The sequence below is a fragment of the Actinomadura soli genome (genome assembly GCF_005889715.1).
GTDB classification, from domain to species: Bacteria; Actinomycetota; Actinomycetes; order Streptosporangiales; family Streptosporangiaceae; genus Spirillospora; species Spirillospora soli.
The window spans coordinates 1-45861 of sequence record NZ_VCKW01000038.1 but is presented as its reverse complement, the minus strand read 5'-3'; the positions used below and the strand labels follow the sequence as shown (position 1 = coordinate 45861).

Genomic DNA, 45861 nt, shown 5'->3' with positions numbered 1-45861 from the left:
CCCCCGTCTCCGGCTCCCCCGCCCGCCGGACGCGGCCCCGGGGTGTTCGTGCCGCAGCATGTGGTCGCCGGAGCGGCCTGCGTCCTCGTGGGGATCATGGCGGGCGTCCTGGTCTGGCTCGCCCCCGAGATCTGGCTCCCGGTGGGCGCCGGAATCACCGTGACCGGGCTGTCCCTGACGCTGTACGGCCTATGGCATGACCGCCACCGCGTCTGAGAGGCGGAGCGCCGGTGTTGTCGATGTCAACAGTCGGGGAACGGGAAAGTCTCGGTTCTGAGACAGTTTCCGCACCGTCCGCCGTTTCGGAGGACGACCCGTTCCGGGAGACTGCGAGACAACTGAGGAGCGATCGGCAGACACACCATGCGGCGCGGTGGCGCCCTTCGAGAAAACCGTAGATCGAAATGGCGATTACGCAGGTCAAACACATCGGACGGCGAAGGATCGGGGGACGGCCGCGCCGCACGCGGCGCGTCCCGGTCACGGCGGGACAGGACGCCGGACGAAGGCGGACGACCCTTTCACGGCCGCGCGAATTGGGTGGCGGCGGCCTCGCGGCAGGCGAACGTCGGACCCGCCACGCGTTGCTCGACCAGGGTCAGGCGGCGGGCCTGCGCGGCGGCCGCCGCCCCGCCGGCGGGACAGCTCCGCGCCCGACCGCCGTCCCGTCAACAGCCTTGCCGACCAATAAATCCGGAGGTAAGAGCGCCGGACTTCCGCTGACGGACGGCCGGTGCACTTGCCGGGCATTCCCGACTCTCCTGTTGACAATCACAACACAGCGCTCGGATACTCGGAGCGCTCCAGGGGCGTCCACGGGGAGTGGTCCGGCTTGGGGCGGTCCGACAGGAAACGCGAATCGAATAGCCGGGACGGTGGGGCGTGGAATCCGTTACTGACAGGGTCGTGCCGAGTGGTCCCAGGCTTTCGGTCGGGGCGCCGACCGATCCGGAGCTGCTGGTGCCGTTCGCGCGGCGCGCGGAGGAGCTGGGCTTCGCCGGGATCTGGACGCAGGACACGCTGAGCACCGGGAACTTCTCCCTCGACGGGCTGCACGTGCTGTCCTACCTGGCCTCGGTCACCGACCGGCTGCGCCTCGGCATCGGCGTGCTGTACTCCGGACGCCGCAACCCGGCCGTCCAGGCCCGGGAGCTGGCCACCATCGACCAGCTGTCCGGCGGGCGGCTCACCGTCGGGCTCGGCGTCGGCAACGACTACCACCGGGAGACCCTCGCCGCGCTGGGGATTCCGACCGACCGGCCCGTCCGGCGGCTCGTCGAGGGCATCGGCGTGATGCGGGCCCTGTGGAGCGGCGCCGAGGCCGACTACGACGGCGAGCTGTACGCGTTCTCCGGTATCCGGTCGCAGCCGGAGCCGGTGCAGCGACCCGGCCCGCCCATCTGGATCGGAGCCCGCGCCGAGCCCGCCCTCCGGCGCGCCGTGCGCATCGCCGACGGATGGACCGGCGCCGCCCCGGTCGCGACGGACGACTTCCTCGACCAGCTCAAGATCGTCCAGCGGGCACTGGCCGACCAGGGACGCGACCCGGCCGGGTTCACGATCTCCAAGAGCGTCTACATCGCGGTCGAGGACACCGAGGAGCGGGCGCGGCAGCGGCTCGTCCCGGCGTTCGACCGGGCGTTCGGGGGGAACCCCGTCTACGACGCCGCCGGGATGGCCGACCGGGTCGCCGTGTTCGGCCCGCCGGAGCACTGCGCCGAGCGGCTGGGCGAGCTGTTCGACGCGGGGGCGGACGAGCTGACCCTCTACCCGATGTACGACCGGATGGACCAGCTCGAGGCGTTCGGCGACCTGGTGTCCTCGCTGCCGGCCCGTCCCGCATGACCTCCGGGCCCACGGCCGGGGCGCTGGCCGGGCGGCCCGCGCTGCTCGGTTACGTCGACCCGCTCAGCGCCGTGGAAACGATTCGTCACCATCCGGGGAGAGCGATGACGAGCGACCGACCGAGCACAGTGCCGCCGGGCATCGACCCCGACCGGCTCGCCGCGCTGCTGGACGCGGAGCGCGCCAGGTGGGTCCAGGCCCGGCCACGGGCGGCGGCGCTGCGCGAGCGGGCACGCCTGTCCCAGCTGCACGGCACCCCGCAGCATTGGATCAGCCAGTTCCCGCCGCCCATCCCGCTGGTGGTGGACCGCGCGGTCGGCGCACGCCTGTACGACACCGACGGCCACGAGTACGCCGACTTCGGACTGGCCGCGACGGCGGCGCTCTGGGGGCACGACCATCCCGCAGTCGTCGCGGCACTACGCGACCAGCTCGACAGGGGAAGCGTCACCCTCTGGGCGGGCGAGGACCACGTCGCGGTGACCGAGGAGCTGGCGCGCCGCTTCGGCCTGCCGTTCTGGCAGTTCACCGTGTCGGCGTCGGACGCCAACCGCTTCGCCCTGCTGCTGGCCCGGGTGACCACCGGGCGGCAGAAGATCCTCGTCTTCCACCGCGCGTACCACGGTTCGCTGGAGCAGGCCGGGGTCGTCCTGACCGCCGACGGTGAGGTGGCGCCGGAACCGGGCGTCGATCCCAACGGCGTGGACGTCCGCCAGACCACGAAGGTCGTGGAGTTCAACGACCTCGACGCGCTCGAACGGGCCCTCGCCCCGCGCGACGTCGCCGCGGTGCTCGCCGAACCGGTGCTGACCAACGGCGGCGCGGTGATCCGGCCGGAGCCGGGCTTCCACGCCGCCCTGCGCGACCTCACCCGGCGCACCGGCACGCTGCTGATCATCGACGAGACGCAGACGATCCCGGCCGGGCCGGGCGGCTGCACCCGGGAGTTCGGCCTGGACCCCGACCTGATCACCATGGGCAAGTCGATCGCGGGCGGCGTCCCGGCGGGCCTGTACGGGATGTCCGGCGAGGTCGCCGCGGCGGCGGAGCGCTACACCGAGCACGGGGACGGCGGCCTCGGCAGCACCATGGCGGGCGGGCCGCTGGCCGTCCGCGCCATGCGCGCGGTGCTCACCGAGGTCATGACCGACAAGAACTACGCCCACATGAGCCGCCTGGCCGCACGCTACGAACGCGACGTCGCGGCGGTCATCGCCGAGCACGGCCTTCCGTGGCACGTCGGACGTCTCGGCGGCCGCGTCTCGTACGCGTTCACCCCCGCCCCGCCGCGCAACGCCGGGCAGCTCTACCCGCGCGTCGGCTCGTCGGCGCGCCAGGCGCTATGGCTGTACCTGGCCAACCGGGGCGTCGTCATCAACGCCATGAGCGGCGCGGCGCTGATGTCGCCGATGACAGCCGAGTCCGACGTCGAACTGCACGGCGCGCTGTTCGCCGAAGCGATCGGCGCGCTCGCGGCCAAGAAGGGCCGCTAGCCATGGACGACCTCACCGAAGCCCAGCTCGAACGGTTCCGCGCGGACATCAACCGTGCGAGGACGCCCGGCGCCTACGAACCGGGGCGCTGGTCGGTGGGCCCCGCGAACCGCGACCCCGCGGTGACCGGCGGGATGCCCGAGCGCGTCCGGCTCCGCGACACGTCCATGCGGGCGATCGAGTCGCTGCCCGGCGTCACGGCCTCCCGCGAGGCGAAGTCCGGGTTCCTGCGCCTGCTGGCCCGCTCGGGGGTGCCGGAGATCGTCCTCGCCACCCCGTCCCGGTCCGGGCACCACGGTGACGGACGCGGCCTGGACACGGTCCGGGCCGACCTGGCGCTGGTCAGGCGGGAGCACCCGGACTGCGTCGTGTACTGCCCCTTCGTGTCCGCGACGGACGGCGTCGACCTCGCCCGCGACCTCGGGTTCGACGGCGTGCAGGTGGCCGTGCCCGCGTTCGGCCCGGCGGCGGGCATCTACCGATCGTCCATCCCGGCCTCCCGGGACGAGGTCGTCGGGCAGATGGCCGACGTCGTCGGGCACGCCCGCACGCAGGGCCTACGCGTCGCCGTCGCCTTCACAATGGTCTCGTTCCTGACGGACGAAGAACTCGCCGAAACCGCGACGGCCATGGCCAGCGCGGGCGCCGACGAGATCACCCTCTTCGACGGGCCGGGCGCCCTCGGCCCGGAGGCGTTCGGGCGCCTCGTCCAGGCGACCGCGACCGCCGCACCGGATCTGACGATCGGCCTCCACCCGCACAACACCTTCGGCCTCGGCGTCGCGTGCGCCGTGAGCGCGGCGCGGGCCGGCGCGGCCGTCGTCGAATCCTCGGTGAACGGCTACTGCGGCGGCCCCGGCAACGCCGACCTCGCCGCGACCGCCGCCGCCTTCGAGGCGCTCTACGGCGTGCAGACGGGAATCCGCCTTACCGCACTGACAGAACTGTCCCGGACGGCCGCGGAACTGACCGGCCGCACACCGGCGACCAACCAGCCCATCACCGGCCCGGACGCGTTCTGCTGGGGCGGCGGCGACTGGGTCATCGTCGAGTCCGACGTGGACCCGCTGATGCACAACTGCGTCCAACCGGCCCTGTTCGGCAACGAGCGCCGAATTCCTTTGACATCCCAGAGCGGCCCGCGCGTCATCGCCGCCACCCTGCACCGCCTCGGCATCAAGGTAGACCCGGCCTCGCTTCCGTCCATCACGGCGCGATGCCACGCGGAACTGACGCGGCTGGGACGCCTCCTGACCGACGACGAAATCCGCGCCATCTCAAGAACCCCCCTCACCCCCTGACCGACAGCCACCCGCCCGTATCGCGAGCAATGCATCCCGGCATTCTCCCGCGAAGGCTCACACAAGCAGTCGCAGCAAATGGCGCACCGTTTCTTCAGGCGCCTCCTCCGGCAGGAAATGCCCGGCCTGGATCGGGCCGCCGCGCACATCAGACGCCCATACCCGCCAGACGCCGAGCGGGTCGTACCACTGCCCGACCGGGCCGGTGGCGCTCCACAGCACCAGCGTCGGGCACGCGATGCGCCGTCGCCCGAGATCGGCCCGATCGTCGGCCACGTCCAGGGACGCGGCCGCGCGATACTCCTCGCAGATGGCATGAACCGTGTCAGGGTCGCTGAAAGCCTCGACATACGCGGCCCGCACCCGATCGGGAAACGCCCCGGGCACGGCTGACCAGTCGTCGAGCATGTGGTCGACCAGCACCCGCGGCGCAGCCGCGATCATGTTCTCCGGTACCGGGGCCGGAGCCGCCAGGAACGACCAGACCCAGTAGCCGAGGCTGAAATCGGCGTCGGCGCGGGCGTACGCCTCACCCGTGGGCACGATGTCCAGCACCGCCAGGTGGCTGACGGCCGCCGGGTGATCGAGCGCCATCCGGTACGCGCACCGGGCACCGCGGTCGTGGCCGACCACCGCGAACCGGTCGAAGCCCAGCGCCGCCATCACCTCCAGCTGATCGGCGGCGATCACCCGCATCCGGTAGGGCCCGTGGTCGGGCGCGCTGGGCGGCTTACCGCTCGCGCCATAACCGCGCAGGTCGGTCGCGACGACGGTGAACCGTTCGGCCAGAACCGGCGCGACCCGATGCCACATCAAATGCGTCTCAGGGATGCCGTGCAGCAGCAGGACCGGCGGCCCGGACCCGCCCCGGACACCGTGAATCGTCGTCTGCGACGTCCGAACGTCGAACTCATCGAAACCCTCGAACACCACATCAACGCTACTTCGCACGTCCGACACCCCGTGAACCCGCAAGGGGGCCATGGCACCCGGGCTTGCCATGTCGGCAATATCTTTGGCTGGTCGTTGCAGGCCGGGCGAGGGTGGTCATTCACCACGCGGCGGCACACTCGAAAGGACGGCGATGAGCACCAAGCGCAACCGCGACACAGGACCTCCTAAGACCGGGCCCGGCGAGAAGGACGTGCTCATCGGCTTTCTGGACTACCTGCGCGCCTCGGTCGCAGCGAAAGCGGAGGGGGCGCGGCAGCCCGAGGCCCGTACTCCCGGGGTGCCGTCCGGGACGAACCTGCTCGGGCTGATCAAGCACCTCACCTACGTGGAGCAGAGCTGGCTGCTCGGCCACGACGTGACCGACTGGCAGGCCACCTTTCACCCCACGCCGGACGAGACCGCCGACATGATCCTCGCCGGTTACCGGGAGACCATCGTCGAAGCGAACGCGGAGATCGCGTCCTGGGACGACCTCAGCCGGCCGGGTCCCCGTTCGGGCGGAGGCGGCCGTCCCGGGCCGTCCAGGCGCTGGACGCTGACCCACCTGATCGAGGAAACCGCACGGCATGCGGGACACGCCGACATCTTGCGAGAACTGATCGACGGCAGCACCGGACGCTGACACCATTCCCGTCCTGTATCCGTGAGGTGACGGTTTAATGGCGCGTCTGGCGACCGGGGGCAGTACAACACGAATCCCGGCCCTGGACCATGGCGTTTTACCCACAGGGCGGCGGGAGCCTGGGGCCGATGGCGGCCAATCATTTCGTCCGGGTGCGTGCTCGCAATGGGTCGCCGTGGCTGGCTAGCATTTGTGTGCCCGTACCAGGCGCGTCCTCATTGGTGCTCCCAGTGCATCGATCCACCGAGGGTCCTCGCGTACCGGACCCGGCTCGTCTCCGCGTGGACGGGACGGCGAGCCGCTGACGCCCCAGGGGGTCGAGAAGATGCAGGATCCCGCCGAGTCCGGGGAAACACGACGGGAGACCACGGCGACCTCACTGGATCCGATCGGCGGGGGCGGCACCGCATCGGCGGACGATGACTCGGCCGGGAGGACGCGGCGCGAGGACGTCCCCGTGGCCGGTGCGGAGTCGCTGCTGACGCTGCCGCCCGAACTCGCCGTCCGCTTCGCCATCGTGGCGGAGCTGGACGCGGCCGGCGCCGAGGCCGACATGCTGCGGGTGCGCGATCAGGCGGGCGAGGAGCTGGTGCTCAAGCTCTACCGGCGCGGGATCACGCCGAACCGCGAGATGTGGGAGACGCTGCGGGGCGTGCGCTCGCCGCACATCGTGCGCCTGCGCGACACCGGCCAGGCCGGCGGACGCGCGTTCGAGGTCATGGAGTACCTGCCGCACGGGACGCTGCGCGACCTCGCGAACGAAGGAGGGGCCGCCTCCCCGGAGGTGATCACCGAGGTGGTGCGGCAGGTCGCCGACGGGCTGACCGTCCTGCACGAGCATCGCGTCATCCACCGGGACCTGAAGCCGGAGAACATCCTGCTGCGGTTTCGCGACCCGCTGCGGCTCGCGCTGGCGGACTTCGGGCTCAGCCGCTACGTGAAGCAGACCGCGATGTTCTCCTCCGCCGGCCACACCCTCGCCTATTCGGCCCCGGAGACCTTCGCGGGATTCGTCTCCGTCATGCGCGACTGGTGGTCGCTCGGGATGATCGTGCGTGAACTCGCGCTCGGTGAGCCGCCCTTCGCCGACCTGGTCCCCGAAGCGGTGATGCTGCACCTCGCGTCCCGTCCGATCGACGTGTCCGGGGTCGAGGACGAACGGCTGCGGCTCCTCTGCCGGGGCCTTCTCGTCCGCGACCCTGACGACCGCTGGGGCGGCGGCGAAGTGGCGGAATGGCTCGCCGGAGGATCTCCACCGGTTCACGAAAGCGTCGATTCGCCATTGACGACCGCGGAGGTCAAGCCTTTCCTTTTCGGCGAGCAGCTCTACACGGACCGGGCGGAACTGGCGGCCGCGATGGCCGAACGCTGGGACGAGACCGCCGAGCGCTATTTCGCCCGCGGCGGGGCCGCACGCGAGACGCTGAAGACCTGGCTCCGGCAGTTCGACGACCCCCGGATTCATGACGTCCAGGCGCGCGACGAATTGCTGGACCGAATGGAGGGCCTGCTTCCGGCCGACGTCCGCCTGCTCATGCTTCTGCGCTGGCTGAACCCCGGCATGCCGCCGATCTACGCGGGCGGCGCCATCACCGCCGCCAACCTGGGCGCGCTGGCCGCCGCCGCGCTGGACCCAGCCGCCGGCCAGCACCGCAGATCGCAACGCGTGGTGGACGACCTGACCGAGCACAACGTTCTCTCGACACTCGCGCAATGCCCCGGCGGGGAGGACCTCGGTGAGGTGAAGGCCAGGCTGGACGACGCCACCCGCCGCTGGCAGGAGATCACCGCCCGGGCACGCGAGCGCCGTCCAGAACTCGGGACCTCCCGCACCGCGGACGTCAAGGCCGAGCTGCTCCTGATCGCGCTGGACGCCGACGAGGCCAAGGCCCGGCTGGCGGAGCAGATCCCGGCCGGCCGGGAGTCGCTGCCCGTCCCCGTCCCCTGGTTCGATGAGCTGGCCCGTGAGGCCGGCGATGACGCCGCCGGGCTGCTGGTCGTCCGGCAGGCGCTGCCCGCCGCCGCGGCGGAGGCCGGGCGGATCCACCGGGAGCTGACCGCCCGGCAGCGCCAGGAGCAGGAGCGCATGATGCGCTGGCAGCAGCGGGAGGCGGACCGCCTCGGCGGGCGCGTCGCCGCGGTCGCCGTGGCCGTGGCCGGCTGCGTGCTGATGGCGGTCGTCTGGGCGGGGTTCCTCCTGCTGTCGGTGTTCTCCGGCAGCAGCGACATCGCCACGGTGGTGGCCGCCGGGGTGCTGATCTGCCAGGCCGCCACGGAGATCACGCTGGCCGTCACGATGGGCGCGATGTATCACCCGCGGTATTCGCTGCTGCAGAAGGTCGGCGTGCTGGGCGGCCGCGCCGGGGACGCCGTCAGCGACACGGGAGGCTGCGTCGGCTGCCTGATCGTCGTCCTGTCGGCCGCCGTGCTCAGCGTCCTCACGAAGGTGTTCCCGCCGATGGTGCCGCTCGTCGTCACGGCGGTCTACGGCGCGTGGACGTACCGGCGCTGGTCGGGCTGGACGCGATGGCACGAGGACGAGAAGCGCAAGGCATTGGAGGGCTGATGAGCGCCGCCGGAATCTACGAGGTGGGCGTGCTGCTCGGGGGCGCCGTCGTCCTGGCCGCGGGCGGCACCGTCCTTGCGGCGAGAGCGGCCGGGGCCCTCACGGCGGCGACCGGCGGGGTGATGGCGTCGCTCGGCGAGCGCCTGGAGGCCGCTCAGGCGGAATGGGAACGGCAGCACGAATGCAGATCCGAATGGGAGCACGCGGCGCTGCGCGTGCTCGACCGCAACGCCCGCATCGCGGTGCTGGCCGCCGAGTGCGCGGCCGTGACGTCCGGGGAATGCCCGCTCTCGCTGCCCGCCCCGATGCCGCTGGCCTGCGAGATCGACGACCTCGCCGCCTGGTGCGCGAGCGCGGACGCCGCCATCGCGGAGGTCGAGTCCTGGCTGACCGATGCCGCGGCGATCGAGATCGGACGGCACCTGGCCGAGGCGTGGCAGGTCGTCCGGCCGGGTGAGCCGCGACCCGAGATCTTCTCCGCCGAGAAGGTCGCGGAGGCGATGCGCGCCGCGTCCCGGCCCGGGACCCGGCTGACGGCCGCGCGCGACCCGGAGTCGCTGTCGGCCGACGTCGCCCGCATCGTCGCGCGCCTCCCCGCCGACGTCGCCGCGGAGGATCTCGCCGCCGTCCGCCGCGCCGCCGGGAAGGCCCTGGTCCGCGACCTCGGCGAGGCCCGCACCCGGCTGGCCGACCTGCGCCAGCGGGTCGACGCCGCGGACACGCGCGCCGCCATCCGCCGGTCGGACGCGCTGGACGCCGCGGTCATGCTGCAGGCACTCGCGGACGCCACCGACCAGGACGGTCTGGAGCTCAAGCAGGCGCTCACCGACGTCGTCGCCCGCCGCCGCGACCTCGACCCCGCCCTCCGGACACGAACCCTGAGCCGCTGCGCGCAGATCCAGGCCGCCGCCGAACAGGAGTACCTCCGCCAGGCCGTGCTGACCGCCGCGGACGACCTCGGCTTCGAGGTGTCCGCGGACGTGACGACGCTGACCGGCGGGAACGGCCGCCTGGAACTGTCCCGCGACGACTGGCCCGAACACGCCGTCGCCCTCGTCCTGGACGACGGCGAGCTCCGCTCGATGGTGTTCCGCACCGAGCACCGCGACGGCCAGGACGCGCGCCGCGTCGACCGGGAACGCGAGCAGGACTGGTGCGACAGCTTCGAGGAGGTGCGCGAGCGCCTGGCCGTCAACGGCGTCCAGGTCGGCACCCGGATGGAGCTGCGCCCCGGCGAACGCGACCGGGTCCCCGTCACGAAGGCCGCGGCGCCGGCCCGGTCCCGTCCGCGGCCCAAGGCCCGGGAACGAGAAATGCCGCAATGACCGACCTTTTCCTCAACCGAATCCACTACCCTGTCACAACGCTGGGCCCGGGCCGTCGGGTCGGAATCTGGGTCCAGGGATGCACCATCGGATGCGACGGCTGCGTGGCCAAGGACACCTGGGCAACGGATTACACCTCCCCGGTCAAGGTCACGGCCATCCTGGAATGGCTGGACTCGGTAGACGACGTCACGGGCATCACCATCTCCGGCGGAGAACCATTCCAGCAGGCCCCAGCGGTGGCCGAACTCCTCCTCGGCATCCACGAATGGCGTGCCGGACGCCCGATCGACGTCCTCGTCTATTCCGGATACCCGCTGAGCCTGCTGCGCCGCGACGCGTCCGCCCGCCGCGTCCTGACCCTGTGCGACGCGGTGCTGACGGGCCCGTACGTGGCCCGCCGCACCACCGACGAGCCATGGCGCGGATCGTCCAACCAGCGCCTGGTGCCGCTCACCCCGCTCGGCGAGGACCGCTACCGCACCGTCCCACCCGACGGCCCCCGCCTGCAGGCCGTCCAGGACGGCAACCGCCTCTGGTTCATCGGCATCCCCAACCCCGGCGAAATGGACCACATAGCCGACCACCTGACCAAAACCGGCATCACCTACACCACAACAACCTGGCGCACCTGAGGCGGCCAGCCCCCAGAATTTCGGCGTCAGCGCGTGGGGGTGTTGCGGAGGAAGTCGGTGACCAGGCGGTTGAATTCGTCGGCGTGCTCGATCATGGCCCAGTGCCCGCATCGGTTGAGCAGGACCAGGCGGCTGTCGGGGATGGAGGCGAGCAGGTAGAGGGAGCTCTCGAAGGGCACGACGCGGTCGTCGCGGCCGTGGATGAGGAGGGTGGGGACCTGGATCGTCGGGAGCAGTTCGGGCTTGACCCAGATCGGGAGCGGCGCGCCCTTCGGCAGTCCTTCGACGTAGTTGCGCAGGTGCTCGGGGCGGGCGAGGGCCGCGTCCGAACGGGCCCGGCACAGCTCCGGGGTGGCGAACCGGGCCTTGTCGAAGCACATGATCTCGACGAGCCGGCGCATGTTCCCGGGGCTCGGCTCCCGGTAGGTCTCGACGAGCCCGTCGCGCCCGGGCCGCTCCCGTGCAGCAGGACGACCGGGTGTCCGTCGCCCGCTTCGTAGTAGCGGAGCTTCCAGTCCTTGGTCTGGACGGTGCGCGCCGTGTCGGCCTGGGTCAGCGGCATCAGTGGGCGTCCTTTCCCGCCTGGGAGAGCAGCCCGGCGACGACCTCGGGCGGGCGGTGGCCCCAGCTGTGCAGGCGGTCCAGCGTCTTGACCTGCCAGGTGTCGTCGTCCACGAGCAGGCCGCCCCAGCCGTACTCCACGCTGAAGCCCGACGGCGTCCGGACGTAGAAGCTGAACATGTGGTCGTTCGGGTGCATGCCGAGGGTCATCTCGAACGGCTGCCCGGCGTCCATGCAGCGGTCGTAGGCCGTGCCGACGTCGCGGATGTCGGTGACCTCGACCATGAAGTGGTGGGTCTTCTTCGGGTGCGGCATGTCCCCGAACGCGACGGAGTGGTGGCGCGGGTTGCAGCGCAGGAAGATCAGGTCGGCGACGCCGCGGTCACCGGTCCCGGGAGGAGATCCTGGACGCCGCTTCCCGGATCATGGCGGAGCGCGGTTACGCCGCCACCTCGCTGTCGGTGCTGAGCCGGGAGAGCGGCCTGCCCAAGAGCGCCGTCTACCACCACTTCCACTCGAAGGCCGGGCTGCTGTCGGCGGTCATGGCGCGCGGCGCCTACGAGTTCTTCGCGGCGATGCGGGCGGCGCAGGCGGACGGGCCGGACGGGACCACACCGCGCGAACGGCTCACCTGGTTCCTGCGGCGCACCGGCGAGGTCTTCATGGCGCGTCCGGACTTCCTGCGCCTGCACCTGCTCCTGGTCATCAGCGCCGAGGCCGCCGAGGCCGAGGTGGACGCCATCATCGAGCAGGTCCGGCGGGACGGCCGCGCGCACATGAACGCGATGATCGCGGCGTCCTTCGCCCCGGCGGGCGAGGAGATCGCCCAGGCCGTCGCCGACGAGCTGGACTACTTCGGCATCGCCGGATTCGACGGCGCCTTCGTCGCGCTGCAGGCCGAGCCCGGCCGCGGCCTGGCCGACCAGATGACGCTCCTCGCCGAGGCGATCACCGCGCTGGGAGAGGCCCGGGCGGCCAAACTCCGCGCCGGCTGAGCCCCCGAACGCGAGTGTGCGAAAAGTGAGCGACTGAACACAACGGAACACCTACGATCTCCCACGGCCCCCCAAACGTGCGCGAACGGCGCGCACCGCAAGGAGACGTATCCCGTGAAGTTCAGCTACGCCATGCTCCCCGACTACCCCCTCTCGGAGTCGCTGGCCTCGATCAGGCTCGCGGACGAACTCGGCTTCCACGCCGTCTACGCGGCCGACGAGCCGTGGCACAAGGACCTGTGGCTGCTGTTCGCGGCGGCCGCGGCGGACACCTCGCAGATCCGGCTCGGCCCGTCGGTGTCGGCGGTGACGCTGCGCGAGCCGTCGCTGATCGCCCAGGCCGCCGCGACGCTGGACGAGCTGACCGGCGGCCGGGCCGAGGTCGTCCTCGGCAGCGGCAACTTCGGCGTGCTCGCCCAGTACAAGATCGACTGGACGACGACCAAGCCGCTCACCCGGGTGAAGGAGGCCGTCGGGGTCGTCCGGACCCTGCTGGACGAGGGCTCCATCACCCGCGACGGCGAGTTCTACTCCTACGACGGGCTGTTCACGTTCGCGCGTCCCGTCCAGGAGCACGTGCCGGTCAAGATCGGCGCGATGCGCGGGCCGAAGTCGTTCGAGGCGGCCGGTGAGCTGTCCGACGGCGTCCACCACGCGCTGAGCTACTCGCGCGCCGCGTACGAGTACGCGGTCGAGCACGTCAAGGCGGGCGCCGAGCGCGCGGGCAAGGACTGGCGGACGCTCGACATCGGCGCCTGGGTGGTGTTCGCGGTCGGGCCCGACTCGGCCGCGGCCAAGGAGGCGGCCCGCAGCATGGTCGGCCTGTACGCGTCGGCGATGCCGGCCGAGCAGTTGGAGCGCAACGGCGTCGACCCGGCGGACATGGTCCCGATCATCGAGGCGATCGGCGCGGGCGACCTCGCCGGGGCCATCGAGAAGACCACCCCGGAGATCACCGAGAGGCTGTCCCTGGCAGGCACCCCGGACGAGGTCCGCGCCAAGATCGAGAGCGACATCGCCCCGACCGGCGTCAACCACATGATCTGCGCGATCACGGACCCGGCGCTGGTGAAGTCGTTCACCGGACGGGACCTCACCGGTGTCCCCGGCGTGGACGGCCAGCTCCGCCTGATCCACGAACACCTGATGCCCCCGTTCAAGTGATGCGTCCCCGGCACCGCGGCGCGGGGGCCGCGGTGCCGGTTGATCGCGGTGCCGGTTGATCGCGGTGGGAACGGGGAATCTGGATCAATGTGTCCATCGCGCGGGATTTCTGGATGGTTCTCGAACCCCTCCACACGGTGACGTACTTCTCGCCCGAGTGCGTCGACGGGAACAAGGACGTCGGCCTCAGGGGATTCTGGATGGGGTACTTCGGAAGCCGCGGCGCACCGCTCGGCCCCGTTCCCGCCGGGGTGATCGAGGCATCCTTCTACGGTTTCAATCCGGCCCGGGTGCGGCGCGCGATCCCGGACGCCTGGACGTTCGCCCCGCCCGAAAGCATCCTGCGAATGCGGAACGCGACCGCGGCGAAGGCGCTCCGGCGCGTGGCACCGGACATCGACGCAATGGCGGCCGAGGCGGTGCGGCGGCTGCGCCCGGCGGTCGACGCGGTGGACGGAGCCGGGCGGGTGCTGTTCGCCGCCAACCGCGACCTGCCCCTCCCGGACGATCCCGTGGCGGCGCTCTGGCAACTGGCGACAACGCTGCGGGAGCACCGTGGCGACGGGCATATCGCCGTCCTGGCGGTCGAGGGTCTGAACGGGCTGGAGGCCAATGTCCTGGCCTCGGCCATCGGCAACGTCCCCGCGGAGGAGTTGAAGCAGAGCCGCGGATGGTCGCAGGAGGACTGGGACGAGGCCACCACCGCCCTCGCCGCCCGCGGGCTCATGGACGGGGACGGCGCGACCGATGCGGGCCGGGCCCTGAGAGCGGACATCGAGCACCGGACCGACGCGCTCGCCACCCCGCCCTACCAGGCACTGGACGACCCCGACGGCCTCCACCGGACGCTCCTCCCCCTCGCCCGCACCGTCGTGGAGAACGGCGAAATGCCATTCCCCAACCTGATCGGCATGCCGCGTCCGCCCACCTAGGGCGGGGGCCGGGGCCCTAGTGGCGTGCTTCGATCGGGTGGCGTTCGGTGGCCTGGTCGCCGTACACGAAATACAGGGGGCATCACTGGGTCCCGGCACGCGCTCGGCGGCTACCAGCAGGTCTGCGGCGTCATGCCCGACCTGACGACCTTCGGCAAGGCGATGGGCAACGGCTACCTGATCGCGGGCCCACGACGTCCTCCGCACGATCCGCAAGGACGGCCTGCTCGCCGAGGCCGGCTAGCCCAGGCCGGATAGCCCCACGGACGGCCGCGCCGATCACGTCCAGGCCCTGGCGTGATCGGCGCGGCGCGAGCGGTCAATGAACCAGGACCAGGTTGGCGGCGATGAGGACGTCCACCACCGCGCACCACTGGGCGTACGAGCGGAGCACGACCTTGTCGCGCTTCAGGTGGACGAGGTCCCACAGGCCGTGCGCGAACCAGCCGGCCGCGACGATGTAGCGTCCCGCGTCCGGGGCGACGATCAGCCCGGCCAGCGTCACCGCCCCGAACCCGATCATGCCGAGTGCCTGGGCCTGGAGCGCCGTCGACGTGAACAGGCGTCCCCGGACACCGCCCCACACCAGGACGGCCAGCGCCACGGCGGCCACGACCGCCGCCGGGTCGACCACGTCCACCGCCTGCAGCGCGGTGAAGGACACGAGCAGGGTGGCGAGCACGGCCCACGTCCCACGGCGCCAGTGGAACGTCTCGACCAGCAGATACAGCAGGGGCAGCAGCGAGAGCGCCTGGGCCAGGGAGGTGACCTGCTCCGGCCCTCCGCCGTTCCAGGTCGGGAGGACCATCGCGGCGGCGAGGGCCGCGGGCCAGAAGCGCCCCACGGCGGGCCGGAAGCGCCGTGCGGCGGGGGCGATGTCAGACATGAGCGGCGCTCCCGTACTCGGCGCGACGGCGGAGCATGAGCAGGAACATCGCCGGCAGCATCACGAGATGCTCCAGGAGCATCAGCGAGCCCTCCGAGACCACCCCCAGCCACAGCAGCGGGAACAGGACGGCCAGCGGCGCGAACATCGCACCCGTCATCTCCAGGGAACTCGCCCAGCCGTGCCCCCGGTAGCGCATCCAGATGACCATCCCGGCCGACATCTCGGCGGCCATCTCCAGGGAGCCCCACTCCGCGCTCCCGGGAGGCTCCAGCCCCGCGAGGGCGAGAAGGCCCTGGACGGCGATGCCGAAGACGGCCATCCCGACGAACATCGCCGCGATCATCTCCAGGTAGTGGCGCAGGAAGTGCCGCCGGCCGATCGTGCTCGGGCGGCCGGTCCGTGTCGTCATGACGGTGTCCCTTCGGTACGGGGGTGGGGTATCTTCGCGTTCTACGGTGCCGGACGCCCGGAACGTCCGGCAGTGCCGGAACCGCACGGAAGGGCAGGGAGTCGTCATGGAATCCGATGACATTTGTCATGCGCCCCACGGCGCCGGAGTCCGCCTCCCGCTCGGCGGCGCGGCCGCCCGCGAGACGAACCTGGACCGGTTCCGCCATCACACCCGCTGGACGCTGACCAGCATGTTCGTCCTCTTCCTCGCCCTGTTCGCCAAGGACTGGATCGCGCTTCCGGAGCTGGCCGTCTGGGCTCGCGCCGTCGCCGCCGCCGCGCTGATCGTCATGACCGTCGCGCTGGTGGTGCTGATCGGGCGGCGGATGCCGTCCGCCGGTACGGCCGCGGGCCGTCCGCCGATGGCGTGGCTGGCGGCCGGAGGGGCGGCCGCGGCCGTGCTCGGGGTGATCCCGCTGACGCTGCCCGGCCAGCGGCTCTGGCCGCTCGCGCCCGCGATCATGGTGTCGGTCACCGCGACGTTCCTCCCGCCGGAGCGGCGCCGGGTGCTCATCGCCGCCGCGATCGTCGCCGCCGCGCTGATCGGCGGGACAGCGGGCGCGGCCACCGGCGACGGATGGCGGCTCGCGACCGCGTTCCCAGCCGGGCTGGTCGCCTTCACCGCCTGGACGATGCTCGGGATGCTCTGGGCCTGGGACGTCGCCGACCGGCTGAACCGGGCCCGCGCGATGGCGGCCGAGCTGGCGGTCAAGGACGAACGGCTGCGCTTCGCCGCCGACCTGCACGACATCCAGGGCCACCACCTGCAGGTCATCGCGCTCAAGAGCGAGCTGGCGGCGCGCCTCGCGGATGCCGACCCGGCGCGGGCGGCGGCGCAGATGACGGAAGTTCAGCGCCTTGCGGTCGACGCGCTGCGCGACACCCGCGCGGTCGTCCAGGGCTACCGCCGCACGACGCTGGACGCGGAACTCGCCAACGCCGCCAAAGTGCTGTCGGCTGCCGGAATCGACGCCCGCGTGGAGCAGGAAACGAGCCCGGACGTCCTGCCGGACACCGCCCGGCACCTCCTCGGACTGGTGACGCGCGAGGCGACCACCAACATGCTGCGGCACAGCCGGGCACAGCACGCCACGATCGGCTACCGGGTGGCGGACGGCTCGGCCCGCATCCGGATCCGCAACGACGGCGCGACCGAGCCCGCCGGCTCGGGCACCGGCCTGCGCGGCCTGGCGGAACGGCTGGAGCAGGCGGGCGGCACGCTGACCTGGCGGCACGACGGCGGATGGTTCGAGCTGACCGGCTCCCTGCCGCTGCCCGCCGGGGCGGGCGCCCGATGATCCGGTTGCTGATCGCCGACGACGAGGACCTGCTCCGCGGCGCGCTCGCGGCCCTGCTGGAGCTCGAAGACGATCTGACCGTCGCCGCCGAGGCCGCGACCAGCACCGACGCCGTCCGGCTGGCCCGCGAGCACCGTCCCGACATCGCGGTGCTCGACCTGGAGATGCCGCCCGCGGACGGGCTGCACGCCGCCGAGCGGATCCGCGCCGAGCTGCCCACCCAGATCATCCTCGTCACCCGGCATGCCCGTCCGGGGGTGCTGCGGCGGGCGCTGGCCGCCGGGGTCCGGGGTTTCGTGCCGAAGACGACGCCCGCGACCCGGCTGGCCGAGATCGTCCGGGACGTCGCGGCGGGCCGCCGCTACGTCGACCCCGACATCGCCGCGTCCGCGCTGACCGAGAACGACCGCCCGCTCACCGGCCGGGAGCTGGAGGTGCTCCGCGCGTCCCGGACGGGCGCCTCGGTCACCGAGATCGCCGCCGAGGTGCACCTCGCGCCCGGCACGGTCCGCAACTACCTGTCGTCCGCGATGGCGAAGCTGGGCGCGAATTCCCGGCACGCCGCCGCGCACCGCGCCTGGGAAGAGGGCTGGATCTGACCTCGCCTCAGCCCGCTCGGGGCATCCGGCGGCGCAGCCACAGCGACACGTAGACCAGCGCGACCAGCACCGGCACCTCGATCAGCGGCCCGACCACGCCGGACAGCGCCTGGCCCGACGTGACACCGAACGTGCCGATGGCGACCGCGATGGCAAGCTCGAAGTTGTTCCCGGCGGCGGTGAACGCCAGCGTCGCGACCCGCGGGTAGGGCAGCCGGACGGCGCGGCCGAGCGCGAACGCGCCGCCCCACATCAGCGCGAAGTACACCAGCAGCGGCAGCGCGATCCGCGCCACGTCGGCGGGCCGCCCGGTGATCGTGTCGCCCTGGAGCGCGAACAGGATGACGATGGTGAACAGCAGCCCGTACAGGGCGACGGGGCCGATGCGGGGCAGGAACCGGGTCTCGTACCACTCACGTCCGCGGGCCTTCTCGCCGGTGCGGCGGGTGAGGTACCCGGCCAGCAGCGGGACGCCGAGGAACACCAGCACGTTCACCACGATCTCTCCGGTGGAGAAGTGCAGGTCGTCGGTCTCCAGGCCGAGCCATCCGGGCAGGACCTTGAGGTAGAACCAGCCCAGCGCGCCGAACGCGATGACCTGGAAGACCGAGTTCAGCGCGACCAGGACGGCGGCGGCCTCGCGGTCGCCGCAGGCCAGGTCGTTCCAGATGATGACCATGGCGATGCAGCGGGCCAGCCCCACGATGATCAGGCCGGTGCGGTACTCGGGCAGGTCGGGCAGGAAGATCCAGGCCAGCGCGAACATCACCGCCGGGCCGGCCAGCCAGTTCAGCGCCAGCGAGGCGACCATGAGGCGGCGGTCGCCGGTGACGGTGTCGAGCCGGTCGTAGCGGACCTTGGCCAGCACCGGATACATCATGACCAGCAGCCCGAGCCCGATCGGCAGCGAGACACCGCCGATCTCGACCTTGGCCAGCGCGTCGTCCAGCCCGGGCACAGCCCGCCCCAGGCCGAGACCGACCACCATCGCGGCGATGATCCACACAGGCAGAAACCGATCCAGCATGGACAGCCTGCCCACCAGCCCGGACGCGTCCGCTCCGGCGCCCGCGGCGGCGGGTTCGGCGGCGGTCACGGGCACGGCCTCTTCCGGCCTTCGGCGCGGGCGGCGCGGGCGGCATCGGCCAGCTCACCGAGTTGCGCGGCGAGACCGTCCAGCGCCTCCGGGCGGAGCCGGTAATAGGTGAACCGGCCGCACGGCTCGGCGTCCACCAGGCCCGCGTCCCGGAGGACGCGCAGGTGGTTCGAGATATTGGTCTGCTTCGCTCCGGTCTCCTGGACCAGGTGGCAGGTGCACAGCGCCTCACCCGCGAGCAATGTCACGATCCGGGCGCGCAGCGGGTCCGCCAGCACCTTCAACACATCAGTTCTGACTGACATCACCGTCGAATGATATGCAAGGCGGCCGGTCAGCCCGCCATCAGCCCCTGCATGCGGCCGATCTCGGCCATCTGCGTGGACTGGACGTCGCGCGCCATCTCCTGGACGGTGACGTCGGTCCCCCTGTCCAGAACGTCCTTCACCATGGTGAGCGCACCCTGGTGATGGGTGATCATCAACGTCAGGTAGAGCTTGTCGAACGCGGCGCCGTTCGCGTCCCGCAACTGCTTGAGCTGCGCCGACGTCGCCATCCCCGGCATCCCGGTGTGCCCGCCGTGGTTGCGCCCGGACGCCTTCAGGACGGCCTCGGCGTTCTGTTCCAGCCACGACCGCATCGCCGAGATCTCGACCTTCTGCGCCGTGTCGATGCGGGAGGCCAGCGACCGCACCCGCTTGTCGGACGCCCGGCCCGGGGCCAGCGCCGACATCTCCAGCGCCTGGGCATGGTGCGGGATCATCATCTGCACGAACCTGACCTCGGCGGCGGTGGGCGGCGCGGCCGTCCGCGGGCCCGCGACCTGCGTCTTGTTGGGTTCGCCGGGGCGACCAGGGACCACCACGGTCCGCGACGGGGCGGCTTCGGGCTCGCCATCGCCGCCACATCCCGTCAGGACACCGGCGGCCATCGCGACCGCCGCGCCCGCCACCGCGATCCGGTGCCTCATCCAACCTCCCGCGCGTCCAGCCGCTCCCCGGACCGTATCCATCGAACAGGGTTAAACAAAAGGGACCTTTGGTATCAAGTCGTATACAGACATGTTCAGACCTATACATTGAACCCAAAACACTCCATACTCCGGGAGATCAGGATCCATTCACGGAGCCGCGCAGACAAAGGAGTCCGGGGTGACGCCTGCTCCCCACCGAAGAACCAGACGCAGAACCATCTTGGGGACCCTCACCGGCATCGTCCTGGTGATGTCCACCGTGCTCGTCCCGGCGGCGTCGGCGACGGGCCGCGCCCCGAGCGACGAGATCACCAAGACCCCGAACATGCACCACCTGGCGAACATCCCCAAGCAGGGACCGCTCGCCGCGCCGGCCGCCTACGGCTCGGACTGGGCCTTCAAGGGCCGGTACGCCTTCGGCGGCAACTACGAGGGCTTCACCGTCTACGACATCAGCAAGCCGTGGCGTCCGCAGGTCGTCACCGTCGTGCACTGCCCGGGCTCGCAGAACGACGTGTCCATCGCCGGGGACCTGCTGTTCCTGTCGACGGACAGCTCACGGAGCGACGACTCGTGCCAGTCCGTGCCGAAGCCCGCGACCGAGAAGTCGGCGTGGGAGGGCATCAAGATCTTCGACATCAGCGACGTGCGCAACCCGCGCTACGTCAAGGCCGTCGAGACCAAGTGCGGCTCGCACACCAACACGCTCGTCCCGAGCAGGCGCAACGCCTACATCTACGTGTCCTCGTACTCACCGAACGACACCTACCCGGACTGCAAGACCCCGCACGACCTGATCTCGATCGTGAAGGTCCCGCTGCGGAACCCGGAGGCGGCCGAGGTCGCGGCCGAGCCGGTGCTGTTCCCGGACGGCGGCAACCCCGGCGACCCGCCGGACACGCAGTGGCCGAACCAGACCCGGGCCACCTCGGGCTGCCACGACCTGACCGCCTACCCCGACCGTGACCTGATGGCCGGGGCCTGCATGGGCGACGGCGTGCTGTTCGACATCTCCGACCCGCTGGAGCCGCGCACCATCACCACCGTGCGCGACGACGACAACTTCGCGTTCTGGCACTCGGCGACGTTCAACAACAGCGCCACGAAGATCGTGTTCACCGATGAGCTGGGCGGCGGCTCGGCGGCGACCTGCAACCCGGAGATCGGGCCGGAAAAGGGCGCCAACGCCATCTACGACATCGTCGGGAAGGGCAAACACCGCCAGCTGAAGTTCCGCAGCTACTACAAGATTCCGCGCCACAACACCGTCAACGAGAACTGCGTGGCCCACAACGGCTCGCTGATCCCGGTGAAGGGCAAGGACATCATGGTGCAGTCCTGGTACCAGGGCGGCATCTCGGTGATGGACTTCACCGACTCGCGGAACCCGAAGGAGATCGCCTGGCTCGACCGCGGCGAGTGGGCGAACAACCTGCAGTACCTGGCCGGAACGTGGTCGACGTACTACTACAACGGCTACATCTACTCCAACGAGATCCAGCGCGGCCTGGACGTCATCGACCTCCGGGACCGCAGAACCGACGCAGCCAAGCGCGTCAGACTGGACATTCTCAACGCCCAGTCCCAGCCGAACTACTTCGACTGACCTGACAAACCCGGGTCCCCGGCCCGCCGAGCGATACCGCCCGGCGGGCCGGGGACCCATCGCATTTACTGCAAACGCCTTTTCCCTACGACCTGGGCCCTCACTCAGTGCGGGAAGATAATCAGAGCCGCTCGGTCCACTGTTTCGAACATTGTCCGCCGACGTGCTGGAGAAGATCAAGCAGGGCCCGGCTCGCTGACCGTCCCTGGAGAAAACGGCTCCCCCGCCGACCCTCGCTCCTCCGCCTGGGCATCCTGCTTCTCGCTCACCCACCGCCGCGCAAGGTCGGTGGCCTCCCGGACGTAGGCCTCCACTTCGCCCTCGCCGGACTTCTCTTCCGTTAGCAGCACGTCGAACAACACGAGCGACTCCGCGGTCATGAGGTGCTCGAGATTCTTGATGTCCTCGTCAACCAGCGCCTCGTTCTCCTTTTGAAGGGCCGCATTCCCGAGGCTGCCGCGGATGGCGTTCTCCGCTATGCGCGGACTCAAGTCCTCATTGCTATGCTTCTTGAGCTCAATCCGCAGTTCTGCCACATAACGAACTACCTCATGGACACTGTGGTCTGGGGTGAACTTCCGCCGTACTGCGACGGAGAACGCGGCGTGGAACATTTGCATATAACCGGCCGCGGCCTGGTCTGACATCATCGCCTCATCCTGCAATCGCTGCCAGGCGTCGGGGCCTTCACGTAAGAGCAGACGCAGCGCAGTAACGTGCTTGTCCTCGATCTCTACGGTTGACCAATCGATCACCGAAGCGAGTCCAGAGTGAGTTCCCGCACCTTGGTCATGAAGGCGTCCAGTTCGGCCTCGCTGAAGTCTTCGTCTGCGACCATGACCGCCACCAGCAGACTTTTGACCCGGAACCCGACATTATCGTCCACGTCGTCATAAGCATCCAACGGGAGCTTGCCGAGCACGTAATTGATTGCGATCTCGGCAACCGCTGGATCGATGATCTCGGCGGCGTCCGTCGTCCGACCGCGCGCCTCCGCTACGAACTCGATGATCTCGACGTCACTGGCAGGTTTGCCATCCTTGATGAAGCGTCGCCGCGCAAGCTCAAAGAAGGCGGCAGATATGACTGCTGCATAGCCTACGTTCAGCTCTTCGTGGCTCAGTTCACCCAGCAGCCGCCTGTTCTCGTCGGCGCGCCCCGCGAGCTGCGCGCGCAGTGCGGAAACCTGCTTATCGATCGCTATCGTCATCTCTTCCTACACGCTCCCTTATCCGTCCACTTAGTTTTTCGTGCAGTTTCCACGTCACCATGGCGATGGCCACGGTGGCGTAGAATACACTCCCGCCCTGCACGCCCGGCTGCTGATCGCCATGAAGTTGGCCCCCCCGGTTGCTCGTGTCCTGCGTGCTGATCGGATTACCGGATGGCGGCCTCTCCAAAAGCTCATCCATATTGGAGGTCAAATTATTTAGATTCTTCTCCGCGTCATCCGGATTTTCTCTGTTGCGACGCAGAATATGCCTCAACTTTTCCGCGTCTTCGGGTTCGGACAGGTCCTGGTTTTCGTTGATCGGGGTGAGGGGGGCGCCGCGTTCGCGGGTGAGTTCGCCGGCGCCGGCGGGGTCGAGGGCGGCGCGGGTCGGGAGTCCGGCGAATCGGTCGGGGTCGTTCTCCTCTGATTCCGGGGACTCGGGCTCGTCCTCAGAGTTAGTACCACGGTCTTCGCCGGTGCCGTCTGGGATTTCGTCCGGTCTTTCCTCAGCAGTCTCCGGAGACGGCTCGGTGTCGTCGCGCGCCTCGGTGCCGGGCGTTTCCGGTGCCTGTGCCGCCTCTTGTGGCTCCATCGCGCGGGCCCACGACTCCGCCCTCGGTCCCCTGTTCGTCCCCCGCTCGCTGGGTTGGCCTGCGTTCTCCATCGCCTGCGGGGCTTCGCTGTCGTCCGTGCTGGGCTCGTCGGCCTGTGTCTCGTTCGTGTTCTTCGGGTCGCCCTCGGACGTCGGCTCCTCGGGGGCGCGGGCGGCTGCCCTGCTTTCGGCGCGTGTGGGGTGTCCCTGAGTGCCTGGCCGGTCTGGGGGCGGCTGGGACGGCTGCGGCTGGTCGGGGGTCTCTGCCTTGGTGTCGGTCCCGCTGGTGTGGTCGACGCCCACCATCAGCCCTTCCGCCGGACGGCACCGGACCGGTTGCTCTCCGACCGGCCCGGACATGGTCGGACGCCACCCGGAACGCGCGGGGCCAACGCCAGGAAACGCCGCCCGTCAATGAAACCGCGCACGTCCGAGAATTGCACCTCTACCGGCCAATGCGCGGGAATCAATCACACGAATCCGCGACGTGTTGCCTGGTGGGCCCGGCTCTTCGTGCACTGCCATCGGGCGCGCCGACGAACATTCCGTCAGGCGGGCGGATATCCCCTGAATCCGCAAGCGTGCGGCGGGGGTCGCCCGTCGGTACCCCCGCGCACGCGTTAAGGGGCTGCGTGTGGGCTGGCTGTCGTGACGGAGTGTTGGAACAGGGTGCTCTCGACTATGCGGTCGTCGTGGCTCGGGACCACTTCGCAGTCCAGGCCGGCGACGAACTCGAACGTCTCGTAGCATTCGAAGAGATTGGTGTGGATGGTCGGCGCGACGCTCCTTCGCCAGTCCTCCGGGTTCCAGTTCTCGTAGACGCCCATGGCGTCGCCGGCGAGCAGGTAGCGTCCGGTTTCCGTTTCGACGAGCACGCCTTGGGAGCCGGGCGTGTGGCCCGGCAACGGGACGACGGTAACGCCAGGGCAGATCTGCTGCTCCCGCGATATGGCTTCGATGCGGTCCCAGGCCGACATCCACGGCGCCTGCAGCCCGGGCAGTTTCTCGTACGCGCGCTCGTGCAGCGGCAGCGGGTTCAGCGCGTATTCGAGTTCCCGCCGGTGCACCAGGATCTGGGCGTTCCGGAACAGGTTGTTGTTCGAGCAGTGGTCCCAATGCAGATGCGTGTTGACGACGTAGTCGACGTCGTCGGGGTCGAACCCGCATTCGCGCAGTGCGGTCTCGGGAAGTTCCTCGGGGGTGCGCACGAACGCGTACGGGTGGTGCCGCCGGACGTATTCGGGGTCCAGCGTCCCGGTGTCGACGACGACCCGCGTCCCGTCCGCCTCGATCACGAACATGAACATGTGGATGTCGATGGTCGCGTCGCTGGCCGAGCCGTAGACGGCGGCGGCGAACGGGACGTTCTTCGACCGTCCGACGCGTATCGGGGTGACGGTGACGCTCATCGGTCCTCCAGCGCGTCGGCTCCTAGGTCCACGTCAATTCCCAGGTCGCGGGCGACCTGGCGCAGGTCGGCGATGGTCCGGGCGGGCAGCAGCAGCCCGTCTCGCGCGTTCCGCGTCTCGGCGAGGCTTTCGAGTTCGCCCGGGTAGTGCACTTCTTCGGCGTCTTCACGCGAACCGGATTTCAGTTCCGCGACCAGGGCTTGCATGCGGTCCTCGAATTCCGGCACCGGGCTGAACGAGGCGATGTTCAAAGCCAGGTACAGGTGGCCCGACTTGCCCGGCAGTTCGGACTGGTAGGGGCCGCTGACGCCGGAGCCGAAGCCGCTTCCACTGAGCACGCCCGAAAGGACGTCCATCATCACCGAGATGCCGTATCCCTTGTGGCCTGCCATGGGCAGGACGGTGCCGAGCAGGGCCTGCGCCGGGTCCCGGGTCGGGGCGCCTTCCGCGCTGACCGCCCATCCGTCGGGGATCTCCTCGCCCCTGTTCCGGGCGAGGTAGATCTTTCCTCGGGCGACGGCGGTGTTGGCGATGTCCAGCACCATCTGGTTGCCGGCGTCTACAGGGGCGGCTATCGACCACGGGTTGCTGCCGACGAGTTTGCCGCGTCCGTCCCAGGGCGCCATCGCCGGGCTCGAATTCGTCGTGAGGATGCCGATGCAGCCGCGCGGCGGCGCCATTCTGGTGAAGTAGGCGGCGGTCCCGAAATGGTTCGAGTTCCGCACCGACACGGCGCCGATCCCGTGGTTCCGGGCCCGGGAGATGGCCTCTTCTGCGGCGCGGGCCGTGATGACCTGGCCGATGCCGTCGTGGCCGTCCAGGGTCGCGACGGCGCCGTGGTCGGTGACGAGCTCCGCCTTCGTCTCGCCGGACATGACGCCCGACCGGATGCGGTCGACGTACCAGCCCACGCGCAGCACGCCGTGGGACTGGTGTCCCCACAGGTCGGCCTGGACGAGGCTGTCCGCGACCAGCCGGGCGTCGTCCGGCGGGACCCCGGACGCGGTGAAGATCCGCGTCGCGGCGTCCCGCAGCTCGGCGGCGGAGATCCGGACGGTCGCCATCGCCGCCTACCTCGCCCCGCCGGCGGGCTCCATCAGGATCAGCCGCTCTTCCGTCATGTCCCGGATGGCGTAGCGGGGGCCCTCGACCCCGTAGCCGCTGTCCTTGACGCCGCCGTACGGCATCAGGTCGGCCCGCGTGCTCGACGTCGAGTTGATCACGACGCCGCCCATCCGGAGGGTCTTGGCGGCGGTGAGGGCGGTGTCGAGGTCCCGGGTGAAGATGCCCGCCTGGAGGCCGTACGGGGTGTCGTTGACCTTGTCGATCACGGTGTCGAGGTCGTCGAACGGGACGACCGACACGACGGGCGCGAACGCCTCCTCGCAGAGCAGCCGGGCCTCCGGCGCGACGTCCACCAGGATCGTCGGGGTCATCACCGGGCCGGTCCGCTCGCCGCCGGTCACGATCCGGGCGCCCTGGTCGACGGCGGCGTTCACCCATTCCTCGGCGCGCTTCGCCGCCGCCTCGCTGATCATCGGGCCGATGTCGGTCGCCGGGTCCTCCGGGTCCCCGAGGACGAGCTTCGACGCGGTGGCGGACAGCTCGCCGAGGAACTCGTCCAGGACGGACGCGTGCACGTAGAGCCGCTGCACCGACGTGCACACCTGCCCCGACTTGCGGAACGCGCCGCGGGCGCACTGCTGCGCGGCGGACAGGACGTCGGCGTCCCGGCACACGATCGTCGCGGACACGTTGCCGCACTCCATCGTCGCCCGGCGCATGCCGAGCCGCGCGGAGATGGCCTTCCCGGCGGCAGTGCTGCCGGTGAACGTGATGAAGTCGACGCGCTCGTCGTCGACGAGGGCCTGCCCGACCGGGTCGCCCGGGCCGAGCACCAGCCCGATCAGGCCCGGCGGCAGCCCGGCGTCCAGCAGCATCCGGCACAGCGCGGCGGCGGCGATCGGCGTGAACGGCGACGGCTTGACGATCGCCGCGTTCCCGGCCGCGAGCGCCGGTCCGATCTTGTGGGCGACGGTGTTCAGCGGCGAGTTGAACGGCGTGATCGCGCCGACCACGCCGACCGGCGTGCGGATCGTGAACGCGAGCCGGTGCGCGAACCCGGGCGCGGCCTGGATCGGGACGACCTCACCGTCGATCCGCTTCGCCTCCTCGGCGGACGTCAGCATCGTCTGCACCGCCCGGTCGGTGTCGCCCAGGCAGTCCTTCACGCTGAACCCGGACTCGCGCGCCACGTCGAGGGCGAGCCGCTCCCGGTTCGCCGCGATCTGGTCGGCGACCGCCCGCAGGATCTCGAAGCGCTGCAGCGGGTTCAGCGGGGTCCGGCTGGCCTCGCGCGCGACGGTCACGGCGTCGGTCACCATGCCGGACGTCGCGTCGTAGGACGTCGCGAGCGGCGCGCCGGTGAACTTGTGGTGCACCGTGCGTTCATGGTCGCTGCGCAGCCACTCCCCGTTGATCAGGTTCTCGACCGTGGGTAGCTCCGTCATGACTGCTGTCCTCTCGTCTCGTAGGCGCGTCCCGCCCTGAGCACGCGGGCGTCCTGGTGGCGGGGGCCCACCAGCTGGAGTCCGACGGGAAGTCCGGAACGCGTGCGGCCGCACGGCACGCTCAGCGCCGGTTGCCTGGTCATGTTGAACGGATAGGTGTACGGCGTCCACGACGCCCACACCCGCGACTGCTCCGGGGTGGGCCCGTTCTGGCCCGCCGGGAACGCGACGCCCGGGACGGTCGGCGTGACGAGCACGTCGTAGGTCTCGTGGAACCGCGCCATCCGGAGGCCGAGGTCGGCGCAGACGGCCAGCGCGTCCAGGTACTCGACGGCGGTGATGCCGCGGCCCTTCTCCGCGTACTCCAGCAGGGCCGGGTCGACGCGGGCGAGGTCGTCCGGGCCGTACGGATCGAGCGTCCGCGCGACCCCGGCGCACCACAGCGTCTGGAACGCCTCGACGGGATCGTCGAAGAGCGGCTCGATCTCCGTCACGTGCGCGCCCAGCCCGGACAGGACGCCGACCGCCTCGGCGACCAGCGACGCGACCTCGGGGTCGTTGCTCCCGTAGCCGAGGTCGGGCGAGTAGCCGATCGTCAGGCCCTCGATGCCCGCTTCGATGCCGTCGGTGAACGATCCGTCCCTGGCGGGCAGCGCCGCCCAGTCGCGGTGGTCGGGGCGTCCGATCACGTCGAGCATGATGGCGGCGTCCAGGACCGTCCGGGTGATCGGCCCGCGATGGGACAGCAGGCCGTTGCTGCCCGGCGGATACGACGAGATCAGGTCGCCGGTCGGTTTGAGGCCGACCGTCCCGGTGAAGGACGCCGGCACCCGGACGGACCCGCCGCCGTCGGTGCCGACCGACCACGTGCCCATCCCGGCCGCGACCGCCGCCGCGGAGCCGCCGCTGGACCCGCCGGGCGTCAGCGCGGGGTCCAGCGGATGCCTGGTGATCCCGAACCGGCCGGAGTCGGTGACGCCCTTCCACCCGAACTCCGGCGTCGTCGTCTTGCCGATGAGGACGGCGCCCGCCTCCCGCAGCCGGGCCACGCTCGGCGAGTCCTCCGGCCACGGGCCCGCCTCGTCCGCGAGCCAGGTGCCGCGCAGCGTCGGCCACCCGCGGGTCCGTTCGAGGTCCTTGACGGACGTCGGGACGCCGTCGGCACGGCCGCGCTGCGTGCCCGCCGACCAGCGGGCCTCGGACTCGGCCGCGTCCCGCAGCGCGGCGTCGGCGTCGACCAGGACGAACGCGTTCAGCTCGGCGTCCCGCTCCTCGATCGCGGCCAGCGCGGCGCGGGTCGCCTCCACCGGCGACGTCTCGCGCCGCGCGTACGCCCCGGCCAGCTCCGCGGCCGTCATTCCAGCGAGATCCGACACGGTGGCCTCTACGCCGCCGACTCGAAGTCCGAGACGTCGATGTCGAACTCGGTCAGGGCGGCGACCTCGTCGGCGGTGAATCCCGGCGCCACGTATTCGAGCTTGAAGGCGTCGCCGACGCGGCGCAGCACGCACAGGTCGGTGACGACGATGTTGACGCAGTTGAGCCCGGTCAGCGGGTACTCGCACGAGTTGACGAGCTTCGGGTTCCCCTTGGAGTCCAGGTGCATCATCAGCACCATCACGTTGACGTCGCCCGCGACCAGGTCCATCGCGCCGCCGATGCCGCCGCCCACCATGTTCGGGGTGCTCCAGTTGGCGAGGTTGGCGTCGGCGTCCACCTGGAACGCCCCGAGCGCGACGAAGTCGACCTTGCCGCCGCGCACCATCTCGAAGGACGTCACGCTCTCGAAGAACGACGCGCCCTTCTCCAGGTGCACGTACTGGCCGCCCGCGTTGTAGATCTCGGGGTCGTAGTCGTCGCGCGACGCGATCGTCCCGTAGCCGAGCACGCCGTTCTCCGAATGCAGGACGATGTCGCGCCCGGAAATGTAGTCAGAGATGAGCGTGGGAATTCCAAGGCCCAGATTCATGTAGCTGCCGTTGGGCACGAGCCCGGCCGCGACCTCCGCCATCTGCTTGCGGGTCAGCGCCTGCTTGCCGTTGTACGTGCGGGCGCTGTCGGCGCCGCGCCCCTCCCGCACCACCGGGAAGTCGTGCTCGACGTCGACCGTCTTGCGGACGACCCGGCTCACGAAAATACCCGGCAAGCCGATGCGCTCAGGGTGCAGCTCGCCTTCGACGATCTCGTCCACTTCGGCGATCGTGATGTGGGCGCCCTTGGCGAAGGCGGGCATGAAATTGCGTCCGACGCCGTCGAACTCCAGGTTCCCGAAACGGTCGGCGCGGGCGGCGCGGATCAGCGCGTAGTCGACCTTCAGCCCCATTTCCAGGACGTGCTCGACACCGTCGATCACGCGGGTTTCCTTGCCGTCCGCGACCGCGGTGCCGACGGCGGTGCGGGTGAAGAACGCGCCGATCCCGGCGCCGCCCGCGCGCAGCCGCTCGACCAGCGTGCCCTGCGGCACCAGCTCGACCTCGATCTCGCCCGCGGCGATCTGCTTCTCGGCCGCCGACGTCGCCTCCCCCGCCCGCGCCGAAAACGACACGATCAAGCGGTTGACCTGGCGGTTCTCAACGAGAGTGATGGAACGGTAGGGGCCCTCGCCGAGCGAGTTGGCGACCAGGCACAGCTGCCGGGCGCCCTGCTCGCGGAGGGCGACGGTGAGGCTCGTCGGGAAACTGTGGGTCTTGCCGAACCCGGCGATCGACACGCTCGCGCCGTCCGGGACGTCCGCGACGGCCGCCTGCGGAGACTCGTACACCTTGTTGATGGTCATGCCTGTCCCTTTTCATTCGCGCTCTGCACCGGACGGAACCGGGGCAGCGCGCTGCCTTTCCCGGTGTCCTCGAACACCACGTCCACCGCGTCCCCGATGGCGACCTTCGCGACGTCGCAGTCGACGATGTTGGTCATCACGCGGGGACCTTCCTCAAGCTCCACGTAGGCGAGGACGTACGGCGTGACGCCCTTCCAGTCGCCGCCCGCCCGGTGGACGACGCTGTAGGAGTAGACGGTGCCGCGCCCGCTGAACTCCTCCCACCGCGTGTTCGTGCTGTGGCAGAACGGGCAGATCGGCCGCGGGTACCAGATCGCGGACCCGCAGTCGCCGCAGCGCCGGCCGAGGAACGTCCCCTCGGTGGTCGCCTTCCAGAACTCCGCGGTATCCGGATTGATCACCGGCGCAGGCGCGGGCAGCACCGGGCTCCGTACCTCGCTCATTAGGCGTCCCTCCCCAAAATCATCGTGGCGCTGCGCATCCGGGTGCCCAGGTCGCCGCCGTTGCCGTGCACCAGGGCGATCTCGCAGTCGGGGATCTGCACGCCCTGGTTCGCCTCGCCCCGGAGCTGCCGCACCGCCTCGATGGTCTTGGTGATCCCGCCGCGGTGTCCGGGATGGTTGTTGCTCAGCCCGCCGCCGTCGGTGTTGAACGGGAGCCTCCCGTGCGGGGCGACGAGCGTCCCGTCCATGACGAAGCGGCCGCCCTCGCCCTTCGCGCAGAAGCCGAGGTCCTCCAGGATCTCCAGGACGGTGATCGTGAAGCTGTCGTAGATCGACACGTAGTCGACGTCCTGCGGCGTGACCCCGGCTTGCTCGAACGCCCGCGGCCCGGACCACACCGCGCTCGTGTACGTCAGGTCGAGCTTGCCGCCGTTGGTCAGCTTCGCCGACTCGCCCTGGCCCATGATTCTCACCGGCTGCCGGTCCAGGCTACGCGCGACCTCGCGGCTGACCACGACCACGGCGCCGCCGCCGTCGGTCACCACGCAGCAGTCGGCGCGGTGCAGCGGGTCGGCGACCATCGGCGAGTTGACGACGTCCTCGACCGTCATCACCTTCTGCAGGAAGGCGTTCGGGTTGTGGGACGCGTGCTTCGACGCCGCCACCTTGATCTCGGCGAGCTGCTCGCTCGTCGTGCCGAACTCGTACATGTGCCTGCGGGCCGCCAGCGCGTACGTGCTGACCAGCCCGGCGCCGGTGAAGATCGCGGTCTCGAAGTCGTCCTCCGGACGGGCCGGCCCGCCGCCGCCCGGCTGGATGCCCGTCCGCGGCTTGCCCGCGAGCGTGATCAGCGCGACGCTGCACTTCCCGGCCGCGATCGCCGCCGCCGCGTGCGACACGTGGTAGATCGGCGAGGCGCCGCCGCTCTCCGTCGAGTCCATGTAGGTGAGGTCGCGCAGGCCCAGGTACTCGGCCATCGTGACCCAGCCGCCGCCGTACCCCGGCGCGTCATGGCCGCAGAAGTAGCCGTCGACGTCGTCCAGGGTGAGGCCCGCGTCCGCGAGCGCCCCGATCGCGACCTCGGCGTGGATCTGCGCCAGCGACTTGTCCGGCAGCTCGCGTCCCGGATGCTCGTACGCTCCGATGATGACGGCGGCATCGTTGGCATTGAACATTCTCATCCGGCCTTTCCGCGAGGACATGGACTAGGGCGGCCTGCCGAGGATGGAAATCGTTCGTTCATTTCGATCCTCCCGGACGCGGGGACGGGAATTCGGCGGGCCGCGGCGCGGGCACGTCCCCGGCGCCCGGCACGTGGCCACCGCTCAGGGCGGCGCCACGTATCTCGGCGTCGTGCTGGCCGAGGCCCGGGGCCGGACGGGGCTGCGGCGGCTCGTAGCCGAACAGCCGCAGCGGGAACCCCTTCTGCCGCCGTGGTTCGTCGAGGAAGACCCGGCGGCGCCGGAAATGCGGATCTTCGGCGCGTTCGCGGGCGGACTGGACCGGCGCGGACGGTACGCCGGCCCGGGTCAGCTCGCGAACGCACTCATCCTTCGGGCGCCGCCGGGTCCAGGCACTGATCGCCGCGTCGACCTCCCGGTGGTTCTCCTCCCACCAGCGGGCGGGCTCACCCGCCATCCGGCCGGCGCCGATGAGCGCCGCGAGTGCGGCGCGCTCCGCGTCCGTCCGGCAGGCGACGGCGATCCACTGGTCGTCGCCGTCGCACCGGTACACGTCGTGCGGCGTGCTGCCGGGACGCCGGTTGCCGGAGGGCCCCGGAACGGTCCCGGCGGCGAGATGCTCGATGATGCGGTCGGCGAGCGTCCAGCTCACGAGCTCGCGCTGCGACACGTCGAGGTACGTCCCGCGCAGGTCCAGGGCCGCGCAGTACGCGATCAGCCCGGCGCCGAACAGCGAGACGATCTGGTCGGGGTAGTTGATGTCGGCCGACGACCACATCGGGCGCTCCCCCGCGTACCCGGTGACCGACGCGAGTCCGGACAGCAGGTCGAGGCTGGAGCCGTAGGAGCGGGTGCCCGACTCGGGGCCCGACTGCCCCTGGCTGGACAGCGACAGGTAGATCAGGCGCGGGTTGACCTCGATCAGCGTCGGGAAGTCGATGCCGAGGCGGCGCGTGACGCCGACGGTGAAGTTCTCGATCAGCGCGTCGGACCGCGCGACGAGCCGCCGGATCTCCGCCCGCCCGGCCTCGGTCTTCAGATCGAGCGTGATGCCGAGCTTGCCGGCGTTGTTCGACTCGAAGAGCGGCGACTCCTCCATGACCTCGGCGTCGCCCGCGCCGGGCACCGGCCACACGCGGAACGCGTCCGGCCGCTCCATCGTCTCGATCTTGATGACGGTGGCGCCGTAGTCCGCGAGCAGCCGGCCCGTGGCGGCTCCCGCCGTGATGGTGCCGAGGTCCAGGACGACGAGCCCGGCGAGCGGGGCCCGATCGCGCCCGCCCGCCGGACCGTCCACCGTGCGGGGGGCGGGTCGCGGCGCGTCCGGCTCGGCGTCGTCCAGGCTCGGCGGTTCGCCGAAGCGCCACGGCAGGCCGACGACGGGGGCCAGCGTTCCACCGCCGTCGGAGATGAACGACCGCGCCCGGTACTGCGGGTCCGCGGCGAGGTCGGCGAGGTCGGCGCCGTAGCCGAACGGCAGGCCGAGCCGCTGCGCGGCGTGGTAGATCTCCCGCTTGGTGCGCTGCGCGGCCCACCTTTCGACGGCCGGCCACCAGGAGTCCACGAGCTCGAAGCGCTCCTTGTCGCCGCGGAGCCGGGGGTCTTCGAGCGCCGGGTCGCCGACGAGGGTGATGACGCTGTCCCACTGCTCGGGCTGGAAGATGAACCCGACCCAGCCGTCCGCGGCCTCGACCGTCCGCCAGCGCCCGATGCTCGTGCCCGTCCGGACGGGGATCTGGCCCGTCTCGGTGTAGACGATGTCGCTCTTCCAGTCGATGTACGCCGCCACGTCGCAGAGCGCGACGTCCACGACGTCGCCGCCCGGACGGCGGAGCGCGAGCATCGCTCCGTAGAAGGCCACGAACGCGGCGGCGTGCGCCACCTGCTCGCCGCCGAGGCTCAGCGGCCGCCGGTCCGGTTCGCCGACCATCGCCGCCAGGCCCCCGTAGCACTCGGCGAGCAGGCTGTCGCCGTACATGTCGGAGCGCGGGTCGGTGGCGCCGTAGGGCGTGATCGTGACGACGACCAGCCGGGGGTGCGCGGCGCGCAGGCGGGCCGGGGACAGGTCGGCCTCCGCCGACCCGCGCGGCCCCGCGTCGGTGATCAGGATGTCGGCCGCCGCGAGCAGCTCCGCCAAGCGGTCACGACCGTCCGGGGTGGACGGGTCGAGCTGGACGCTCCGCTTGTCGGCGTTCAGCGCGGCGAACGTGTAGCTCAGGCCGTCGGCGCCGACCGGTTCGCGTGTGCGCAGCGGATCGCCGCCGGGCGGTTCGCACTTGGTGACCGCGTGGCCGAGGCCGGCGAACAGCCGCCCGCAGACCTGGCCGGCGACGCCTTCGGCGAGTTCGACCACCCGGAGGACGCTGCCGCGCCCGTCCACTCCCCCGGCCGCGCCCGGACGGTTCGCCGCGTCTGGACGGTTCATCGCGCGCCGTCGCCCGTCCGGCCGACCGCCATCCGGTGCGTCGCGTGCCGGTCGTCGAGCACGTTCGAGCGCGCCGTGATCTGGTTCCGCACGTCCTCGCCGTATTCGAGGGCCTTCGTCCAGTCCGAGATGTACATGGGGATCTCGTGCAGGGCGCGCTTCGCCCACGTCAGCGTCACCGCGTTGTGCCGGGCGACGCGCCGCGCCAGGTCGAGCGCGGCGGACTGCAGCTCGGCGGCCGGGACGGCGGCGTTCACCAGCCCCCATTCCGCCGCCGTCGCCCCGGTGATCCGGTCGGCGGTCAGCACCATCCACGCGGCCCGCTTCGCCCCGAGCCGGAGCTGCGTGGACGGGCCCGCGAGCCCCGGGTACAGGCCGAAGCCGACCTCGGGCATCCCGATCGGCGCGTCGTCGGCGGCTACGGCGAGGTCGCTCGAGTTGATGAGGGTCAGCCCGCCGCCGAGCGCGTACCCGTTGACGGCCGCGATGACGATCGCCGAATGCTGCCGGATGCGCTCCTGGACGGTCAGCCAGCTCGTCCGCCGGCCCGCGCCGCGGCGGTCGGCGTCGATGTCCTCCTCGGCGGACTCCTTGAGGTCGACGCCCGCGCAGAACGCCGGCCCGGCGCCGGTGAGGACGATCACCTTGGCGTCGCCGTCGCAGCGGTCCAGCACGTCCAGCAGCGCCGCCCGCGCGGCCCGGCTCATCGCGTTCCGCTTCTCGGGGCGGTTCAGCGTGATGCGCGCGACGCCGTCGGACAGGTCCTCGTACCGGACGAGATCATGGTCAGCGATCGGATCCATGGGAATTCAACCTCACATGCCTGCGGCTGCGCCGGTACTGAACTGTGGAATGACCCGTCCGCCGGGACGCGGCCGGAACACCGCGTGAACCGGCTGGTCGAGACGCAATTCCTTGGACGATGTGCCGCCGGAGTCAGCGGCGGAGTCGTCGGAATCTTCGGCCAGTACGCTGATCACAAGAGGGCCCTCGGCCAACCGCACGTAAACGAGCCGGTAGGGGACCTCGTCGGCGAAGGCGGCGAAGTATTTCTGGTGCATCGTGCACCACGACCAGATGGTCCCCGCGCCGCTCGCGGTCTCCCAGGAGGCCGAGCTGGAAAGGCACTCCGGGCAGACGGGCGCGTCCGGGAAGCGGTACCGTCCGCAGTCCGCGCATTTCTGGAGGCGGAGCTCGCCGGCGGCGCAGCCGTCCCAGAACGGCTTGTTGCGCGGCGTGATGTCCGGCAGGAGTTTCGCGTAGGCCGCGACGTCCATCGTCTTGCCCCCCTCTAGTCGGCCACGAAGATGTGCGATGTCACGATGGGCGAGACGCACATGTACTGCACGGTGTTGCAGTTCTCGACCTGCCGGTCACCGGCCTCGCCGCGCAGTTGCCGTACCGCTTCCACGTGGAACGCGAAGCCCTGCATGTAGCTCTCGCTCGTGTGGCCGCCCGACGTGTTCAGCGGACGTTTCCCGCCGAGTTCGATCCAGCCGTCCCGGATCCATTCCCAAGAGCCGCCGCGAGGCGCGTGACCGAAGCCCTCCAGGGTGAAAAGGATCGTCGGGAGGAAGTTGTCGTACACCTGCATGCAGTCGATCTGGTCCGGGCCGATTCCCGCCGCCTGGTAGAGGCGGTCGGCCACGGCCACGCTCGTCTCGAAGTAGAAGTCGGGGCTGATGTAGCTGCGGCTCAACTCGGCCTTGCCCGCCGTGGCGGCGACCCGCACGGGCTTCTTCCGCATGTCGCGGGCACGGTCGAGGGACGTGACGATGAACGCGACGGCGCCGTCATTGATGATGCAGTAGTCCAGCAGGCGCAGCGGCTCGGCGATGAACCGCGACGACAGGTACTCGTCGTGGTCGATCTCCTTCTGGAACACCGCGATCGGGTTGCGGGCGCCGTTGGCGCGGTTGTTGATGGCGAGCGGGGCCAGCGCGTCGTCCGGGGCTCCGTACATGGCCTGGTAGCGCTGGTACATCATCGACACGTAAGCGCCCGTGGACGTCATTCCGTACATGGCGTCGTAGGCGCCCGCCGGATCGGCGTCGCCGCCGCCGTACTTCGTGCCCGCGGTCCTGCCATTCGTCGCGTACACGCAGGCGACCATGTCCGCCATGCCCGAGCGCACGAGCGCGCACGCCTCCTGCAAGGAGATCCCGGCCATCCGCCCGGTGCCCTCAAGGTCATGGACGAATCCCGGCCCGGTGAGCCCGACCGTCTCCCCGAACTGGCCGTACTTGATATTGGTGCAGATCAGTCCGTCGATGTCCTGCTGGGTCGCGCCGCAGTCGTCCAGGGCGTCCCTGAACGCCTCCGCGGCGAGTTGGTACACATCGTTCGGCTGGCTCTTGTCCGCGTACAGCCGCCGGAAATCCGACGACCCGACGCCGACGATTGCCACATCCTTCATGGCCATGGCGATATCACTCTCGTGCTCGTGCCGACGTGGCTCTGGGCCACCGGAGTTTTGCGCTATGAATTCGGGTGCTTCTTCTCGAGGATCTCCACTGCTTCAAGGGCTGCCTTGGCGGCCGCACGGACATGGCGATGCGCTGCCTCGGCCGCGCGCTCGGGCGATCGGGCGGCGATCGCCTCGGCGATTTCGAGGTATTCCCGCGCGGACGCCTCGTGCCGTCCGGGAATGGTCACCGAAAGGCTGCGCAGCGCGTGGATCCGCGTGTGCAGGGGCTCCAGCATGGACTTCAGCAGCGAGTTGCGGGCGCCCGCGAGGAGCAGTTCGTCGAATTCGTATATGGCCTGGAGCCGCTTGTCGCCGGACTCGCGCGGCTGGACCTTCTCCACGAGCGCGGCGACCTCCTCGTCGGTCGCGCGCAGCACGAACAGCTCCGCCACGGCGGGCTCCAGCGCGTCGCGCACCTCGTAGATCTCCCGGACCTCGTCGCTGCCGAGCCTGGCGACGCGGACGCCGCGGCTCGGCGACGGCTCCACGAGCCCCAGGGTCTGCAGGTGCCGCATGGCCTCCCGTACGGACGTCCGGCTCACGCCGGTCAGTTCGACGAGCTCGCGCTCGGTGAGCTGGCGACCGGGAGGGAGCAGGCCCGCGGCGATCGCGTCGCGTATTCGCCGCACGACCATCTCCGGGACGGATTCGGCGGGGCGGTCGATCGTCAGGTCGAGCTTCGGGTCGGTCACGGTAGTCCTTCGCTTTTGTCTGACGTACTACAGATTACGTCTGCCAGTATATGACGGTCAATGTGGGTCAGGTCACGGGCAAGACATCCTCACGGCGCCGCCGCGACGCGGGTCGGCGCGAGATCGTTCAGCGGCGAGCCCGCCAGCGTGGGACCGCTGGTCTGCAGATGGCACGCGACCTCCCCACCGCCCTCGACGGCGGTGTGCTCGGGCACCTGCTGCCGGCAGACGTCCATGACGAACCTGCACCGCGTCTGGAAGGGGCATCCCACCGGCGGCTTCGCCGGATCGGGGAGGTCCCCCTCCAGGACGATCCGCTCCGACTCCCGGCGCGGGTCGGGGATCGCCGACAGCAGCGCCTGGGTGTACGGATGCGCCGGCGCGCTGTAGACCCGCTCCGCCGGGCCGGTCTCCACGATCCGGCCGAGGTACATGACCCCGACCCGGTGCGAGATGTGCCGGACGATCGCCAGGTCGTGCGCGATGAAAAGGTACGTCAGCTTGAACTCCGACCGCAGCCGCTCCAGCAGGTTGATCACCTGGTTCTGGGTGGAGACGTCCAGCGCGGACACGGCCTCGTCGCAGACGACGAACCGCGGGTTCAGCGCGATGGCACGCGCGATGGCGAGGCGCTGGCGCTGCCCGCCGGAGAACTCGTAGGGGTACCGGTCGGCGTAGCTCGCGCGGAGCCCGACCATCTCGATCAGCTCGTGCACCCGGGTGCGCGCCGCCCTCGCCGAGAGCCTCTCGTGGACGATGAGCGGCTCGGCGATGCTCGCCGCGACCGTGGCCGACGGGTCCAGCGAGGAGTAGGGGTCCTGGAACACCATCTGCATGCTGCGCCGCGCCCTGCGCAGGGCGCCGCCGTGCAGGGCCGTGACGTCGTGCCCGGCCACCTTGATGGACCCGCTCACCGTCGGCACCAGCTTCAGCAGCGCCCGCCCGGTCGTCGACTTGCCCGACCCCGACTCGCCGACCAGCCCGAACGTCTCACCCTCGGCGATGTGGAAGGTGACGTCGTTGACCGCGCGCACCTGCCGCGCCGCCGCCAGCGTCCGCCTCTTCCGGAACACCACGCTGACGTCGCGGACGTCCACGAGCGACCCCGTGCCCGCCGTGGGCCCCGGCTCGGCCTTGGACGCCGGTCCTGACTCGGCCTTGGACGCCGGTCCTGAATCGGCCACCGGCCCCGGCTCCGGCCCCGGTTCCGAGGGGCCGACCTTCTTGATGCTCATGGGGAACCCACCAAACGCAACTGCTCGGTACGGCAGCAGCGGGCGCTGCGGCCTGCCTCGACGATCCGGAGCGCGGGCGGCGCGGCAACGCATTCGTCGCTCGTGTACCCGCACCGGGGGCTGAACCTGCAGCCCTCCGGCATCCGCCAGGGCTCCGGGGTGCGGCCGGGGATCGTCGGCAGCTCCTTCCCGCGGACCCCCAGATGGGGCATGGCGCTCAGCAGCCCCGCCGTGTACGGATGTTTCGGCGCGTTGTAGAGATCGAGCGCGGCCGCGGTCTCCACCACCTCGCCCGCGTACATCACGACGACCCGGTCGGCCAGCTCGACGACCAGCCCGAGGTCGTGGGTGATGAAGAGGATGCCGCAGCCCGTCTCGTCGCGGAGCCGCGACAGCAGCGCGACGATCTGCGCCTGGACCGTCACGTCGAGGGCGGTGGCGGGCTCGTCCGCGATGAGCAGCTTCGGCTCGCACGCCAGCGCCATCGCGATCATGGCCCGCTGCCGCATCCCGCCCGAGAACTCGTGCGGGTAGTCCTTGACGCGGCTGCCCGCGTCCGGGATGCCGACGAGGTCGAGCATCTCCGCCGCGCGGGCGAACGCGGCGCGCCGCGAGCCGCCCTTGTGCCGCCGGTAGACCTCGGCGATCTGGTCCCCGATGGTGAACGCCGGGTTCAGGCTCGTCATCGGCTCCTGGAAGATCATCGAGATCTCGTTGCCGCGGATGTCGCGCAGCGCCCGCGCCGGCATGCCGATCAGGTCGCGGCCCTGGTAGAGCACCCGTCCGGACGGCGTGCGCGCGTACGCGTCGGGGAGCAGCCGCAGCACCGACAGGCTCGTGACGCTCTTGCCCGAGCCGGACTCGCCGACCAGGCCGACGATCTCGCCGGGCCCGACGTCGAAGGACACTCCCGCGACGACGTTCGTCCACCCGCGATCGGTGAGGAAGTCGACGTGGAGATCCTCGATCTGCAACAGCGTGTCGCCGTCCTTCTTCGCTGAGGTCACGGTCATCAGGCCCTGCCTTTCTGGGGGACGACCCCCAGACCCCCGAGGGGAAGGCCTGAAGATCCTCGCTTCGCTCCGGTCATCAGGCCTTCCTCGTCTCGCGTCCGAAGGCGTCCCGGAGGCCGTCGCCGACAAGGTTGAAGCACAGCGTCGCCACCGCGATCGCGATCCCGGGATAGACGGCGAGCGACGGCTGGCTGCGCATCTCCTGGAACGCCTGCCCGAGCATGCTGCCCCAGCTCGCCGTCGGCGGGAGCGCGCCGAGGCCCAGCAGGCTGATCGTCACCTCGGCCAGGAGCGCGGACGCGAGCAGGAACGACAGCTGGACGAGCGCCGCCGGGAGGATGTTCGGCAGCACCCGTCTCCGCAGGATCATGTGGTGCGGCGTCCCGATGCTCGTCGACGCCTCGATGTAGACCTCGCGCCGGACCTCGAGCGTGCTGCCGCGGACCACGCGGTACATGCGCGGCGCGTACACGATCCCGAGGGACACCATCGCGGTCGTGAGCCCCGGCCCGACCGCCGCGATGATCGCGATGGTCAGGACGATCGCGGGGAACGACATCAGCACGTCCGCGGCCCGGTCCAGCAGCCAGTCGACGAGCCCGCCGAAGTAGCCGCCGATGAGCCCGAGCGGCAGCCCGATGACCGTCGCGATCAGGACGGCGAGCCCGGCCGCCGCGAGCGACACCCGGCCGCCGTGCATGAGGCGGCTCAGCGTGTCGCGTCCCAGCGTGTCGGTGCCGAGCCAGTGCTCCGGGGTCGGGCCGGAGAGCCGGTCGCTGATGTCGACCTGCGCCGGTCCGTAGGGGGCGATGAGCGGGGCCGCCGCGGTGACGATGATGATCAGCAGGAGCAGCACGCAGCCGACGACGGCCGACTTGTTGGCGCGGAACCGGCGCAGGGTGGCGCGCCCGCGGGAGACGTGCTCGACGAGGTCGGCGCCGTCCCCGACCGGCGCGGTCACCGGCTTGCGGAGGTCGACGCTGTCACTTTGGGTCATGACGCCTTGACCTTCGGATTGAAGTAGCCGTACGACAGGTCGACCGCGAGGTTGACCAGCATGATCAGCACGGCGGTGATCAGCAGGATGCCCTGCACCATCGGGAAGTCCCGGGAGAACACCGAGAAGTAGGCGAGCTTCCCGACGCCGGGCAGCGCGAACAGCTGCTCGATGACGACGGTCGCCCCGATCAGCCGGTTCGCCTCGACGCCGAACGCCGTCACCACGGGGACGGCGGCGTTCTTCATCACGTGCTTGACCGCCACCCGCCTCGGGTGCAGCCCCTTGGCCTTGGCCGTCCGGATGTAGTCCTCCTGCATCACCGACGTCACCGCCGCGCGGGTCTGCCGGGCGACGACGGCGGTCGGGACGGTCGCCAGCGACACGGCGGGCAGGAGCAGATGGCTGAACCAGTCCAGTGGGCTCTCGGAGAATGACACGTAGCCGACGGCCGGAAGCGCCCGCATCTGGATCGCGAAGATCAGCACGAGCATCATGCCGACCCAGAAGTACGGCAGCGCCATGAACGCGCTCGCGGTGACGGTCGACAGCCGGTCCACCCAGCTGCCCGGGCGCAGGCCCGCGGCCAGGCCGAGCGCCAGCCCCGCGACCGCCGCGAAGATCAGCGTGAGGACGACCAGCGAGAGCGTCACCGGGAACCCGGACGCCACCGCCGACCAGACGCTCTGGTCGTCGACGAACGAGTTCCCCAGGTCGCCGTGCAGGACGTCCGTCAGCCAGTTCCAGTACTGGATCAGGAACGGCTCGTCCAGGCCGAGCTCCTCGCGGATCGCCTGGATCCGCTCGGGCGTCGGGTTGCTCCCGGCCAGCGCCACCTCAGGGCCGCCCGGCACCAACGCGATGAGGCTGTAGATCAGGAAGCTGACGATGACCAGCAACGGGATCATCGCCAGGAGTCGCACGCACAGCAACCGCAGCACGCCGAACCCTCCGTTCTGTCTGAGCGGGTCCCAGCCGGCCCCGTGCTCCGGCTGGAACCCGCTCCGCTATCGGCGAGGCGTCACTTCTTGACCGCGACGCCCCGGAACTGGCGGGACCCGTCCACGTAGACCTCGACGCCCATGATCTTCTTGTTCATGGCCAGGGGCGTGTTGAGGTGGCACAGCGTGATCGGCTGCGCCGCGTCGTCGTGGGCCGCCTTGAACAGCTGCTGGTAGGTGCTCTTGGCGGCGTCACGGTTCGCCGCGCCCTTGGCCTTGGTCGCGAGGTCGGTGATCGTCGGGTTCGAGTACGCGCCCGGGTTGCTGAACCCGTCGGGCAGGTAGTACGAGGCGATCTGGATGCTCGGGTCGGCGTCCGCCTTCTGCTGCACCATGATCGCGTCGACGGACTTGTTCACCGAGAAGCCCTCCATCAGCTTGGGCAGCTCGACCGGGCGGATCGTCATCTTGACGCCGACCTCCTGCAGGTTCGCCTGGATGAGCTCCGCGACCCGCTGGTAGGCGTCGAGGTTGTCGGTCTCCAGCGTGAAGGAGAGGTCCTTCACGCCCGCCTTGGCGAGCAGTTCCTTCGCCTTTCCGGGGTCGTGCTTGTAGGCGTCCGGAGTGAGCGACGGATCGGACGCGTAGTAGTTGTTCGGGAACATCTGCACTCCGGGCTGGCAGAAACCGCCCTGCAGTTCGTTGATCGCGTCCCGGTTGATCGCGTAGTTCAGCGCCTGGCGGACCTCCTTCTTGTCGAACGGAGGCTTCGCGGTGTTCACCGCGATCGTGAAGCTCGCCAGGCTCGGCTTCTGGCACACGACGAGATTCGCGTCCTTGGCCGGCTGGTACATGCTGGACCGCAGGAATGTGGAGTCCGCCGTTCCAGTAATGGTCGCGTTGAGCCGCGCGTTGTCATTGCTGGAGATCAGGAACACCATTTTGGCGACGTTGACCGCCTTGGGGTCCCAGTATCCGGGGACCGGCGTGTACTCGACCTTGGTGTTGGGCTCGTAGGCGGTGACCTTGAAGGCCCCCGACCCGCCGGTGGGCTTGCTCGCCTGGCCCGGGTCGTCGAACACCTTCGGGCTCATCATCATGCCCGCCGAGCTGGAGAGGATGCCGATGAGCGGCGCCGCGCCGCTCTTCGTGTTCACCTTCACCGTGGACGCGTTGACGACGTCGACCCCCGTGACGTCGCTCATGGCCTGCTTGTTGAAGCTCTTTCCGGCCCGGTGCCGGTCGATGTTCGCCTTGACGGACTCGGCGTCGAACGCGGTCCCGTCGTGGTATTTCCAGTTCTCGATGAGATTCAGCGTCAGGCTCTTGCCGCCGTCGGTGATCTCCCATTTCTTCGCCAGCATCGGCGTCGGCTCGCCGTTGGCGTCGATGCGGATGAGCGTGTCGTAGACCGGGTACAGATACATCCAGCTGTTGCTGGTCGTGATCTTGTCCGGGTCGAAGCTCGTGTTGGCGACGCTGTACATCCAGGTGAACGTCGCGCTCTTGTCGATCGCGGCCTCGTCCACGGGCGGGCACGCGACATTCTGCTTCGGTTTGGCCGCACCCCCGCCGCCGCCGCTCGGATCATCCTTGTCGGCGCTACACGCGCTCGCGATCATCAGGAATGTTGCGGCAGCCGCAACGAAGAGCTGTTTCCGCATCTGGGGGTCCTCCGAACCAGAATGTGGTGATGGTGAAACGGGGCTTTGTCCTCGCCCTCCGGTGGAGCAGTGGGGTGGACGTGCGGGAGAGGCGGGCCCGATCGCTCGCAGGGTTCCTGCGTTCGGAGGTGACGGGCCCGGAATGGTGGTCGCAGGGTTCCTGCGCGGGGCTGCCTGGGTAGGTCAGTTGCTGCAAGTTCGTACTTTGTCTGATGAATGAGAACATACGTATGCTTGCCAGTCAAGGTACGTTCGCACCCGTCCGGTACCCCGCCCGCCAGGCGCCGCGCCAGGTGCGATACCGCGTCCGGTACTCTTGCCCGGCCCGGTCTGGACTCTTGCCCGGCCCGGCCCGGCGGGTGACAAGGGATCGCACGGTGGACGTGAACATGAGCGCATCGGCCTTCGTCCTCGGGACCCTGTTCTCGGGCTCCACGCTGATCGGGCGCGGCATGACCACCCGGATCAAGGGCGCCCACTACGTCGGCGAGCTGAACAACCTCACGCAGGCCCCCGGCCTCAGCCACGAGACCACGGAGCCGAACTGCGGGCCCTGCTCCCTGCTCGGCGAGGACTGCCCCCACTTCACCGACAAGCTCCGCGACCACGTCACCTACGACGACATCCCCGGCATGCACCGGCGGCTCGCGGGGTCGCTGAAGGCGTCGCTGATCATCGACGGGAGCAAGTACGTCGCCTGGCTCCGGCTCGCCATCGCGCAGGGGCGGGCCGCCCCCGCGGACCGCACCCCGCTGAACGTGATCGTCACGGCCCGGAACCCGATCGCGTACGCGCTCAGCCACCGGAACCGGACGGGCCAGCCGCTGTGGCAGGGAGCCAACATCTGGCGGGACACCTACGTCGACGCTCTCCGCACCGCCAACACCTACGGCCTGCCGCTGCTCGTCATGCGCTACGAGGACTACATGGCGGACACCGAACGCTCGCTGGAACGCCTGAGCGGCTTCCTGCATCTGCCGCTGAACGCCGCGCCGGACACCACCGCCATCCACGACACCGGCGGCAACTGGAGCTCCTTCGTCCCCTACCTGGGCAAGGAGAGGGTCGAGCAGCACATCGAGCGAAGCGGCGGGGCGGTGCGCGCGGAGGCGGAGCGGTTCGTGCGGCCCGCGCGGCCGTACTGGAACGACGAGCAGCCCAAGGAGGACACGCGCTGGCATCGCAGCCTCAACGCCGACGAGGCCAACGCGCTCCTGAGCACTCCCGGGTTGACCGACGTGGCCGGTCTCCTCGGCTACAACATCGCCGAGATCGTCCAGACGGCCGTCCGCCCGGCGCGAGCCCGTCAAGACCCCTGAGGCCGCCACGAAGTCAAGCTCCTGAGGCCGCCGGAGAGTAGGTGGCGGGGAGACCCGGCACGCGGGCGGGCCCGGTCGCCGGGCCTTTCGGCCGGACGACCGGGCCCGTGACCTGGTCTGGCGGTTTCCGGTTTCCGGTTCTCAGCCGACCGGTTCGGGGGTCAGGTCGCCCGGGCGCTGCTCGGCGGTGGCGTGGCCGGAGCCGGGCGTCTCGGCCCCGTCCGCCGGGCCGACCCGCTTGGGCAGCAGGAACGCGATCCCGACCATCAGGACGGAGAGCGCGGCGGTGATGAGGAACGCCAGCCGCATCCCGTCGAGCTGGGCGACGGCCTCGGCGGCGCCGTCGGCGATCCGGGACCCGGCCCGTCCGGTCATGACGGTCACCACCAGCGCCGTGCCGAGCGCCGCCGCGACCTGCTGGAGGGTGGCCAGCATCGAGCTGCCGTGGGAGTACAGGTGGGGCGGCAGCGCGCCGAGGCCGAGGGTGAACACCGGGGTGAACGCCACGGCCAGCGAGATCATGAGCAGCGCGTGCAGGGCGAGCACCTGCCAGAACGGCATCGCCATGGAGATCTGGGTGAGGCCGGCCAGGGCGAGCACGATGCCCGCCGACCCGGGGATGATCAGCTTGCGGCCGCCGAAGCGGTCGAAGAGGCGTCCGACGCCCGGCCCGATCAGGCCCATCGCCAGCCCGCCGGGCATCACCAGCAGCCCGGTCTCCAGCGGGGAGAGGCCGCGCAGGTTCTGCAGGTAGATCGGCAGCAGGATCATCGAGCCCATCATCGCCATGAAGCCGAGGGACATGAGGAGCAGGGAGAGCGCGTAGGTGGGGTGGCGGAGGATGCGCAGGTCCAGCAGGGGGACGTCGCGGCGCTGCAGGCGGAGCTGCCGGACGACGAACACCGCGATCGTGGCCAGCCCGAACAGGACGATCGACGCGGGGACCAGCTTGCCGCCCTCACCGAACCGGCTCAGCCCGTACACCAGCGAGCCGAAGCCGAGGGCCGCGGCGCCGACGCTGAACCAGTCGATGGTGCTGAGCTGCGGCTCCCCGACGTTCTCCAGCTGCGCCAGGCCGCGCCAGGCGATCAGGGCCGCGATCGGCAGCACCGCCGCGAACAGCAGCCGCCACGAGCCGAGCTGCAAGATCACGCCCGAGACCGCCGGGCCCAACGCCGGCGCCACCGAGATCGCCATCGTCACGTTGCCCATCACCCGGCCGCGGTCCCGCTCCGGGACCACGGTCATCAAGGTCGTCATCAGCAGCGGCATCATCACCGCCGTGCCGGACGCCTGGACGATCCGCGCGAGCAGCAGCACCTCGAAGACCGGCGCGACCGCGGCGAGCGCGGTCCCGGCGAGGAACACGCCCATCGCGGTGGCGTAGGCGCTGCGGGTGGTCACCCGCTGCAGGAACCAGCCGGTCACCGGGATCACCGCGGCCATCGTCAGCATGAACGCCGTCGACAGCCATTGCGCCGCCTGCTCGGTGATGTTCATGTCCGTCATCAGCCGCGGGATCGCGTTGATCATGATCGTCTCGTTGAGGATGACCACGAACGTGGCGAGCACCAGCAAGCGGATCACGGCGGGGGTACGGCGCTCGGGGGTCGCCGCCAGGGCTGCCTCTTATACCCATCTCCGAGCCCCACGAGACCCTAAGACAACTCGTATGCCGTC

General features: G+C 70.5%; 44 protein-coding genes. 15 read left to right on the top strand and 29 right to left on the bottom strand.

Features of this window, described 5'->3' with window-relative positions:
• From ETD83_RS42350 to ETD83_RS10275, 4 genes are all read left to right on the top strand, one after another.
• Positions 1 to 216, top strand: a 216-nt coding sequence (locus ETD83_RS42350) for a hypothetical protein (protein ID WP_205717584.1), incomplete at its 5' end; no start/stop codon positions are given.
• A gap of 690 nt (positions 217 to 906) precedes the next feature.
• Positions 907 to 1845, top strand: a complete 939-nt coding sequence (locus ETD83_RS10285; RefSeq protein ID WP_171064119.1) for an LLM class flavin-dependent oxidoreductase — start codon at positions 907 to 909, stop codon at positions 1843 to 1845.
• 104 nt (positions 1846 to 1949) lie between these two features.
• Entirely contained in the window at positions 1950 to 3338 is a 1389-nt protein-coding gene (locus tag ETD83_RS10280; RefSeq protein ID WP_171064118.1) for a transaminase, read from the top strand.
• A gap of 2 nt (positions 3339 to 3340) precedes the next feature.
• Entirely contained in the window at positions 3341 to 4639 is a 1299-nt protein-coding gene (locus ETD83_RS10275; RefSeq protein WP_138644836.1) for a hypothetical protein, read from the top strand.
• Positions 4640 to 4696: 57 nt separating this feature from the next.
• Here the strand turns inward: ETD83_RS10275 and ETD83_RS10270 are convergent, their stop codons facing one another.
• Positions 4697 to 5569 (bottom strand): alpha/beta fold hydrolase, encoded by an 873-nt coding sequence (locus ETD83_RS10270; RefSeq protein ID WP_230420809.1) that lies wholly within the window; start codon positions 5567 to 5569, stop codon positions 4697 to 4699.
• Positions 5570 to 5723: 154 nt separating this feature from the next.
• Here ETD83_RS10270 and ETD83_RS10265 point away from each other — a divergent pair, with 154 nt between their 5' ends.
• The 4 genes from ETD83_RS10265 to ETD83_RS10250 all read left to right on the top strand — a co-directional run bounded on the left by ETD83_RS10265 (position 5724) and on the right by ETD83_RS10250 (position 10741).
• Positions 5724 to 6215 (top strand): DinB family protein, encoded by a 492-nt coding sequence (locus tag ETD83_RS10265; RefSeq protein ID WP_138644835.1) that lies wholly within the window; start codon positions 5724 to 5726, stop codon positions 6213 to 6215.
• A 325-nt stretch (positions 6216 to 6540) separates the two neighbouring features.
• Positions 6541 to 8781 (top strand): serine/threonine-protein kinase, encoded by a 2241-nt coding sequence (locus ETD83_RS10260; protein WP_138644834.1) that lies wholly within the window; start codon positions 6541 to 6543, stop codon positions 8779 to 8781.
• Positions 8781 to 10106, top strand: coding sequence for a hypothetical protein (locus ETD83_RS10255; protein WP_138644833.1), 1326 nt, complete (start codon positions 8781 to 8783; stop codon positions 10104 to 10106). Before ETD83_RS10260 ends, ETD83_RS10255 begins: the two co-directional genes overlap by 1 nt.
• On the top strand, positions 10103 to 10741 hold the full coding sequence (locus ETD83_RS10250) for a 4Fe-4S single cluster domain-containing protein (RefSeq protein ID WP_138644832.1): 639 nt from the start codon (positions 10103 to 10105) through the stop codon (positions 10739 to 10741). Before ETD83_RS10255 ends, ETD83_RS10250 begins: the two co-directional genes overlap by 4 nt.
• Before the next feature lie 26 nt (positions 10742 to 10767).
• Here ETD83_RS10250 and ETD83_RS10245 read toward each other — a convergent pair whose 3' ends face one another.
• Together ETD83_RS10245 and ETD83_RS10240 are read right to left on the bottom strand one after the other, a co-directional pair.
• Positions 10768 to 11142 carry an alpha/beta fold hydrolase gene (locus ETD83_RS10245; protein ID WP_205717583.1) on the bottom strand — a complete coding sequence of 125 codons (375 nt, stop codon included), beginning with the start codon at positions 11140 to 11142 and terminating at the stop codon, positions 10768 to 10770.
• A gap of 160 nt (positions 11143 to 11302) precedes the next feature.
• Positions 11303 to 11668, bottom strand: a complete 366-nt coding sequence (locus ETD83_RS10240; RefSeq protein ID WP_329602735.1) for a VOC family protein — start codon at positions 11666 to 11668, stop codon at positions 11303 to 11305.
• Between the two features lie 35 nt (positions 11669 to 11703).
• Here ETD83_RS10240 and ETD83_RS10235 point away from each other — a divergent pair, with 35 nt between their 5' ends.
• The 3 genes from ETD83_RS10235 (at position 11704) to ETD83_RS10225 (ending at position 14393) form a co-directional block, all read left to right on the top strand.
• Positions 11704 to 12297, top strand: a complete 594-nt coding sequence (locus ETD83_RS10235; protein WP_329602734.1) for a TetR/AcrR family transcriptional regulator — start codon at positions 11704 to 11706, stop codon at positions 12295 to 12297.
• 114 nt (positions 12298 to 12411) lie between these two features.
• Complete coding sequence (locus ETD83_RS10230) at positions 12412 to 13461, top strand: LLM class flavin-dependent oxidoreductase (RefSeq protein WP_138644830.1); 1050 nt, start codon at positions 12412 to 12414, stop codon at positions 13459 to 13461.
• Between the two features lie 89 nt (positions 13462 to 13550).
• A complete protein-coding gene (locus tag ETD83_RS10225) occupies positions 13551 to 14393 on the top strand; it encodes an SCO6745 family protein (protein ID WP_407921475.1) in 843 nt (280 codons plus the stop codon).
• Between the two features lie 319 nt (positions 14394 to 14712).
• Here the strand turns inward: ETD83_RS10225 and ETD83_RS10215 are convergent, their stop codons facing one another.
• Both ETD83_RS10215 and ETD83_RS10210 read right to left on the bottom strand, forming a co-directional pair.
• Positions 14713 to 15279, bottom strand: coding sequence for a hypothetical protein (locus ETD83_RS10215; RefSeq protein WP_138644827.1), 567 nt, complete (start codon positions 15277 to 15279; stop codon positions 14713 to 14715).
• Positions 15272 to 15691, bottom strand: a complete 420-nt coding sequence (locus tag ETD83_RS10210; RefSeq protein WP_138644826.1) for a hypothetical protein — start codon at positions 15689 to 15691, stop codon at positions 15272 to 15274. The genes ETD83_RS10215 and ETD83_RS10210 overlap by 8 nt, the downstream gene beginning before the upstream one ends.
• A gap of 106 nt (positions 15692 to 15797) precedes the next feature.
• Here ETD83_RS10210 and ETD83_RS10205 point away from each other — a divergent pair, with 106 nt between their 5' ends.
• Positions 15798 to 17030, top strand: coding sequence for a sensor histidine kinase (locus ETD83_RS10205; RefSeq protein ID WP_205717582.1), 1233 nt, complete (start codon positions 15798 to 15800; stop codon positions 17028 to 17030).
• Positions 17027 to 17629 (top strand): response regulator transcription factor, encoded by a 603-nt coding sequence (locus ETD83_RS10200; RefSeq protein ID WP_138644825.1) that lies wholly within the window; start codon positions 17027 to 17029, stop codon positions 17627 to 17629. Before ETD83_RS10205 ends, ETD83_RS10200 begins: the two co-directional genes overlap by 4 nt.
• Positions 17630 to 17636: 7 nt before the next feature.
• On the opposite strand, the gene arsB is transcribed toward ETD83_RS10200, so the two are convergent.
• The 3 genes from arsB to ETD83_RS10185 form a co-directional block, all read right to left on the bottom strand.
• On the bottom strand, positions 17637 to 18656 hold the full coding sequence (gene arsB, locus ETD83_RS10195) for an ACR3 family arsenite efflux transporter (RefSeq protein ID WP_138644842.1): 1020 nt from the start codon (positions 18654 to 18656) through the stop codon (positions 17637 to 17639).
• 65 nt (positions 18657 to 18721) lie between these two features.
• On the bottom strand, positions 18722 to 19030 hold the full coding sequence (locus tag ETD83_RS10190) for an ArsR/SmtB family transcription factor (protein ID WP_138644824.1): 309 nt from the start codon (positions 19028 to 19030) through the stop codon (positions 18722 to 18724).
• A gap of 29 nt (positions 19031 to 19059) precedes the next feature.
• Positions 19060 to 19695, bottom strand: a complete 636-nt coding sequence (locus tag ETD83_RS10185; RefSeq protein ID WP_138644823.1) for a DUF305 domain-containing protein — start codon at positions 19693 to 19695, stop codon at positions 19060 to 19062.
• A gap of 253 nt (positions 19696 to 19948) precedes the next feature.
• Between ETD83_RS10185 and ETD83_RS10180 the strand changes: the two genes are divergently transcribed.
• Positions 19949 to 21304 (top strand): LVIVD repeat-containing protein, encoded by a 1356-nt coding sequence (locus tag ETD83_RS10180; protein WP_138644841.1) that lies wholly within the window; start codon positions 19949 to 19951, stop codon positions 21302 to 21304.
• Between the two features lie 176 nt (positions 21305 to 21480).
• Here the strand turns inward: ETD83_RS10180 and ETD83_RS10175 are convergent, their stop codons facing one another.
• From ETD83_RS10175 to ETD83_RS10080, 20 genes are all read right to left on the bottom strand, one after another.
• Positions 21481 to 22059, bottom strand: a complete 579-nt coding sequence (locus ETD83_RS10175) for a hypothetical protein (RefSeq protein ID WP_138644822.1) — start codon at positions 22057 to 22059, stop codon at positions 21481 to 21483.
• Positions 22056 to 22514, bottom strand: a complete 459-nt coding sequence (locus ETD83_RS10170; RefSeq protein ID WP_138644821.1) for a hypothetical protein — start codon at positions 22512 to 22514, stop codon at positions 22056 to 22058. Before ETD83_RS10170 ends, ETD83_RS10175 begins: the two co-directional genes overlap by 4 nt.
• The gene (locus tag ETD83_RS10165) at positions 22495 to 23109 is read right to left on the bottom strand and encodes a hypothetical protein (RefSeq protein ID WP_138644820.1); all 615 of its coding nucleotides are present in this window, start codon (positions 23107 to 23109) and stop codon (positions 22495 to 22497) included. The genes ETD83_RS10170 and ETD83_RS10165 overlap by 20 nt, the downstream gene beginning before the upstream one ends.
• Positions 23110 to 23729: 620 nt before the next feature.
• Positions 23730 to 24518 carry an N-acyl homoserine lactonase family protein gene (locus ETD83_RS10160; RefSeq protein WP_138644819.1) on the bottom strand — a complete coding sequence of 263 codons (789 nt, stop codon included), beginning with the start codon at positions 24516 to 24518 and terminating at the stop codon, positions 23730 to 23732.
• Complete coding sequence (locus ETD83_RS10155; protein WP_138644818.1) at positions 24515 to 25582, bottom strand: Ldh family oxidoreductase; 1068 nt, start codon at positions 25580 to 25582, stop codon at positions 24515 to 24517. Before ETD83_RS10155 ends, ETD83_RS10160 begins: the two co-directional genes overlap by 4 nt.
• Positions 25583 to 25588: 6 nt before the next feature.
• Positions 25589 to 27028 carry an aldehyde dehydrogenase family protein gene (locus ETD83_RS10150; protein WP_138644817.1) on the bottom strand — a complete coding sequence of 480 codons (1440 nt, stop codon included), beginning with the start codon at positions 27026 to 27028 and terminating at the stop codon, positions 25589 to 25591.
• Complete coding sequence (locus tag ETD83_RS10145; protein ID WP_138644816.1) at positions 27025 to 28404, bottom strand: amidase; 1380 nt, start codon at positions 28402 to 28404, stop codon at positions 27025 to 27027. The genes ETD83_RS10150 and ETD83_RS10145 overlap by 4 nt, the downstream gene beginning before the upstream one ends.
• 8 nt (positions 28405 to 28412) lie before the next feature.
• A complete protein-coding gene (locus ETD83_RS10140; RefSeq protein ID WP_205717580.1) occupies positions 28413 to 29804 on the bottom strand; it encodes a 3-oxoacid CoA-transferase in 1392 nt (463 codons plus the stop codon).
• Entirely contained in the window at positions 29801 to 30247 is a 447-nt protein-coding gene (locus tag ETD83_RS10135; RefSeq protein ID WP_138644815.1) for a Zn-ribbon domain-containing OB-fold protein, read from the bottom strand. Before ETD83_RS10135 ends, ETD83_RS10140 begins: the two co-directional genes overlap by 4 nt.
• Positions 30247 to 31428 (bottom strand): thiolase domain-containing protein, encoded by a 1182-nt coding sequence (locus ETD83_RS10130; RefSeq protein WP_205717579.1) that lies wholly within the window; start codon positions 31426 to 31428, stop codon positions 30247 to 30249. Before ETD83_RS10130 ends, ETD83_RS10135 begins: the two co-directional genes overlap by 1 nt.
• 58 nt (positions 31429 to 31486) lie before the next feature.
• Positions 31487 to 33853, bottom strand: coding sequence for a CaiB/BaiF CoA-transferase family protein (locus ETD83_RS10125; RefSeq protein ID WP_171064117.1), 2367 nt, complete (start codon positions 33851 to 33853; stop codon positions 31487 to 31489).
• On the bottom strand, positions 33850 to 34656 hold the full coding sequence (locus ETD83_RS10120; RefSeq protein ID WP_138644813.1) for an enoyl-CoA hydratase/isomerase family protein: 807 nt from the start codon (positions 34654 to 34656) through the stop codon (positions 33850 to 33852). Before ETD83_RS10120 ends, ETD83_RS10125 begins: the two co-directional genes overlap by 4 nt.
• A gap of 12 nt (positions 34657 to 34668) precedes the next feature.
• Entirely contained in the window at positions 34669 to 35130 is a 462-nt protein-coding gene (locus tag ETD83_RS10115; protein WP_138644812.1) for a Zn-ribbon domain-containing OB-fold protein, read from the bottom strand.
• Positions 35131 to 35144: 14 nt separating this feature from the next.
• A complete protein-coding gene (locus ETD83_RS10110) occupies positions 35145 to 36269 on the bottom strand; it encodes a thiolase family protein (RefSeq protein WP_138644811.1) in 1125 nt (374 codons plus the stop codon).
• Between the two features lie 62 nt (positions 36270 to 36331).
• Positions 36332 to 37012, bottom strand: coding sequence for a GntR family transcriptional regulator (locus tag ETD83_RS10105; RefSeq protein ID WP_138644810.1), 681 nt, complete (start codon positions 37010 to 37012; stop codon positions 36332 to 36334).
• An 89-nt stretch (positions 37013 to 37101) separates the two neighbouring features.
• Entirely contained in the window at positions 37102 to 38247 is a 1146-nt protein-coding gene (locus tag ETD83_RS10100) for an ABC transporter ATP-binding protein (RefSeq protein ID WP_138644809.1), read from the bottom strand.
• On the bottom strand, positions 38244 to 39260 hold the full coding sequence (locus ETD83_RS10095) for an ABC transporter ATP-binding protein (protein ID WP_138644808.1): 1017 nt from the start codon (positions 39258 to 39260) through the stop codon (positions 38244 to 38246). The genes ETD83_RS10100 and ETD83_RS10095 overlap by 4 nt, the downstream gene beginning before the upstream one ends.
• Before the next feature lie 76 nt (positions 39261 to 39336).
• Complete coding sequence (locus ETD83_RS10090; protein ID WP_138644807.1) at positions 39337 to 40257, bottom strand: ABC transporter permease; 921 nt, start codon at positions 40255 to 40257, stop codon at positions 39337 to 39339.
• Complete coding sequence (locus ETD83_RS10085; RefSeq protein ID WP_138644806.1) at positions 40254 to 41198, bottom strand: ABC transporter permease; 945 nt, start codon at positions 41196 to 41198, stop codon at positions 40254 to 40256. The genes ETD83_RS10090 and ETD83_RS10085 overlap by 4 nt, the downstream gene beginning before the upstream one ends.
• A gap of 80 nt (positions 41199 to 41278) precedes the next feature.
• Positions 41279 to 42862 carry an ABC transporter substrate-binding protein gene (locus ETD83_RS10080; protein WP_138644805.1) on the bottom strand — a complete coding sequence of 528 codons (1584 nt, stop codon included), beginning with the start codon at positions 42860 to 42862 and terminating at the stop codon, positions 41279 to 41281.
• Positions 42863 to 43251: 389 nt separating this feature from the next.
• Here ETD83_RS10080 and ETD83_RS10075 point away from each other — a divergent pair, with 389 nt between their 5' ends.
• A complete protein-coding gene (locus tag ETD83_RS10075) occupies positions 43252 to 44181 on the top strand; it encodes a sulfotransferase (protein ID WP_138644804.1) in 930 nt (309 codons plus the stop codon).
• 141 nt (positions 44182 to 44322) lie between these two features.
• On the opposite strand, the gene ETD83_RS10070 is transcribed toward ETD83_RS10075, so the two are convergent.
• Positions 44323 to 45768 (bottom strand): MDR family MFS transporter, encoded by a 1446-nt coding sequence (locus tag ETD83_RS10070; RefSeq protein ID WP_171064116.1) that lies wholly within the window; start codon positions 45766 to 45768, stop codon positions 44323 to 44325.
• Positions 45769 to 45861: the final 93 nt, after the last annotated feature.

What these genes read in the sequence shown, in the direction of transcription:
- ETD83_RS10280 (WP_171064118.1), top strand. Translation starts at nt 1,950, where the DNA reads ATGACGAGCGACCGACCGAGCACAGTGCCGCCGGGCATCGACCCCGAC.
- ETD83_RS10275 (WP_138644836.1), top strand. Translation starts at nt 3,341, where the DNA reads ATGGACGACCTCACCGAAGCCCAGCTCGAACGGTTCCGCGCGGACATC.
- ETD83_RS10265 (WP_138644835.1), top strand. Translation starts at nt 5,724, where the DNA reads ATGAGCACCAAGCGCAACCGCGACACAGGACCTCCTAAGACCGGGCCC.
- ETD83_RS10260 (WP_138644834.1), top strand. Translation starts at nt 6,541, where the DNA reads ATGCAGGATCCCGCCGAGTCCGGGGAAACACGACGGGAGACCACGGCG.
- ETD83_RS10255 (WP_138644833.1), top strand. Translation starts at nt 8,781, where the DNA reads ATGAGCGCCGCCGGAATCTACGAGGTGGGCGTGCTGCTCGGGGGCGCC.
- ETD83_RS10250 (WP_138644832.1), top strand. Translation starts at nt 10,103, where the DNA reads ATGACCGACCTTTTCCTCAACCGAATCCACTACCCTGTCACAACGCTG.
- ETD83_RS10245 (WP_205717583.1), bottom strand. Translation starts at nt 11,142, where the DNA reads ATGCGCCGGCTCGTCGAGATCATGTGCTTCGACAAGGCCCGGTTCGCC.
- ETD83_RS10215 (WP_138644827.1), bottom strand. Translation starts at nt 15,279, where the DNA reads ATGTCTGACATCGCCCCCGCCGCACGGCGCTTCCGGCCCGCCGTGGGG.
- ETD83_RS10210 (WP_138644826.1), bottom strand. Translation starts at nt 15,691, where the DNA reads ATGACGACACGGACCGGCCGCCCGAGCACGATCGGCCGGCGGCACTTC.
- ETD83_RS10205 (WP_205717582.1), top strand. Translation starts at nt 15,798, where the DNA reads ATGGAATCCGATGACATTTGTCATGCGCCCCACGGCGCCGGAGTCCGC.
- ETD83_RS10200 (WP_138644825.1), top strand. Translation starts at nt 17,027, where the DNA reads ATGATCCGGTTGCTGATCGCCGACGACGAGGACCTGCTCCGCGGCGCG.
- arsB (WP_138644842.1), bottom strand. Translation starts at nt 18,656, where the DNA reads ATGCTGGATCGGTTTCTGCCTGTGTGGATCATCGCCGCGATGGTGGTC.
- ETD83_RS10190 (WP_138644824.1), bottom strand. Translation starts at nt 19,030, where the DNA reads ATGTCAGTCAGAACTGATGTGTTGAAGGTGCTGGCGGACCCGCTGCGC.
- ETD83_RS10185 (WP_138644823.1), bottom strand. Translation starts at nt 19,695, where the DNA reads ATGAGGCACCGGATCGCGGTGGCGGGCGCGGCGGTCGCGATGGCCGCC.
- ETD83_RS10180 (WP_138644841.1), top strand. Translation starts at nt 19,949, where the DNA reads ATGTCCACCGTGCTCGTCCCGGCGGCGTCGGCGACGGGCCGCGCCCCG.
- ETD83_RS10170 (WP_138644821.1), bottom strand. Translation starts at nt 22,514, where the DNA reads ATGACGATAGCGATCGATAAGCAGGTTTCCGCACTGCGCGCGCAGCTC.
- ETD83_RS10165 (WP_138644820.1), bottom strand. Translation starts at nt 23,109, where the DNA reads ATGGAGCCACAAGAGGCGGCACAGGCACCGGAAACGCCCGGCACCGAG.
- ETD83_RS10160 (WP_138644819.1), bottom strand. Translation starts at nt 24,518, where the DNA reads ATGAGCGTCACCGTCACCCCGATACGCGTCGGACGGTCGAAGAACGTC.
- ETD83_RS10155 (WP_138644818.1), bottom strand. Translation starts at nt 25,582, where the DNA reads ATGGCGACCGTCCGGATCTCCGCCGCCGAGCTGCGGGACGCCGCGACG.
- ETD83_RS10150 (WP_138644817.1), bottom strand. Translation starts at nt 27,028, where the DNA reads ATGACGGAGCTACCCACGGTCGAGAACCTGATCAACGGGGAGTGGCTG.
- ETD83_RS10140 (WP_205717580.1), bottom strand. Translation starts at nt 29,804, where the DNA reads ATGACCATCAACAAGGTGTACGAGTCTCCGCAGGCGGCCGTCGCGGAC.
- ETD83_RS10135 (WP_138644815.1), bottom strand. Translation starts at nt 30,247, where the DNA reads ATGAGCGAGGTACGGAGCCCGGTGCTGCCCGCGCCTGCGCCGGTGATC.
- ETD83_RS10130 (WP_205717579.1), bottom strand. Translation starts at nt 31,428, where the DNA reads ATGAGAATGTTCAATGCCAACGATGCCGCCGTCATCATCGGAGCGTAC.
- ETD83_RS10125 (WP_171064117.1), bottom strand. Translation starts at nt 33,853, where the DNA reads ATGAACCGTCCAGACGCGGCGAACCGTCCGGGCGCGGCCGGGGGAGTG.
- ETD83_RS10120 (WP_138644813.1), bottom strand. Translation starts at nt 34,656, where the DNA reads ATGGATCCGATCGCTGACCATGATCTCGTCCGGTACGAGGACCTGTCC.
- ETD83_RS10115 (WP_138644812.1), bottom strand. Translation starts at nt 35,130, where the DNA reads ATGGACGTCGCGGCCTACGCGAAACTCCTGCCGGACATCACGCCGCGC.
- ETD83_RS10110 (WP_138644811.1), bottom strand. Translation starts at nt 36,269, where the DNA reads ATGAAGGATGTGGCAATCGTCGGCGTCGGGTCGTCGGATTTCCGGCGG.
- ETD83_RS10100 (WP_138644809.1), bottom strand. Translation starts at nt 38,247, where the DNA reads ATGAGCATCAAGAAGGTCGGCCCCTCGGAACCGGGGCCGGAGCCGGGG.
- ETD83_RS10095 (WP_138644808.1), bottom strand. Translation starts at nt 39,260, where the DNA reads ATGACCGTGACCTCAGCGAAGAAGGACGGCGACACGCTGTTGCAGATC.
- ETD83_RS10090 (WP_138644807.1), bottom strand. Translation starts at nt 40,257, where the DNA reads ATGACCCAAAGTGACAGCGTCGACCTCCGCAAGCCGGTGACCGCGCCG.
- ETD83_RS10080 (WP_138644805.1), bottom strand. Translation starts at nt 42,862, where the DNA reads ATGCGGAAACAGCTCTTCGTTGCGGCTGCCGCAACATTCCTGATGATC.
- ETD83_RS10075 (WP_138644804.1), top strand. Translation starts at nt 43,252, where the DNA reads ATGAGCGCATCGGCCTTCGTCCTCGGGACCCTGTTCTCGGGCTCCACG.